At 60.6% G+C, this 57671-nt stretch carries 49 protein-coding genes and 2 pseudogenes (1 of these 51 running past the window's edge); 23 read left to right on the top strand and 28 right to left on the bottom strand.

Going from position 1 to position 57671, the window contains the following annotated elements:
- The 3 genes from dapD to IB254_RS14885 form a co-directional block, all read left to right on the top strand.
- Positions 1 to 42 carry the final stretch of a 2,3,4,5-tetrahydropyridine-2,6-dicarboxylate N-succinyltransferase gene (dapD, locus tag IB254_RS14895; RefSeq protein WP_008039387.1) on the top strand. The gene continues 993 nt to the left of window position 1, outside the view, so the window shows 42 of its 1035 coding nt (coding positions 994-1035); its start codon lies off the left edge, out of view; the stop codon is at positions 40 to 42.
- A 165-nt stretch (positions 43 to 207) separates the two neighbouring features.
- Entirely contained in the window at positions 208 to 1413 is a 1206-nt protein-coding gene (locus tag IB254_RS14890) for a cysteine desulfurase (protein WP_192417905.1), read from the top strand.
- On the top strand, positions 1410 to 1814 hold the full coding sequence (locus tag IB254_RS14885; protein ID WP_192417904.1) for a SufE family protein: 405 nt from the start codon (positions 1410 to 1412) through the stop codon (positions 1812 to 1814). The genes IB254_RS14890 and IB254_RS14885 overlap by 4 nt, the downstream gene beginning before the upstream one ends.
- A gap of 77 nt (positions 1815 to 1891) precedes the next feature.
- Here IB254_RS14885 and tcdA read toward each other — a convergent pair whose 3' ends face one another.
- Positions 1892 to 2707: a tRNA cyclic N6-threonylcarbamoyladenosine(37) synthase TcdA gene (gene tcdA, locus IB254_RS14880; RefSeq protein WP_412548223.1), complete on the bottom strand. Its 816-nt coding sequence runs from the start codon at positions 2705 to 2707 to the stop codon at positions 1892 to 1894.
- Between the two features lie 211 nt (positions 2708 to 2918).
- On the opposite strand from tcdA, the gene IB254_RS14875 reads away from it, so the two are divergent.
- The 4 genes from IB254_RS14875 to IB254_RS14860 all read left to right on the top strand — a co-directional run bounded on the left by IB254_RS14875 (position 2919) and on the right by IB254_RS14860 (position 8115).
- Entirely contained in the window at positions 2919 to 5510 is a 2592-nt protein-coding gene (locus tag IB254_RS14875; RefSeq protein ID WP_032829235.1) for a glycosyltransferase, read from the top strand.
- A gap of 188 nt (positions 5511 to 5698) precedes the next feature.
- Positions 5699 to 6850 carry a succinyl-diaminopimelate desuccinylase gene (gene dapE / locus IB254_RS14870; protein ID WP_008035465.1) on the top strand — a complete coding sequence of 384 codons (1152 nt, stop codon included), beginning with the start codon at positions 5699 to 5701 and terminating at the stop codon, positions 6848 to 6850.
- On the top strand, positions 6850 to 7662 hold the full coding sequence (locus IB254_RS14865; protein ID WP_008039372.1) for a putative RNA methyltransferase: 813 nt from the start codon (positions 6850 to 6852) through the stop codon (positions 7660 to 7662). The genes dapE and IB254_RS14865 overlap by 1 nt, the downstream gene beginning before the upstream one ends.
- A 75-nt stretch (positions 7663 to 7737) precedes the next feature.
- Positions 7738 to 8115, top strand: a complete 378-nt coding sequence (locus tag IB254_RS14860) for a hypothetical protein (protein WP_008035469.1) — start codon at positions 7738 to 7740, stop codon at positions 8113 to 8115.
- A gap of 142 nt (positions 8116 to 8257) precedes the next feature.
- Here IB254_RS14860 and IB254_RS14855 read toward each other — a convergent pair whose 3' ends face one another.
- Positions 8258 to 8467, bottom strand: coding sequence for a cold-shock protein (locus IB254_RS14855; RefSeq protein ID WP_008035470.1), 210 nt, complete (start codon positions 8465 to 8467; stop codon positions 8258 to 8260).
- 235 nt (positions 8468 to 8702) lie between these two features.
- Here IB254_RS14855 and plsB point away from each other — a divergent pair, with 235 nt between their 5' ends.
- From plsB to IB254_RS14840, 3 genes are all read left to right on the top strand, one after another.
- The gene (gene plsB, locus IB254_RS14850; RefSeq protein WP_192417902.1) at positions 8703 to 11204 is read left to right on the top strand and encodes a glycerol-3-phosphate 1-O-acyltransferase PlsB; all 2502 of its coding nucleotides are present in this window, start codon (positions 8703 to 8705) and stop codon (positions 11202 to 11204) included.
- 129 nt (positions 11205 to 11333) lie between these two features.
- The gene (locus tag IB254_RS14845; RefSeq protein WP_192417901.1) at positions 11334 to 11732 is read left to right on the top strand and encodes a YbaY family lipoprotein; all 399 of its coding nucleotides are present in this window, start codon (positions 11334 to 11336) and stop codon (positions 11730 to 11732) included.
- 40 nt (positions 11733 to 11772) lie between these two features.
- Entirely contained in the window at positions 11773 to 12462 is a 690-nt protein-coding gene (locus IB254_RS14840) for a DUF4197 domain-containing protein (protein WP_192417900.1), read from the top strand.
- Between the two features lie 9 nt (positions 12463 to 12471).
- Here the strand turns inward: IB254_RS14840 and IB254_RS14835 are convergent.
- The 3 genes and pseudogenes from IB254_RS14835 to IB254_RS14825 form a co-directional block, all read right to left on the bottom strand.
- Positions 12472 to 13590, bottom strand: a pseudogene (locus IB254_RS14835) (Fic family protein).
- A gap of 234 nt (positions 13591 to 13824) precedes the next feature.
- Positions 13825 to 16890, bottom strand: coding sequence for an efflux RND transporter permease subunit (locus IB254_RS14830; protein ID WP_192417899.1), 3066 nt, complete (start codon positions 16888 to 16890; stop codon positions 13825 to 13827).
- A 6-nt stretch (positions 16891 to 16896) separates the two neighbouring features.
- Positions 16897 to 17997, bottom strand: coding sequence for an efflux RND transporter periplasmic adaptor subunit (locus IB254_RS14825; RefSeq protein WP_192417898.1), 1101 nt, complete (start codon positions 17995 to 17997; stop codon positions 16897 to 16899).
- Between the two features lie 93 nt (positions 17998 to 18090).
- On the opposite strand from IB254_RS14825, the gene IB254_RS14820 reads away from it, so the two are divergent.
- Complete coding sequence (locus IB254_RS14820; protein ID WP_192417897.1) at positions 18091 to 18726, top strand: TetR/AcrR family transcriptional regulator; 636 nt, start codon at positions 18091 to 18093, stop codon at positions 18724 to 18726.
- A 156-nt stretch (positions 18727 to 18882) separates the two neighbouring features.
- Here IB254_RS14820 and IB254_RS14815 read toward each other — a convergent pair whose 3' ends face one another.
- Entirely contained in the window at positions 18883 to 19665 is a 783-nt protein-coding gene (locus IB254_RS14815) for a class I SAM-dependent methyltransferase (RefSeq protein WP_008035485.1), read from the bottom strand.
- Between the two features lie 94 nt (positions 19666 to 19759).
- Between IB254_RS14815 and IB254_RS14810 the strand changes: the two genes are divergently transcribed.
- Positions 19760 to 20380: an energy transducer TonB gene (locus tag IB254_RS14810; RefSeq protein ID WP_192417896.1), complete on the top strand. Its 621-nt coding sequence runs from the start codon at positions 19760 to 19762 to the stop codon at positions 20378 to 20380.
- Positions 20381 to 20456: 76 nt separating this feature from the next.
- Here the strand turns inward: IB254_RS14810 and IB254_RS14805 are convergent, their stop codons facing one another.
- From IB254_RS14805 to ppc, 6 genes are all read right to left on the bottom strand, one after another.
- A complete protein-coding gene (locus IB254_RS14805) occupies positions 20457 to 21278 on the bottom strand; it encodes an isocitrate lyase/PEP mutase family protein (RefSeq protein WP_192417895.1) in 822 nt (273 codons plus the stop codon).
- 32 nt (positions 21279 to 21310) lie between these two features.
- Complete coding sequence (locus IB254_RS14800) at positions 21311 to 22171, bottom strand: DUF72 domain-containing protein (RefSeq protein ID WP_192417894.1); 861 nt, start codon at positions 22169 to 22171, stop codon at positions 21311 to 21313.
- Entirely contained in the window at positions 22171 to 22476 is a 306-nt protein-coding gene (locus IB254_RS14795) for a hypothetical protein (protein ID WP_008039348.1), read from the bottom strand. Before IB254_RS14795 ends, IB254_RS14800 begins: the two co-directional genes overlap by 1 nt.
- Positions 22477 to 22700: 224 nt before the next feature.
- Positions 22701 to 23375, bottom strand: coding sequence for a tRNA (adenosine(37)-N6)-threonylcarbamoyltransferase complex dimerization subunit type 1 TsaB (gene tsaB / locus IB254_RS14790; RefSeq protein ID WP_192228483.1), 675 nt, complete (start codon positions 23373 to 23375; stop codon positions 22701 to 22703).
- 93 nt (positions 23376 to 23468) lie between these two features.
- Complete coding sequence (gene adk / locus IB254_RS14785) at positions 23469 to 24116, bottom strand: adenylate kinase (RefSeq protein ID WP_008039344.1); 648 nt, start codon at positions 24114 to 24116, stop codon at positions 23469 to 23471.
- Positions 24117 to 24402: 286 nt separating this feature from the next.
- Positions 24403 to 27033, bottom strand: a complete 2631-nt coding sequence (gene ppc / locus IB254_RS14780) for a phosphoenolpyruvate carboxylase (protein ID WP_192417893.1) — start codon at positions 27031 to 27033, stop codon at positions 24403 to 24405.
- 202 nt (positions 27034 to 27235) lie between these two features.
- Here ppc and IB254_RS14775 point away from each other — a divergent pair, with 202 nt between their 5' ends.
- From IB254_RS14775 to IB254_RS14765, 3 genes are all read left to right on the top strand, one after another.
- On the top strand, positions 27236 to 27580 hold the full coding sequence (locus tag IB254_RS14775; protein WP_008024664.1) for a hypothetical protein: 345 nt from the start codon (positions 27236 to 27238) through the stop codon (positions 27578 to 27580).
- 364 nt (positions 27581 to 27944) lie between these two features.
- Positions 27945 to 28358 carry a DUF4398 domain-containing protein gene (locus IB254_RS14770; protein ID WP_192417892.1) on the top strand — a complete coding sequence of 138 codons (414 nt, stop codon included), beginning with the start codon at positions 27945 to 27947 and terminating at the stop codon, positions 28356 to 28358.
- 48 nt (positions 28359 to 28406) lie between these two features.
- A complete protein-coding gene (locus tag IB254_RS14765; protein ID WP_192417891.1) occupies positions 28407 to 29195 on the top strand; it encodes an OmpA family protein in 789 nt (262 codons plus the stop codon).
- A gap of 190 nt (positions 29196 to 29385) precedes the next feature.
- Here IB254_RS14765 and IB254_RS14760 read toward each other — a convergent pair whose 3' ends face one another.
- The 15 genes from IB254_RS14760 to IB254_RS14690 all read right to left on the bottom strand — a co-directional run bounded on the left by IB254_RS14760 (position 29386) and on the right by IB254_RS14690 (position 47008).
- Complete coding sequence (locus IB254_RS14760; RefSeq protein ID WP_008039335.1) at positions 29386 to 29715, bottom strand: hypothetical protein; 330 nt, start codon at positions 29713 to 29715, stop codon at positions 29386 to 29388.
- On the bottom strand, positions 29712 to 30626 hold the full coding sequence (locus IB254_RS14755) for an alpha/beta hydrolase (RefSeq protein WP_008034180.1): 915 nt from the start codon (positions 30624 to 30626) through the stop codon (positions 29712 to 29714). Before IB254_RS14755 ends, IB254_RS14760 begins: the two co-directional genes overlap by 4 nt.
- A gap of 143 nt (positions 30627 to 30769) precedes the next feature.
- Positions 30770 to 32020 (bottom strand): flavohemoglobin expression-modulating QEGLA motif protein, encoded by a 1251-nt coding sequence (locus IB254_RS14750; RefSeq protein ID WP_177318173.1) that lies wholly within the window; start codon positions 32018 to 32020, stop codon positions 30770 to 30772.
- Between the two features lie 63 nt (positions 32021 to 32083).
- Positions 32084 to 32638, bottom strand: a complete 555-nt coding sequence (locus IB254_RS14745) for a hypothetical protein (RefSeq protein WP_192417890.1) — start codon at positions 32636 to 32638, stop codon at positions 32084 to 32086.
- Between the two features lie 152 nt (positions 32639 to 32790).
- Complete coding sequence (locus IB254_RS14740; protein ID WP_008034197.1) at positions 32791 to 33507, bottom strand: TetR/AcrR family transcriptional regulator; 717 nt, start codon at positions 33505 to 33507, stop codon at positions 32791 to 32793.
- A 102-nt stretch (positions 33508 to 33609) separates the two neighbouring features.
- The gene (lysS, locus tag IB254_RS14735) at positions 33610 to 35112 is read right to left on the bottom strand and encodes a lysine--tRNA ligase (protein WP_008034198.1); all 1503 of its coding nucleotides are present in this window, start codon (positions 35110 to 35112) and stop codon (positions 33610 to 33612) included.
- Positions 35113 to 35196: 84 nt separating this feature from the next.
- Positions 35197 to 36292, bottom strand: a protein-coding gene (gene prfB / locus IB254_RS14730) for a peptide chain release factor 2 (protein WP_192417889.1) whose coding sequence is annotated in 2 segments (ribosomal slippage) — positions 35197 to 36219 and positions 36221 to 36292 — 1095 coding nt in all. Because the reading frame shifts where the segments join, the coding sequence is not laid out codon by codon here.
- Positions 36293 to 36932: 640 nt separating this feature from the next.
- Positions 36933 to 37934 (bottom strand): response regulator, encoded by a 1002-nt coding sequence (locus IB254_RS14725; protein ID WP_008043779.1) that lies wholly within the window; start codon positions 37932 to 37934, stop codon positions 36933 to 36935.
- A gap of 48 nt (positions 37935 to 37982) precedes the next feature.
- Positions 37983 to 38993 (bottom strand): chemotaxis response regulator protein-glutamate methylesterase, encoded by a 1011-nt coding sequence (locus IB254_RS14720; protein WP_192417888.1) that lies wholly within the window; start codon positions 38991 to 38993, stop codon positions 37983 to 37985.
- Complete coding sequence (locus tag IB254_RS14715; protein ID WP_192417887.1) at positions 38990 to 41278, bottom strand: hybrid sensor histidine kinase/response regulator; 2289 nt, start codon at positions 41276 to 41278, stop codon at positions 38990 to 38992. Before IB254_RS14715 ends, IB254_RS14720 begins: the two co-directional genes overlap by 4 nt.
- Positions 41275 to 41958 carry a chemotaxis protein CheW gene (locus IB254_RS14710; protein WP_008029751.1) on the bottom strand — a complete coding sequence of 228 codons (684 nt, stop codon included), beginning with the start codon at positions 41956 to 41958 and terminating at the stop codon, positions 41275 to 41277. The genes IB254_RS14715 and IB254_RS14710 overlap by 4 nt, the downstream gene beginning before the upstream one ends.
- A complete protein-coding gene (locus IB254_RS14705; protein ID WP_192417886.1) occupies positions 41955 to 43229 on the bottom strand; it encodes a CheR family methyltransferase in 1275 nt (424 codons plus the stop codon). The genes IB254_RS14710 and IB254_RS14705 overlap by 4 nt, the downstream gene beginning before the upstream one ends.
- Positions 43226 to 43762: a chemotaxis protein CheW gene (locus IB254_RS14700; RefSeq protein ID WP_192417885.1), complete on the bottom strand. Its 537-nt coding sequence runs from the start codon at positions 43760 to 43762 to the stop codon at positions 43226 to 43228. The genes IB254_RS14705 and IB254_RS14700 overlap by 4 nt, the downstream gene beginning before the upstream one ends.
- Positions 43762 to 45384: a methyl-accepting chemotaxis protein gene (locus IB254_RS14695; RefSeq protein WP_192417884.1), complete on the bottom strand. Its 1623-nt coding sequence runs from the start codon at positions 45382 to 45384 to the stop codon at positions 43762 to 43764. Before IB254_RS14695 ends, IB254_RS14700 begins: the two co-directional genes overlap by 1 nt.
- Positions 45385 to 46285: 901 nt before the next feature.
- The gene (locus IB254_RS14690; RefSeq protein ID WP_192417883.1) at positions 46286 to 47008 is read right to left on the bottom strand and encodes a tellurite resistance TerB family protein; all 723 of its coding nucleotides are present in this window, start codon (positions 47006 to 47008) and stop codon (positions 46286 to 46288) included.
- A 187-nt stretch (positions 47009 to 47195) separates the two neighbouring features.
- Here IB254_RS14690 and IB254_RS14685 point away from each other — a divergent pair, with 187 nt between their 5' ends.
- From IB254_RS14685 to IB254_RS14650, 8 genes are all read left to right on the top strand, one after another.
- Entirely contained in the window at positions 47196 to 48110 is a 915-nt protein-coding gene (locus IB254_RS14685) for a LysR family transcriptional regulator (RefSeq protein WP_192417882.1), read from the top strand.
- 100 nt (positions 48111 to 48210) lie between these two features.
- Positions 48211 to 49698: a gamma-aminobutyraldehyde dehydrogenase gene (locus tag IB254_RS14680; RefSeq protein WP_081500226.1), complete on the top strand. Its 1488-nt coding sequence runs from the start codon at positions 48211 to 48213 to the stop codon at positions 49696 to 49698.
- 227 nt (positions 49699 to 49925) lie between these two features.
- Positions 49926 to 51077 carry a putative ABC transporter substrate-binding protein YdcS gene (gene ydcS / locus IB254_RS14675; RefSeq protein WP_008029736.1) on the top strand — a complete coding sequence of 384 codons (1152 nt, stop codon included), beginning with the start codon at positions 49926 to 49928 and terminating at the stop codon, positions 51075 to 51077.
- Between the two features lie 121 nt (positions 51078 to 51198).
- Positions 51199 to 52236 (top strand): ABC transporter ATP-binding protein, encoded by a 1038-nt coding sequence (locus tag IB254_RS14670; RefSeq protein WP_008029734.1) that lies wholly within the window; start codon positions 51199 to 51201, stop codon positions 52234 to 52236.
- A gap of 1 nt (position 52237) precedes the next feature.
- A complete protein-coding gene (locus tag IB254_RS14665; protein ID WP_192417881.1) occupies positions 52238 to 53185 on the top strand; it encodes an ABC transporter permease in 948 nt (315 codons plus the stop codon).
- The gene (locus tag IB254_RS14660; RefSeq protein ID WP_192417880.1) at positions 53175 to 53999 is read left to right on the top strand and encodes an ABC transporter permease; all 825 of its coding nucleotides are present in this window, start codon (positions 53175 to 53177) and stop codon (positions 53997 to 53999) included. Before IB254_RS14665 ends, IB254_RS14660 begins: the two co-directional genes overlap by 11 nt.
- A 176-nt stretch (positions 54000 to 54175) precedes the next feature.
- Complete coding sequence (locus IB254_RS14655) at positions 54176 to 55600, top strand: gamma-aminobutyraldehyde dehydrogenase (RefSeq protein ID WP_192417879.1); 1425 nt, start codon at positions 54176 to 54178, stop codon at positions 55598 to 55600.
- Between the two features lie 243 nt (positions 55601 to 55843).
- Positions 55844 to 57328 (top strand): APC family permease, encoded by a 1485-nt coding sequence (locus tag IB254_RS14650; protein ID WP_192417878.1) that lies wholly within the window; start codon positions 55844 to 55846, stop codon positions 57326 to 57328.
- 219 nt (positions 57329 to 57547) lie between these two features.
- On the opposite strand, the pseudogene IB254_RS14645 reads toward IB254_RS14650, so the two are convergent.
- A pseudogene (locus IB254_RS14645) lies at positions 57548 to 57671 on the bottom strand (integrase core domain-containing protein); the annotation flags it as partial.

Genomic DNA, 57671 nt, shown 5'->3' with positions numbered 1-57671 from the left:
TCGGCGATCGAACTGAACGAAGCGCTGCACGCTCACAACTAAGCAGAGCGTCACGACCACCTGTTCTTGTAGGAGCGAGGCTTGCCCGCGAAGCTTTTGGGGATCTCACCGGCCCCTTCGCGAGCAAGCTTCGCTCCTACAGGTCCGGCGTAGCCCAGACCATCAGGTCAGGCGTACGTCCGCCCATGTTTAGCAGGGCCCGATAGCATGATGATTCTCTCTCCCTGGCGCGCCGATTTTCCGGCCATCGCCGCCCTGCAACGGCAAGACCAGACCTATCTGGACAACGCCGCCACCACGCAAAAACCTCAAGCCTTGCTGGATGCCCTGGCGCATTACTACGCCAATGGCGCAGCCAACGTGCATCGGGCGCAACACTTGCCCGGCGCGCATGCCACCCAGGCGTTCGAGGACAGCCGCAATAAAGTCGCGCAATGGCTGAATGCCGGTGATTGCGGACAGATCATCTTCACCCACGGCGCGACCTCTGCGCTGAACCTCCTGGCCTATGGCCTGGAACACCTGTTCAATCCGGGCGATGAAATTGTCATCAGCGCCCTGGAGCACCACGCCAACCTGCTGCCATGGCAGCAACTGGCCCACCGTCGCGATCTGAAACTGGTGATCCTGCCGCTGGACGCCGACGGCTTGATCGACCTGGATGCCGCCGCCGCGTTGATCGGCCCGCGAACCCGCTTGCTGGCGGTCAGTCAGCTGTCCAACGTGCTCGGCGCCTGGCAGCCATTGCCCGCGCTGCTGGCGCTGGCCAAGGCACACAACGCGTTGACCGTGGTCGATGGCGCCCAAGGCGTGGTCCATGGCCGGCACGATGTGCAGGCGCTGGGTTGCGACTTTTATGTCTTTTCCAGCCACAAGCTCTATGGCCCGGATGGCCTGGGGGTGTTGTTCGGCCGCCACGAGGTGCTCAAGCAACTGCGCCATTGGCAGTTCGGCGGCGAAATGGTGCTGGATGCGGATTACCAGCACGCACGCTTTCGTCCTGCTCCGCTCGGTTTCGAGGCTGGAACGCCGCCGATCTCCAGCGTGATTGGCCTCGGGGCGACTCTGGATTACCTCGCCGGCCTCGATCAGGACGCGGTTTCGTCCCATGAAGCCGCGCTGCACCATTGCCTGTTGAAAGGCCTTGAGGCGCGTAACGGCATTCGCTTGCTGGGCAAACCGCAACTGGCCCTGGCGAGTTTTGTCGTCGAGGGTGTGCATAACTCTGATCTGGCGCACTTGCTGACAGAACAGGGGATCGCGGTGCGCGCCGGTCATCATTGCGCGATGCCGCTGCTGAAAAGCTTTGAACTGGCCGGGGCGATTCGGGTGTCGCTGGCGCTGTACAACGATTCCGAAGACCTGGAACGGTTCTTCGTAGCGCTGGATCAGGCACTGGAGTTGTTGCGATGAGCTTGCCTGCCGCTGCCGTCTCCGCGCTGGAAACGTTTCAGAACGCCGCTGGCTGGGAGCAACGCGCGCGACTGCTGATGCAATGGGGCGACCGGCTGCCGGCGTTGAGCGATGTGGATAAAGTCGACGCCAATCGCGTGCATGGCTGTGAAAGTCAGGTGTGGTTGGTGGGATCGTTGCAGGACGGTCACTGGCAGTTTGCCGCGAGCAGCGACGCACGGTTGATTCGCGGGTTGGTGGCGTTGCTGCTGGCGCGGGTTAACGGGTTGTCGGCGGTCGAGTTGCAGCAGGTCGACCTGCCGGACTGGTTCAGTCAGTTGGGACTGTCGCGACAGCTCTCCCCTTCGCGCAGCAATGGCCTCAATGCCGTGCTCCAGCGAATGCGAGAACTCGCCCTGTAGGAGCCGGCTTGCTGGCGATGGCATCGATGCGGTCATTCAGTTACACCGCGGTGATGCCATCGCCAGCAAGCCGGCTCCTACAGGGATTTGATTTTGTCTGCCGGGCGCCGCACACCCGCGACAATCTTATCCACAGCCTTGGTCGCCGCGACCATGCCGAACGTTGCGGTCACCATCATCACCGCACCAAACCCGCCCGCGCAGTCCAGCTTCACGCCATCCCCGACAAAACTCTTCTGCAGGCAAATACTGCCGTCGGGTTTCGGATAACGCAGCTGCTCGGTGGAGAACACGCACGGCACGCTGTAATGACGGGTCACGGTGCGGGAGAAGTTGTAATCGCGGCGCAGGGTCGAGCGCACTTTCGAGGCCAACGGGTCGTTGAATGTGCGGTTCAGGTCGCAGACCTGGATCAACGTCGGGTCGATCTGCCCGCCCGCCCCGCCCGTGGTGATGATCTGGATCTTGCGGCGTTTGCACCAGGCGATCAGCGCCGCCTTGGCGTTGACGCTGTCAATGCAGTCGATCACACAGTCGATATTCGGCGTGATGTATTCGGCCATGGTGTCGCGGGTGACGAAATCCGCCACCGCGTGCACCGTGCAATCCGGGTTGATCCCGCGCAGGCGCTCGGCCATCACCTCGACCTTGGGCTTGCCGACGGTGCTGTCCAGCGCATGCAACTGACGGTTGGCATTGCTGACGCAGACGTCGTCGAGGTCGAACAGCGAAATCTCGCCCACGCCACACCGCGCCACCGCTTCCGCAGCCCAGGAACCGACGCCACCGACGCCAACAATCGCCACGTGCGCCGCGCGCAGGCGCTCTAGCCCTTCGATGCCGTACAAACGGGCGATGCCTGCAAACCGCGGATCTTCTGTGCTCATGACCATTACCCCAAAAACCGGCGCGCATTATAGGGCCACACGCCAAAAGATCTAAGCTACAAGCGACAAGTGTAAGAACTTATGTGAAAGCCGATTGCCCAACGTCGTGCAATTCCCTGTCCGATGTACGTTCAGTGAACTGCCGGTGTAGGATGCGCGCCCCTTGGCGATCGCCAACCGTTCCTTCGTTCCACAGCCTTTGGAACCCGAAATAGCTATGTCATCGCGTAAATTTGGACTCAACCTGGTCGTGGTGCTCGCCATCGCAGCCTTGTTTACCGGCTTCTGGGCGCTGATCAATCGCCCGGTCACCGCCCCCAACTGGCCTGAACAGATCTCCGGTTTCTCGTACTCGCCGTTCCAGCAAGGCCAGTATCCGCAGAAAGAGCAGTACCCGACCGACGATCAAATGCGTCGCGATCTGGAGATCATGAGCAAGCTGACGGATAACATCCGTACCTACTCGGTCGATGGCACCCTGGGAGACATTCCCAAACTGGCAGAGGAATTCGGTCTGCGGGTCACCCTGGGGATCTGGATCAGCCCGGACCTGGAACGCAACGAGCGGGAAATCACCCGGGCCATCGAGATCGCCAACTCCTCACGCAGCGTGGTTCGTGTGGTCGTAGGCAACGAGGCCATCTTCCGTAAGGAAATTACCGCTGCCGAACTGAGCGTGCTCCTTGATCGCGTTCGCGCAGCCGTGAAGGTGCCGGTCACCACGTCCGAGCAATGGCACGTCTGGGAAGAACACCCGGAACTGGCCAAGCACGTCGACCTGATTGCCGCGCACGTCCTGCCTTACTGGGAATACATCCCGGTGGACAAGGCCGGCCAGTTCGTCCTCGACCGCGCTCGCGACCTGAAAAAGATGTTCCCGAAAAAACCGCTGCTGCTGTCCGAGGTTGGCTGGCCGAGCAATGGCCGCATGCGTGGCGGCACCGATGCGAGCCCGGCAGATCAGGCGATCTACCTGCGTACGCTGGTGAACAAGCTTAACCGCCAGGGTTTCAACTACTTCGTGATCGAAGCGTTTGACCAACCGTGGAAGGCCAGTGACGAAGGTTCGGTGGGCGCGTATTGGGGCGTGTTCAACGCCGCGCGCCAGCAGAAATTCAACTTCGAAGGCCCGGTCGTCGCGATCCCGCAATGGCGCGTGCTGGCCATCGGCTCGGCGGTGTTGGCCCTGCTGTCCCTGACCTTGCTGATGATTGACGGCTCGGCCCTGCGTCAACGTGGCCGTACCTTCCTGACCTTTATCGCCTTCTTGTGCGGTTCGGTGCTGGTGTGGATCGGCTACGACTACAGCCAGCAATACAGCACCTGGTTCAGCCTGACCGTAGGATTTCTCCTCGCACTCGGCGCACTCGGGGTCTTTATCGTACTGCTGACCGAGGCGCATGAACTGGCCGAAGCGGTCTGGACCCACAAACGCCGGCGTGAATTCCTGCCGGTGGTGGGCGATTCGGACTACAGGCCGAAAGTGTCGATTCACGTGCCGTGCTACAACGAGCCGCCGGAGATGGTCAAACAGACCCTCAACGCCCTGGCCAACCTCGACTATCCGGACTTCGAAGTCCTGATCATCGACAACAACACCAAGGACCCGGCAGTCTGGGAGCCGGTGCGCGATTACTGCGCAACCCTCGGTCCGCGCTTCAAGTTCTTCCACGTCGCGCCGCTGGCCGGCTTCAAGGGCGGCGCGCTGAACTACCTGATTCCGCACACCGCCAAGGATGCCGAAGTGATTGCGGTGATCGACTCCGATTACTGCGTCGATCCGAACTGGCTCAAGCACATGGTGCCGCACTTCGCCGATCCGAAAATCGCCGTGGTGCAGTCGCCGCAGGATTATCGCGACCAGAACGAAAGCACCTTCAAGAAGCTCTGCTACGCGGAATACAAAGGCTTCTTCCACATCGGCATGGTCACCCGTAACGACCGCGACGCGATCATCCAGCACGGCACCATGACCATGACCCGGCGCTCGGTGCTCGAGGAACTCGGCTGGGCCGACTGGTGCATCTGCGAAGACGCCGAGTTGGGTCTGCGCGTGTTCGAGAAAGGCTTGTCGGCGGCGTATTACCACACCAGCTACGGCAAAGGTCTGATGCCCGATACCTTTATCGACTTCAAGAAACAGCGTTTCCGCTGGGCCTACGGTGCGATTCAGATCATCAAGCGTCACACCGCCAGTCTGCTGCGCGGCAAGGACACCGAGTTGACCCGTGGCCAGCGCTACCACTTCCTCGCGGGCTGGTTGCCGTGGGTGGCGGATGGCATGAACATCTTCTTCACCGTGGGCGCACTGTTGTGGTCGGCGGCGATGATCATCGTGCCGCAGCGGGTCGATCCGCCGCTGCTGATTTTCGCGATCCCGCCATTGGCGTTGTTCGTGTTCAAGGTCGGCAAGATCATTTTCCTCTACCGTCGCGCCGTTGGCGTGAACCTCAAGGATGCGTTCTGTGCGGCGCTGGCCGGGCTGGCGTTGTCGCACACCATCGCCAAAGCGGTGCTGTACGGCTTCTTCACCAGCAGCATTCCGTTCTTCCGCACGCCGAAAAATGCCGACAACCACGGCTTCTGGGTGGCGATTTCGGAAGCGCGTGAAGAGATGTTCATCATGCTGCTGTTGTGGGGCGCGGCGCTGGGGATCTTCCTGGTGAACGGGCTGCCGAGCAACGACATGCGCTTCTGGGTGATCATGTTGCTGGTGCAGTCGCTGCCGTACCTGGCGGCGCTGATCATGGCGTTCCTGTCCTCGCTGCCGAAACCGGCCGTCGAGGCCGAAACGGCACCGGCAGTCTAAATCTTTGCAGATGCACTAAACGGCGGCCAATGGCCGCCGTTTTGCTTTAAGATAACCGCCATTTTGCGCGCCTGACCCACTACTGTAGGAGCTGGCTTGCCAGCGATCAAAACGACGCGGTTTGCCTGAAATACCGCCATCGCCGGCAAGCCGGCTCCTACAAATATGCCTTGCACCGGAGTTTTTCCATGACGGCCCACGCCGACCTTTCGCCGACCCTTCAACTCGCCATCGACCTGATCCGCCGTCCGTCCGTGACGCCGGTCGACGCCGATTGCCAGAAGCAGATGATGCAGCGCCTGGGCGATGCCGGTTTTATGCTTGAGCCAATGCGCATCGAAGATGTGGATAACTTCTGGGCCACCCACGGCAAGCACGACGGCCCGGTGCTGTGCTTCGCCGGCCACACCGACGTGGTGCCGACCGGTCCGGTGACCGCCTGGCAGATCGACCCGTTCAACGCGCTGATCGACGAACACGGCATGCTCTGCGGTCGTGGCGCAGCGGACATGAAAGGCAGCCTGGCGTCCATGACCGTGGCCGCCGAGCGCTTCGTCGCCGATTACCCGGATCACAAGGGCAAAGTCGCGTTCCTGATCACCAGCGATGAAGAAGGCCCGGCGCACCACGGCACGAAAGCGGTGGTTGAACGTCTGGCGGCACGCAAGGAGCGTCTGGACTGGTGCATCGTCGGCGAACCGTCGAGCACTACGCTGGTCGGTGACGTGGTCAAGAATGGCCGTCGCGGTTCCCTCGGTGCCAAGCTGACCGTGCGCGGTGTGCAAGGTCACGTCGCTTATCCGCACCTCGCCAAGAACCCGATCCACCTCGCCGCCCCGGCACTGGCCGAACTGGCCGCCGAGCATTGGGACCACGGCAACGATTTCTTCCCGCCGACCAGTTTCCAGATTTCCAATGTGAATTCCGGCACTGGCGCGACCAACGTGATCCCCGGTGATCTGGTGGCGGTGTTCAATTTCCGCTTCTCCACCGAGTCCACTGTTGAAGGCTTGCAGAAGCGCGTCGCCGATATCCTCGACAAGCATGGCCTGGACTGGCACATCGACTGGGCGCTGTCCGGCCTGCCGTTCCTCACCGAACCGGGCGCGTTGCTGGACGCCGTCGCGTCGAGCATCAAGGACATCACCGGTCGCGAAACCAAAGCCTCCACCAGCGGTGGCACCTCCGATGGCCGCTTTATCGCGACCATGGGTACACAGGTGGTTGAACTGGGCCCGGTCAACGCGACGATCCACCAGGTCAACGAGCGCGTGCTGGCCGCCGACCTCGACGTGCTGACCGAAATCTACTACCAGACCCTGATCAAGTTGCTCGCCTGATGCTTGCCTGCCCGATCTGCAGCGAACCGCTGAATGCGGTGGACAACGGCGTGGCCTGCCCCGCCGGGCATCGTTTCGACCGCGCGCGCCAGGGCTACCTGAACCTGTTGCCGGTGCAGCACAAGAACAGCCGCGACCCTGGGGATAACCTGGCCATGGTCGAAGCCCGGCGCGACTTCCTGAACGCCGGCCATTACGCGCCGGTGGCCAGGCGTCTCGCTGAGCTGGCGGCGCAATACGCGCCGCAGCGCTGGCTCGACATCGGTTGTGGCGAGGGTTACTACACCGCGCAAATTGCCGAGGCTCTGCCGAACGCTGACGGTTACGCATTGGATATTTCCCGAGAGGCGGTCAAACGCGCCTGCAAACGCAATCCGCAGCTGACCTGGTTGATCGCCAGCATGGCGCGGGTGCCGTTGGCGTCCGGCAGTTGTCAGTTTCTCGCCAGCGTCTTCAGCCCGCTGGACTGGGAAGAAGCCAAGCGCCTGCTCAGCCCCGGCGGCGGTTTGATGAAAGTCGGGCCGACCAGCGGGCACCTGATGGAATTGCGCGAGCGGCTGTACGACGAAGTGCGTGAGTACACCGACGACAAGCATCTGGCCTTGGTGCCGGACGGCATGGCGCTGCAACACAGTGAAACCCTGGAATTCAAGCTGACGCTTGCAAGTGGTCAGGATCGCGCCAACCTGTTGGCCATGACGCCTCATGGCTGGCGCGCCAGTGCCGAACGCCGGGCGGCGGTCATCGAACAGGTGGAGCCGTTCGAGGTCACTGTTTCGATGCGCTACGATTACTTTGTTCTTCAATCTTAATTTTTGGTCTTGAGCAGCAGCTTGAGGCCGGCTAAATCCGCGAATGGATTTTTCAGACCCGCAGTGAGGACATCCATGCGCCAACCCGATATCGAGATTTACCTGAAAGACGCCGACGTCGACCACAAGGCCGTATCCGCCTGGCTCGGCGCGGCTCTGGGCCCGTGCACCGATTGGGTTCAGAAAGGTCAGACCTACAAGTGCAAGGCCGGCAACGTGCCAGTGACCTGGCTGCCGAAAGCGGTAGGAAAATGGAACAGCCTGTACCTGGAAAGCGACCAGACCCCGTGGGAAGACGACATCGCCTGCGCCCGCGCCGCGTTTGCCGCGCTGAACGTAGAAGTACGTTGTGCGCCGGGCAGTTGGGTCGAGGAAGAAGGTGAAGAGACAGCGGATCGCTGGATGCGCATCAGCGCCGATGGCGAAGAAGAGATCACCTGGAAAACTGCTTAAAAGCCGCGACACAAATCAAATGTGGGAGCGAGCCTGCTCGCGATGAGGCCCTTTCAGTCAACATTGATGTTGAATGTCAGTCAGCTATCGCCGGCAAGCCGGTCTCGCTCCCACAGGGATTTCGGTGATCTGAAGTGTGGGTTTACAACCCCACCACATCCTCAGCCTGCAACCCCTTCTCCCCCGTCACTACGCCGTATTCAACCTGCTGGCCTTCAGTCAGCGAACGATGCCCTTCACCGCGAATCGCGCGGTAGTGCACGAACACGTCCACCCCGTCCTCGCGCTGGATGAAACCGTAGCCCTTGGCGTCGTTGAACCACTTCACGTTGCCGGTTTCGCGTGTTGCCATTTGTTCATACTCCCTTTTTATTATTGATCGGGCTTTTCGCAGGAAAGCCTCGGGAACGTCAGCCTGCGCATACCGGTCCCATGAGGGTGACGGCGACAGTGCGCCGAGTATATGTCAGACATTTAATCTCTCAATAGCACTTTGATTGCCGCTTTTTTGCCGATTTTCAGTGAATCCGGCACACTATCGACCGCCCGAGCAAACGCTCGGTTTATTCCACTCACGCAGAAGCCGTATGACCCGTTCCCCGTTCCGCCGTCTTGTGTTTGGCACCCTGCGCCGACTGCTCTATCTCTGGGTTCGCTCGGAGACGATCAATCAGTCGTCGTTCACCCTCAACCTCGACCGCAGCCGTCCGGTGTTCTACGTCCTGCAAAACCCTTCGCTGACCGACCTCGCCGTGGTCGACACCGAATGCAGCAAGGCCGGCCTGCCGCGCCCGGTGCTGCCGGTGTCTGTCGGCAATCTGCTGGAACCCGCCGCATTCTTTTACCTGACACCTGAGCCCGACTGGCTCGGTCGCCAGGACAAACGCGGCGCGCCACCGACCCTGACCCGACTGGTCAGCGCCCTGAGCCAGAACGCTGCCGAAGACGCGCAGATCATTCCGGTCAGCGTGTTCTGGGGCCAGTCGCCGGACAGCGAATCGAGTCCGTGGAAACTGCTGTTCGCCGATAGCTGGGCGGTTACCGGGCGCCTGCGCCGCTTGCTGAGCATCGTCGTGCTGGGGCGCAAGACCCGCGTGCAATTCTCCGCGCCGATCCACCTGCGTGAACTGATCGAGCACGACAAGGGCCACGAGCGCACCGTGCGCATGGCCCAGCGGATTCTGCGGGTGCACTTCCGCAACCTCAAAGCCGCGGTGATCGGCCCGGACATTTCCCACCGTCGCAACCTGGTCAAAGGCCTGCTCAACCAGCCGCTGGTCAAGCAAGCGATCCTCGACGAAGCCGAACGCGAGAATATCTCCCCGGAGAAAGCCAAGGCCCAGGCCCTGCGCTACGGCAACGAGATCGCCTCGGACTACACCTACACCGCGATCCGCTTCATGGAAGTGGTGCTGAGCTGGTTCTGGAACAAGATCTACGACGGCATCAAGGTCAACAATATCGAAGGCGTGCAGAAGGTCGCCCCGGGTTACGAAGTGATCTATGTGCCGTGCCACCGCAGCCATATCGACTACCTGCTGCTTTCGTATCTGCTGTTTCGCAACGGCCTGACCCCGCCGCACATCGCCGCCGGGATCAACCTAAACATGCCTGGGATCGGCGGTCTGCTGCGTCGCGGCGGTGCGTTCTTCATGCGCCGTACCTTCAAGGGCAACCCGCTGTACACCTCGGTGTTCAACGAATACCTGCACACCCTGTTCACCAAAGGCTTCCCGGTCGAGTATTTCGTCGAAGGCGGCCGCTCGCGCACCGGGCGCATGCTGCAACCGAAAACCGGGATGCTCGCGATCACCCTGCGCAGCTTCCTGCGCTCCTCGCGCATGCCGATCGTGTTCGTGCCGGTCTACATCGGTTATGAACGCGTGCTGGAAGGCCGGACTTACCTCGGCGAACTGCGTGGTGCGAGCAAGAAGAAAGAATCGATCTTCGACATCTTCAAAGTCATCGGCGCCCTGAAGCAGCGTTTCGGCCAGGTGGCGGTGAATTTCGGCGAGCCGATCAAACTGGCGGAATTCCTCGACAGCGAACAGCCAGACTGGCGTCAACAGGAACTCGGCCCACAGTTCAAACCGGCCTGGCTCAACGAAACCACCAACCGCCTCGGCGAGAAAGTCGCGCAGCACTTGAACGAAGCGGCAGCGATCAACCCGGTCAACCTCGTGGCGTTGGCATTGCTGTCCACCAGTCGTTTGGCACTGGACGATCGCGCCATGGCGCGGGTGCTGGATCTGTATCTGGCGCTGCTGCGCAAGGTTCCGTACTCGCCGCACACCACGTTGCCGGAAGGTGACGGCCGCGCGCTGATCGAGCATGTGAAGGAGATGGACCTGCTGTCCGAACAGAGCGATGCGCTGGGCAAGATTTTGTACCTGGACGAGCAAAACGCCGTCCTGATGACTTACTACCGCAACAACGTGCTGCACATTTTCGCGTTGCCGGCGTTGCTCGCGAGTTTCTTCCAGAGTGCGTCGCGCATGAGCCGCGAGCAGATCCTGCGCTACACCCGCGCACTGTATCCGTACCTGCAATCGGAGCTGTTCATTCGCTGGTCGCTGGACGAACTGGATGCCGTGATCGATCAATGGCTCGAAGCGTTCGTCGAGCAAGGCCTGCTGCGTTTCGAGAACGACGTTTACCTGCGTCCGGCACCAAGCTCGCGGCATTTCGTGTTGCTGACACTGCTGTCGAAGAGCATCGCCCAGACCTTGCAGCGCTTCTACATGACCGTTTCTCTGTTGCTCAACAGCGGCCAGAACAGCATCAGCGCCGAAGAACTGGAAGACCTCTGCACCGTGATGGCCCAGCGCCTGTCGATCCTGCATGGCTTAAACGCGCCGGAATTTTTCGACAAGAGCCTGTTCCGCCACTTCATCCAGACAATGCTCGACCTCGACGTGCTCAAGCGTGACGAGGCCGGCAAGCTTAGCTATCACGAACTGCTCGGCGAACTGGCCGAAGGTGCGGCGAAACGGGTGTTGTCGGCGGAGATCCGCTTGTCGATCCGTCAGGTGGCGTTGCATCGCAGTGAAGATGCGGCGGATCTGGTCGCCACACAGCCCGAGACATAACGCAAAACCCCTGTGGGAGCGAGACCGGCTTGCCGGCGATTGCGGTTTACCAGACGACACAAGTGTTGAATGTGAAACCGCAATCGCCGGCAAGCCGGTCTCGCTCCCACATTGATTCGGAGATCCACGGTGAAAAAACTCTCTCTATTGGCCATGACCGCTTTGCTGGGGGCCTGTCAATCAATGCAACCCGCCGCCAAAACCAGCCTCGATGGCGAAGTCTTCTACCTGCAACGCATCGCCCTGCCGCCGACTGCCACCCTGAGCGTCAGCTTGCAGGACGTATCGCTGGCCGACGCTCCTGCCGTGGTACTCGACGAGCAGAAAGGCCCGGTCAAAGGCCAGGTGCCACTGCCGTTCCATCTGAGTTACGATCCGGCGCAGGTCAAACCCGGCCATCGTTATTCCGTCAGCGCGCGAATCGAAGTGAATGGCCAACTGATGTTCATCACCACCGAACATCACGCCGTACAACTGAATGGCAGCGACCCGCAGCCACTGAAAATTCGCGTCGACGCCGTCCGTTAATACTTTTTTTGCTCATTTTTTTCCGAACAAGGAAGCCGCCATGTTCCGCCCTACCCTTCGCTTCGCCGGCCTGTGTGCAGGTTTGATGATTTCCGCCAGTGCCATGGCGCTGTCGCTCAGTGACTTGTCGCAAAAGGACGCTACCGGCGGCCTCAAGGATGCCCTGACCCAAGGCGCGCAACTGGCCGTGAAACAACTCGGCACACCGGGCGGCTTCAGCAACAACCCGGACGTGAAAATCGAACTGCCGGGCAAACTGGGCAAGGTTGCCAGCAAGATGAAACAGTTCGGCATGGGCGATCAGGTCGATCAGCTGGAAACCAGCATGAACAAAGCGGCGGAAACGGCCGTGGTCCAGGCTCAGCCGATCCTCGTGGATGCCGTGAAGAAGATGACGGTCGACGATGCCAAGGGCATTCTCAGCGGCGGTAATGACTCCGCCACGCAATACCTGAACAAAACCAGCCGTGAACAGATCCGCGCCAAGTTCCTGCCGATCGTCAAACAAGCCACCGACCAGGTTGGCCTGGCCAAGCAGTACAACTCGTTCGCCGGGCAAGCCGCGACCATGGGCGTGGTGGATGCGAAAAACGCCAACATCGAAAGCTACGTGACCGAGCAGGCCCTGAACGGTTTGTTCGAGATGATCGGCAAACAGGAAGAAACCATTCGCCAGAACCCTGCGGCGGCGGCGACCAGTTTGGCGAAGAAGGTGTTTGGTTCGCTCTAAGCCTTAGTGCTAAACCCTGTGGGAGCGGGCTTGCTCGCTCCCACAATGGTTCTGACAGATTTGGGTAAAACCACTGACAGCACGCAAGACGACCGAACACTGGAAATCAATGAAGTACGTCAAGTCGAGGTCATCAGCTTCAGTGTTCAGATAAGAGCGCCCTTACTTCACCGGCGCATTGCGCAACAAAATGCTGATCGCAATGTAACGAAAGGCAGAGAAGTCACTCTTGAACATGTACCAGTAGAACAACGCCCGCGCGACCCGCCCATTCCCATCACGGAAAGGATGCTCATAGCCCAAGGCAAAATGCAGCGCGATGCCTTTGATCAGGGGGTGAAGGTATTCCACGTGCTCAGGATCGTTGCGCGACTGGTTGATCCACTTCGCCAGCAACTGCAATCGTGACATCACTCCCGCAGCAGGAGGGGGCGTATGAACGGTGTTGCCTTCGCCATCCTGCACCACCACGTCATCATTGCCCCTGAACTCCCCTGGCGAGTATTGCGCATCATCAATGCCTTCGACGCCAACCCGGTGCATGTCCAAAATCAGCGCGACACTCAGGGGTTCATAACGTTTTTCCCAGGCGAAGTTCATCATTTTGAAATTGCCGATCACCATTCGCTCATCCGGCGTGCGCGGCCGGCGCTTGCGCTTGAGCATGTCCTTGGCCACCCGCGTGGTCGTCGCTGCACCTTCGAGTTGGCTGCTGCTGATCGCTTCGTCTTCGATCAGATCATTCAACAGATAGCTGAAATGCGCATGCTCGCCGATCTGACTGGTCATGAATTCCAGTGCAGCCGTTGTGGTTTGTCGATCGACGGCGGAAACCGCCTTGTGCGCCAGCGGCGTGAGCATGAAGTTGCCCCACTGAACAGGCTCGCCCAGCGGCAAAAGACTTGAGTATTGTGCCGTTCTGGCTTTCTTTACCAGCGCCCAACACAGGTTCGAATCCAGCCCCGGCGCCCAGCGATAACGCAACTCATCGAAGGGAAGATAGCGTCCCTGATCATCCAGCGGTTTGAGCAGGGCGAGGTAATCCGAGAGGCGCTCTTTGTGAGGTGACCTCCCCAACAGGTCGAACACCGGATCGGTCCGCCCCTTCAGCTTCGGTGGCTTTTTCATTATTGCTGTCTCAAAACCTCATGAAACTGAGGCTTGAGTACAGCATTCAGGTCCCTCTGACTCAATATCAGAGGTTTCTGAAATAGTTGTAGGAGCCGAGGATGCCTTCGCGGGCAAGTCGGATCGCCGCCCGCTCGCTCCTACAGGGAATATGTCGTTCGCAAATTATGCGGTCGACTCAAAACCTGTAGGAGCCAGGCTTGCCCGCGAAGGCGTCTTTGAATCCAACAAAAGTCAGACGGGTTCTTTCTTGATGCGGAACCATGCCGCATACAGCGCCGGCAAAAACAGCAACGTCAACGCCGTCGCGACAATCAATCCGCCCATGATCGCCACCGCCATCGGCCCGAAGAACACGCTGCGGGACAGCGGGATCATCGCCAATACGGCGGCGAGCGCGGTCAGCACGATCGGCCGGAAACGACGCACCGTGGCTTCGATAATCGCCTGCCACGGTTTGAGCCCGGCGGCGATGTCCTGCTCGATCTGGTCTACCAGAATCACCGAGTTACGCATGATCATCCCGGACAGCGCGATGGTCCCGAGCATGGCCACGAAACCGAACGGCTGGCGGAACACCATCAGAAACAGGGTCACCCCGATCAATCCCAATGGCGCTGTAAGAAACACCATCACCGTGCGTGAGAAGCTTCGCAGTTGCAGCATCAACAACGTCAGCACCACCACGATGAACAGCGGCACACCGGCCTTCACCGAATTCTGCCCACGAGCGGAATCCTCCACGGTCCCGCCGACTTCCAGCAAGTAGCCGTCAGGCAGTTCCGCGCGGATAGGATCGAGCGTCGGCATGATCTGCTGCACCAGCGTCGCCGGTTGTTCCTTGCCATAGATATCGGCGCGGACCGTCACGTTCGGCAAGCGGTTGCGGTGCCAGATGATGCCTTCTTCAAAGCCGTATTCCAGCGTCGCGATCTGCGACAACGCCACGCTTCGGCCGTTGTCGGTCGGCACCGCCAGGCTCGGCAGCAACGACAGTTCAGTGCGCTCATGCAACGTGCCGCGCAGCAGGATTTCGATCAACTCGTTGTCTTCGCGGTACTGACTGACGCTGGAACCGGTCAGCGAGCTTTGCAGAAACTTCGACAGGTTCGCGGTGCTCACGCCCAGCGCGCGGGCGCGGTCCTGATCGACGTTCAGATAAACCACTTTGCTCGGCTCTTCCCAGTCCAGGTGGACGTTGGCCACATGGGGATTCTCGCGAACCTTGGCCGCCACTTTTCGAGCCAGGGCGCGGACGTCCTCGATGTGTTCGCCGGTGACCCGGAACTGCACCGGATAGCCGACTGGCGGGCCGTTTTCCAGACGCGTCACCCGCGAACGCAGAGACGGAAATTGCTCGTTGAGGGTTTCGATCAGCCAGGTCCGCAGGGTTTCGCGGTCCTCGATGGTCTTGGCCAGGACGACAAACTGGGCGAAGCTCGCCGCAGGAAGTTGCTGATCCAGCGGCAGGTAAAAGCGCGGCGAACCGGTACCGACGTAGGCCACGTAATTATCGATGCCGGCGTGATCCTTCAGTAAACCTTCAAGGCGTTTAACCTCGTCGGCGGTGTTGCTCAGCGAAGCGCCTTCGGCCAGTTTCAGATCGACCATCAACTCCAGTCGCCCCGAGGCAGGGAAGAACTGCTGCGGTACAAAACGGAACAACACAATGGAGGCGATAAACAACACCACTGTCAGCGTGAGCACCGTTTTGCGCCAGCGCACGCACCACTCCACCAGGCGTCGGACACGTTCATAAAAAGGCGTGGCGTACGGATCTGGCTGACCAATGCCGTGTTTCGCTGCATGAATCTTCGCCAGATCCGGCAGGAGTTTTTCCCCCAGATACGGCACGAAAACCACGGCGGCAATCCACGACGCCAGCAGCGCGATGGTCACTACCTGGAAGATCGAACGCGTGTACTCGCCAGTGCCCGATTGCGCAGTGGCAATCGGCAAGAAACCGGCGGCCGTGATCAGCGTGCCGGTGAGCATCGGGAACGCGGTGCTGGTCCAGGCGTAACTCGCGGCTTTGATCCGGTCAAAGCCCTGCTCCATTTTGATCGCCATCATTTCCACGGCGATGATCGCGTCGTCCACCAGCAAGCCCAACGCCAGCACCAGCGCGCCAAGGGAAATCTTGTGCAGGCCGATGCCCAGGTAATACATGCAGGCGAAGGTCATCGCCAACACCAGCGGAATCGCCAGCGCCACCACCATGCCGGTGCGTACGCCGAGGGAGAAGAAGCTCACCAACAGGACGATGGCCAGGGCTTCCACCAACACTTGCACAAACTCACCGACACCGGTTTTCACCGCGGCGGGTTGATCGGAAACCTTGCGCAGCTGCATGCCGGCCGGAAGGTTTTTCTGGATCCTGGCGAACTCGATTTCCAGCGCCTTGCCCAGCACCAGAATGTCGCCGCCCTCCTTCATCGCCACGGCCAGACCGATGGCGTCTTCGGCCATAAAGCGCATGCGCGGCGCCGGAGGATCGTTGAAACCACGACGCACGTCCGCGACATCGGAGATACGGAACGTGCGATCACCGACGCGAATCGGGAAGTTCTTGATCTCTTCGACCGTCTGAAAATTCCCCGAAACCCGTAGCTGCAATCGCTCACTGGTGGTTTCAAAGAAACCGGCCGTGGACATCGCGTTCTGCTCTTCAAGTGCCTGCTGCACCGCCGCCAACGGCAAACCGAGGGTGGCGAGTTTGACGTTGGAGAGTTCGATCCAGACCTTCTCGTCCTGCAACCCGAGCAGGTCGACCTTGCCCACATCCTTGACCCGTTGCAGCTGAATCTGGATGCGGTCGGCGTAGTCCTTGAGCACCGCGTAATCAAAACCGTCGCCGGTCAGCGCGTAGATGTTGCCGAAGGTGGTACCGAATTCATCGTTGAAGAACGGGCCCTGAATGCCCGGTGGCAAGGTATGACGAATGTCGCCGATCTTCTTGCGGACCTGGTACCAGAGATCCGGAATCTGCACCGAGTGCATGGAGTCACGCGCAACGAACGTCACCTGGGACTCACCCGGTCGAGAGAACGAGACGATGCGCTCGTACTCGCCGGTTTCCATCAGCTTCTTTTCAATGCGTTCGCTGACCTGGCGCGACACTTCCTCAGCGGTGGCCCCCGGCCAGTTGGTGCGGATCACCATGGCCTTGAAGGTGAACGGCGGGTCTTCGCTCTGGCCCAGTTTGGTGTAGGAAAGTGCGCCGACAATCGCCAGCAACAGCATCAGGAACAGTACGATCTGACGGTTACGCAGCGCCCATTCGGAAAGATTGAAACCCATCGGGGATTACTCCTTACCCGCTAGATTGACCACGCGGTTGGAGCGATCCACCGGGCGCACTTGCTGCCCGTCGTGAAGCACATGCACACCGGCCGCCACTACCCAGTCACTGGCGTTCAGGCCTTCGAGCACCGGCACGGTTTTCTCGCCGAACGGGCCGACCCGGACCGGGGCTTTTTTCAGCGTATTGTTGGCGCTGAGCACCCACACGTAAGTGGCACCATTTTCGGCGGTAACCGCCGAGAGCGGTACCGACAGCGCCACGACGTCGGCAGTCTGGATAAACACCCGGGCGCTCTGGCCGAGCTCGGCCGGAACCTTGCCGGCGGTAAACGCAATGCGGGCGGCGAAGGTGCGGGACTTTGGATCAGCGGCGGGCGACAACTCACGGATGCGCCCGGCAAAACGCTGGTCAGGTTGGGTCCAGAGTTCCACCGACACCGGCTGCCCGACCTTGAAACGACCGAAGCTCTGTTCCGGCAGGCTGATCAACACTTCGCGCTCGCCATCGGTGGCGAGGGTAAACACGGTTTGACCGGCGGCGACGACTTGCCCGACTTCCACCGCACGCTTGGCCACCACACCATCCTGAGGCGCACGCAGCACGGCGTAGCTGGCCTGGTTGGTCGAGACGTTGAATTCGGCCTTGATCTGCTTCAGGCGCGCTTCACCGGATCTGTATAGGTTTTCGGAATTGTCGTACTGCGAGCGGCTGACCATCTGACGATCCATCAGGGTCTTGTAGCGGTCACGTTCGGCACGTACGAGATTGAGATTGGCTTCGGCCGCCGCGACCTGAGCGCGGGTGGCTTCCAGTTGCAGGCGGACGTCCTGGGGATCGAGTTCGGCCAGCGGTTGATCGGCCTTGACCCGCTGTCCTTCTTCGACCAGTCGTCGGCTGACTTTGCCGCCAATGCGAAACGCCAGATCCGGCTCGTAGCGAGCACGGACTTCACCGGGATAACTTTCCATCGCCTGCGCCGAAGGCTCTGGCTGCACCACCATGGCCGGTCGAACGGTGACTTGCGGCGCCTCTTCGTGACCACACGCAGACAATAAAAGCGCCAGACTGACTGGCAATGCGAGGGGCAAGGCATAGCGGAACATGGTGAAGGACCTTTCGCTAATGGTGCTTGGAATAATTATACTGACCAGTATGTTATTAATAGCAAACTCACCAGTCCAGTATTAAAAGCGAATATGGCGAACAATCTTTCAGCACCCAATGGCCCGGGCCGCCCCAAGGATCTGGCCAAGCGCCAGGCGATCCTCGATGCGGCGAAAATCCTGTTTCTGAGTAATGGCTACGCGAGCACCAGCATGGACGCCGTCGCGGCTGAAGCCGGCGTGTCTAAGCTGACCGTCTACAGCCATTTCAACGACAAGGAGACGCTGTTCTCCGCCGCCGTTGTCGCCAAATGCGAAGAGCAATTGCCTACGCTGTTTTTCGAATTGCCTGATGGCGTTTCAGTGGAAACGGTACTGCTGAATATCGCGCGCGGCTTTCATCACCTGATCAACAGCGATGAATCGGTGAACCTGCACCGATTGATGATGACGCTGGGCAGCCAGGACCCGAAACTCTCGCAGATCTTCTTCGAGGCCGGGCCGGAGCGCATGTTGCATGGCATGGAACGGCTGCTGACCAAGGTTGATCAGAGCGGTGTGTTGAGCATCGACAAGCCACGTAACGCTGCCGAGCATTTCTTTTGCCTGCTCAAGGGCGCGGGGAATTTCCGGTTGTTGTATGGCTGTGGCGAGCCGTTGACCGGGAATGCGGCGGAGGAACATGTGCGGGAAGTGGTGGGGTTGTTTATGCGGGCTTATCGTCCCTAGTCAGCCTGATAGATTGATATCGTTCTAACGGACGCCTTCGCGGGCAAGTCGAATCGTCGCACCGCTCGCTCCTACAGGGTAGTGTCGTTCGCAAAAAATGTGATCGACTCTAAATCTGTAGGAGCGAGGCTTGCCCGCGAAGGGCGCGACTCGGTCTTAAGGCTTGAGCGCCTTCTTCGGATAAATGTCATACCGACTGGATTTCCCGTCCAGCGCATGACTCGGCTTCGGCCCGGCAATGCACGGTGCCTTGCGCGGACGCTTCACCACCACCCGGTGGCTGGCCAATGCCAACGCCGCTTCGAGCAACGCAGGTGCATCCGGGTCATCCCCCACCAACGGCCGGAACAGGCGCATTTCCTTCTTCACCAGCGCAGTTTTCTCACGATGAGGAAACATCGGGTCGAGGTAGATGACTTGCGGCGGCTCGCCTTCCCAGTTGCGCATGACTTCGATCGAGTTGCCCTTGAGCAATCGCATGCGCGCCACAATCGACGCCACGTCGAAATCTTCCGCGCCGCGCGCCAGGCCATCTTCAAGCAGGGCGCCGATCAGCGGCTGACGTTCGATCAGGCTCATCTCACAACCCAGGCTCGCCAGCACGAATGCATCCTTGCCCAGCCCTGCCGTGGCGTCCAGCACCCGCGGGCGCACGCCTTGGGCGATGCCGACCGCCTTGGCGATCATCTGGCCGGTGCCACCGCCGAACAAGCGGCGATGGGCGGCGCCACCCTCGACGAAGTCCACCCGCACCGGTCCCGGTGCGTCCGGGCCGAGCTGTTGCAATTGCAAACCCTGTTCACCCACCTGCAAGGCAAATTCGCCGTCATCGACCTGCAAAGGCAGGCCCAGGCGCTCGGCCCATTGCTCGGCCTGTGGCTGAAAAGCCGTGCCCAGGGCCTCGACATGGATGCGGCAAGCCGCCGGTTGCTCAATCATGGGAAAACACGCTCAAAAAAATTAATGATCGGCAGAAACGGCCGATAACAAAACTAACGAGCATTTTGCCAGAGCTGAGCGTCGACCGAGAGAAATGTCAGACATTCAACGCACATCGATAGGTTACATCTCGCCCCACGGCGATTTTGGCCTGCGAAACTCCCAAGCACTGAGCGGCGTCAGTCACCTGTGGCAAGATTTCTTTGCCCATGCCCTGGCCGATCAGTCGGGCGATGTCGTGCCGGCGTCTCTCAACTTTCCACCGGTCGATCTCGAAAGCCCGGAAGAACCCACAGTTGGCAGCGAACTGCTGGCGCACATCGTTTCCCAGCGCGAATGCGATGTGAAGGAAACCCAGGTCAAGCCACCCGAGCCGCTGTTCCTGCCGATCGCCGAGTTCGAAATGGACCTGGCCGACAAACCATTCCCACCGTTCCCACCGGAAGAAATCGCTGCCCAGCAAAAGCAGCAGAACTTCGAAAGTGGCTGGGTTCGCCCGATCGTACTGACGGCAGGGCAACCCGTGCCAGAAGCCGGCCCGGCGCCACAACCACGCCCACTGCACCTGCCGATCGCCGAATTCGAAATGGACCTGCTGGACAAGCCATTCCCGCCGTTCCCGCCGGAAGAGCTGGCGGAACAACAGAAAAACTTCGATTTCGATATCGGCTGGGCTCGCCCGATCGTGTTGCAGAACCTGCGCATCGCCGCCTGACCCTCAGCGACACCCTCTCCTCACGCAGCCGCATCAGTTTGTAGCGGGTGAGCGATCACCCGCAAAAACCGCGTTTTCAGCCTTTGAACAATTGATTGGCCTGTGCGTACGGCATCGACCGCGAGGTAAAGCCGAACGTGCCCGAGGTCTTGATCTCTTCGGCCGCGCGGTAGAATTCGCCAAGCGCTGCCAGCGCGAGCGCCGAACCGACGCTGATGCGCTTGACGCCCATTTCGCTCAACTGCTCGACCGTCAGTTTCAACCCGCCGGACATCAACACATTGACCGGTTTCGGCGCCACGGCGCGCACCACCGCCAACACGTCTTCAGCATTGCGCAAACCTGGCGCATAGAGCACGTCGGCGCCCGCTTCGGCGAAGGCTTGCAAGCGGCGAATGGTGTCGTCCAGATCGGGATTGCCATGCAGAAAATTTTCGGCCCGGGCCGTCAGCGTGAACGGGAACGGCAAACTGCGGGCGGCGGCGACAGCAGCTTCGATTCGCGCCACTGCATGCTCGAAGCAGTAAATCGGCGCGTCTGCACGTCCCGTGGCGTCTTCGATCGAACCACCGACAGCGCCTGCTGCAGCGGCTCGCAGAATGCTTTGGGCGCATTCGGCGGGGTCGTCGGCAAAACCGTTTTCCAGATCGACCGCAACCGGCAGGTCCGTCGCCGCGACAATCGCCCGAACGTTCGCCAGGGTATCGTCCAGCGTCAGCCCGCCATCGGGTCGCCCCTGAGAAAAGGCAAAACCGGCACTGGTGGTCGCCAACGCCTCGAAGCCCAGGTTGGCGAGCATTTTCGCCGAGCCGGCGTCCCACGGGTTGGGAATGACAAAAGCCCCGGCGCGTTCATGCAGTGCTTTGAAGGCTTGGGCTCGAAGGGTTTGCGCATCCATTGGCAGGCTCCTGAAAAGGCAGGGAATCCGCCTCAGAGCAGGCCAAGTTGCTCGGCGGCGGGCTCTCTGTATAGCTCAGGCAGCGGCGGCAAGCCAGGCAAACGCAGCATCAGTTGTGCGTGAAAACGTTGCGCCAGTTTCGCCGCCAGCAGGTTGTCGGCGGTGTGCAGGAAGATATAGGGCGTGCGCCCCTCTTCGATCCACAGGGCGATTTTCTCGACCCAGGGCACCAGGAACGGGTCGTTGGCTTCCAGTTGCGGATGGCCGATGAAGCGCACTTGCGGGAATTGCGTGAAGGCCGCCGGGCGGGGCGGAACCCTGGGTTTCTTCGATTGGGCATGGAGCACCGACGGATCGGTGGACGTGCAACTGAACAACGCCCGCGGATCGAGGCAAATACGTTCGACACCGCGATCCAGCAGCATGCGATTGAGCGAGCGCTCGGCCTCACCCTTGGCGAAGAAATCGTCATGTCGCACTTCGATGGCCAGCGGCCGATCCACTGCGTCGATAAAACCCGCCAGCTCGTGCAATCGTTGCGGCGTGAAGCTTTTCGACAACTGCAACCACAGCGGCGACACCCGCTCGCCCAAAGGGCTGAGCAATTGCAGGAAGGTTTCGGTGGCGGTCAATTGTTCGCGCAGGTCACCGCCGTGGCTGATGTCGCCGGGAAATTTGGCGGTGAAGCGAAAGTCTTCGGGCATGGTCTCGGCCCAACGCTGCACGGTGCTGGCAGCCGGGCTCGCGTAGAAGGTCGTATTGCCTTCCACGGCGTTGAATACTTGAGAATACAGATTGAGAAACTCGGAGGTTTTCGCGTCTTGCGGATAAAGGTAATCGCGCCAGGCGTTTTCACTCCAGGATGGGCAGCCGAGGTAGTAAGGCAGCCGCATTAGATATACAGGTCGAGACCCATCACATCCGAATCCCAATCGACAAAATTGGCGGTGCTGAGGTAGCTGGCCAGGGCCATCGCGACGCTTTTGCTCATGGCGCGGTGGTAAATCATGTCTTGTTGGCGCGCTGGCAGATTGCTCAGGCGCTGCGCGGAGGCTTTGGCGGCGCGGGCGGCCATTTGCTCTTCCGAAGGGAATTCCAGCTCGCCCTCGATATCGACGGATTCGTCTTCAACCACATGCCCTTTGCGAGGCTTGCGCTTGATGGGGTAGGACTGAGAGGAAAGGCCGTCTATGCGCATAATGTCATGCTCAGTATCAGTGATGGCAGTTTAGTGGCGCATAGCCCACTTCGCAAACCGCTTGGTGATAACTAGAACACAGAATTGCGAAAAGGTTTAAAGGCGGGGGGATAAAACGACGATTGGTGTTGGACCGCCATCGCTGGCAAGCCAGCTCCTACAAGGTTAGCGATAATCCTGTAGGAGCTGGCTTGCCAGCGATAAGGCCAACTCGGTACCGGAAATCAACGCGCCTTGGGCGTCGCAACCTTGTCCCGCAGATAAACCGGCTGCGCCTCATCCGCCACAATCGCTTCACCCCGTTCCCAGGCAAATCGCGCCAAGGTCAGCAGGTCTTCGGCGTGAGGCAGCATGCCCGCGTCCTGACCGCTCAGGCTGACGGCGATGCGTTCGGCATAACCCCAACCGGTGCCGGCGCCAAACCAGTCACCGCTGGCATCCGCCGGCAACGCCGCCACTTCCGGCGGCAATACGGCTTCGTTGCCGACCAGACGCATCTCACCCGCCGTTTCGCGGTAGCAGCCCCAATACACTTCATCCATGCGCGCATCGATGGCGGCCGCGACCTGGCTTACACCGTGTTCGCGATACGCCCGCTGCGCCAGCACCGCCAGGTTCGACACCGGCAGGACCGGGCGATCCAGGGCAAACGCCAGGCCCTGTACCACGCCGATGGCGATACGCACGCCAGTGAATGCGCCCGGCCCACGGCCAAAAGCGATGGCATCGACCGCTTGCAAGGTGGTCCCGGCATCGGCGAGCAATTGCTGGATCATCGGCAACAGCTTCTGCGCATGCAGGCGCGGGATCACCTCGTAATGGCTCGTCACTTTGCCGTCATGCAGCAAGGCAACGGAGCAAGCTTCAGTCGCGGTGTCCAGGGCCAGCAAGGTGCTCATCGATGTTTCCGTAAGAGAGGTCAGAAAAAGTGCGCCAGTATAAACAACTACGGCCCGCAAGCGGGCCGTAGAAGATGAAGCGATTCAGACTTTTCAGCTCAGCGCTTCAAGCACCTTGCCGGTGATCGCTTCAACCGAACCGACGCCAGCAATGTGGCTGTACTTCGGTTTGCCTTGAGCCGCCGACAGCTTCTGGTAGAAATCCACCAGTGGCTTGGTCTGCGAGTGGTAGACCGACAGGCGATGACGCACGGTTTCTTCAGTGTCGTCCTTGCGCTGCACCAGATCTTCACCGGTGATGTCGTCTTTACCAGCAACTTTTGGCGGGTTGTAGACGGTGTGGTACACGCGGCCGCTGGCCTCGTGAACACGACGACCAGCGATACGCTGAACGATTTCTTCGTCATCAACCGCGATTTCGACCACATGGTCCAGCTCGACGCCGGCCTTCACCAGGGCTTCAGCCTGAGGAATGGTGCGCGGGAAACCGTCGAACAGGAAACCGTTGGCGCAATCCGCCTGGCTGATGCGTTCCTTGACCAGATTGATGATCAGGTCATCGGAAACCAGACCACCGCTGTCCATGACGCTCTTGGCGATCAGGCCCAGCTCGGTGCCGGCCTTGACCGCAGCACGCAGCATGTCGCCAGTGGAGATTTGCGGGATGCCGAACTTTTCGGTGATGAACTTAGCCTGAGTACCTTTACCGGCCCCGGGAGCTCCCAGCAGAATGACGCGCATCGATGTGCTCCTCAATTTTTATATAGATAACAAAGGATTCGCCTCGTGGGGCCAATCTCAAAACAGGGTCGTGACCGCCCAAACGGCCAAAGGCTGATCAAGATACACAGCAGATCCTACGCACACAAGCCGTCGAAAGTCGGAGAAACCCGCGCCTTGCGTGACCTTGCGACGGGGTACCCCAAGTCGCAACCCCATCATTAAGTGTCGCCTTGCAGCACTTTCCAACCCCGCGCAAACCGGCACTCGACGCCCGCGTCGAGTGCCCGAACCCACGACGAAAACCTTAGCCGGTATTTCGCAAACCGGCGGCAATCCCCGCCACAGACACCAGCAACGCCTGTTCTACCGGGCTGCCCTGCGCCACTTCCTGCAGGCGCGAACGTGCCAGTAATTCGGCCTGCAATAGATGAAGCGGGTCGAGGTAGGTGTTGCGCAAGCGGATGAATTCGAGGGTAGCTGGGCTATGTGCCAGTAGCTGCGACTGACCGGTCAACCCCAGAACAATCGAACACGCCTGCGACAATAGGTCGCGTAAGTGCGCACCCAAAGGCAGCAGATCCGGCTCGACCAGCCGCTCATCGTAGGAGCGGGCGATATCCGCGTCGGCCTTGGCCAGGACCATTTCCAGCATATCGATGCGCGTACGGAAAAACGGCCACTGCTCGCGCATTTGCCCCAGCAGCTCGCCTTCGCCGCGTGCCAGCGCCTTGCTTAACGCGGCTTCCCAGCCGAGCCAGGCCGGCAGCATCAAGCGTGTCTGGGTCCAACCGAAGATCCATGGGATCGCCCGCAGGCTTTCGATCCCGCCGGCGCGGCGCTTGGCCGGGCGACTGCCCAGTGGCAGGCGCCCCAACTCCTGCTCCGGGGTGGACTGGCGGAAATACTCGACGAATTGCGGATTTTCCCGCACCACGGCGTGGTAAGCACTGACACCGTCTGCCGCCAATTCGTCCATCAAATGGCGCCAGGCGGGTTGCGGTGGTGGCGGTGGCAACAACGTCGCCTCCAGCACCGCCGCCAGGTACAGGTTGAGATTTTGCTCGGCGATGTCCGGCAGGCCGAATTTGAAACGAATCATTTCTCCCTGCTCGGTGGTGCGAAAACGCCCCGCCACCGAGCCCGGCGGCTGCGACAGAATCGCCGCGTGCGCCGGACCGCCACCACGCCCCACGGTGCCACCGCGACCGTGGAACAACAGCAGTTCCACTTGCTGCTCGCGACAGATGTCGACCAGACGTTCCTGCGCCCGATATTGCGCCCAGGCCGCCGCCGTGGTGCCGGCATCCTTGGCCGAGTCGGAATAGCCGATCATCACTTCCTGCGGGCCTTGCAGGCGCGCGCGATAACCCGGCAGCAGCAACAGTTTTTCAATCACCGGGCCGGCGTTATCGAGGTCGGCAAGGGTTTCGAACAGCGGCACCACGCGCATCGGCCGCAAAACACCAGACTCTTTAAGCAGCAGTTGCACGGCCAGCACGTCGGAAGCGGCGCCCGCCATGGAGATCACGTACGAACCAAGCGAAGCGCCCGGTGCGGCGGCGATTTCCCGGCACGTGGCGAGCACTTCAGCGGTGTCGGCGGAGGGTTTGAAGTACGTCGGCAACAACGGCCGACGGTTGTTCAACTCGCGCATCAGGAAGGCGATGCGCTCCTCTTCGCTCCAGTCTTCGTAGCGACCGAGGCCGAGGTAATCGGTGATTTCCGTCATCGCCGCCGTGTGACGGGACGAGTCCTGACGCACATCGAGGCGCACCAGGAACAAGCCGAAGGTCACCGCACGACGCAGGCAATCGAGCAGCGGCCCATCAGCGATCACGCCCATGCCGCACTCATGCAGCGACTGGTAGCAGAGCTCCAGCGGGTCGAGCAAATCGCGGTTGTTTTGCAGCACATCGGCGGGGGCCGGCGTGGCGGTTGTCAAGGAAGTGTGGGCCCAGCTTCGAGTGGCGCGCAGGCGTTCACGTAGCTGTTTAAGGACGGCACGATAGGGTTCGGCGCTGTCGCCGGCCTTGGCTTTCAGCGCGTCGCTGGCCTGTTGCATCGACAGCTCGGCGGCGAGGTGATCGACATCGCGCACGTACAGATCGGCGGCCATCCAGCGTGCCAGCAGCAACACCTCACGGGTCACGGCAGCCGTCACGTTGGGGTTGCCATCGCGGTCGCCGCCCATCCACGAAGCAAAGCGAATCGGCGCGGCTTCCAGCGGCAAATGCAGGCCGATGGCGTCATGTAGAGCCTTATCGGCCTTGCGCAAATAGTTCGGGATCGCTTGCCACAGCGAATGCTCGATCACCGCGAAGCCCCATTTGGCTTCGTCCACCGGTGTCGGCCGGGTGCGACGGATTTCTTCGGTGTGCCAGGCTTCGGCGATCAGGCGCTGCAATTTCGATTGAATCTGCTCGCGCTCGGCGCTGGTCAGGTCGCGGTGATCCTGAGCGGCAAGTTGCGCGGCAATGGCGTCGTATTTCTGGATCAGCGTGCGGCGGGCGACTTCGGTCGGGTGCGCAGTCAACACCAGTTCGATTTCCAGGCGCCCCAACTGTCGTGCCAGGGATTCGGCCGCATGACCTTCGGCCAGCAGGCGCGTTAGCAACTCCGGCAACACGCGCGCCTCGAACGGCGCGGGTTGGGATTCTTCGCGGCGATGGATCAGTTGATATTGCTCGGCGATGTTGGCCAGGTTGAGAAACTGGTTGAACGCCCGCGCCACCGGCAGCAACTCGTCTTCGCTCAGCTGATTGAGGCTGGCGCTCAGTTCGGCGTCCATCGAACCACGACGGTCGGCCTTGGCGCCTTTGCGGATCTGCTCGATCTTGTCGAGAAAATCGTCCCCGTACTGTTCACGAATGGTGTTGCCCAACAGCTCACCCAACAGGTGAACATCCTCGCGCAAGCGTGCATCAATATCGGTCATCAGCCGTTCTCCAGCGAAAAAATCCGGGGTGCCTTGTGGTTTAAGAGTGCCGTCGTAAAGCGCTTCTTACAAGCACACGACGAAGGGACTTTAAACCCCGGGCACGCAAGCTAGTCTGAAGAGTAAGCCGCACAACGGCTTTCGCCGGCCGTGACCGGACACTTACCCGGCCTGCCATGAGCAGGCGCGCCATGAGGTTTTTATGAAAATCCGCGAGCTTGCCCATCATTGGGAAGAAAACGCCAAGGGTCGCCTGACCGACACTGGCTACTCGATTCATCTGGATGTGGAGGCCGCCGCGCGCTTGGCGGCGATCATCGAGATGTACCCCAAGCGGCACCCTGAAGAACTGCTCGGCGAGTTGATCGGCGCGGCACTCGAAGAGCTGGAAAAGAGCTTCCCGTACGTGAAAGGCTCGACCATCGTGGCCACCGACGAAGAAGGCGATCCGCTGTACGAAGACATCGGCCCGACCCCGCGTTTTCTCGCGTTGTCCCGGCGGCATTTGCACGATTTGTCGTCTGGTGAGGACAAGCAGAAGCACTGAATTCACCACATCCCCTGTGGGAGCGAGCCTGCTCGCGATAGCGGTGTGTCAGGCGACATCAATGTTGAATGTTAAGCCGCCATCGCGAGCAGGCTCGCTCCCACATTTGACCTGCGTGACTTTCAACAATTGCGTGTTTCCGCCCTTGGAATACCCCCTTCTATCACCAAAGTTCCCTATTTAGAGCCTTGTCCGTTCGGTCAAAGTTTTTTCGGGCAACAGGCCATCTTCTCTGAACTTTTAAAAAATGCCTCGGGTCGTAACCAGTAACCACGCCTGGGACGGCCGTTTCAAAACGCTTCGAAAATTGATGGTTGCGGCTCCTTGCCCAGGATGGATGTTCAGTTTTTCAGGAGTTATTCCAATGGAGTTGAAGACCATGAAGATCAGCACTGCCACGTCCGCTTCCACCCCCCTGCGCAGCCTGAAACTGGCCGCCCTGGCCATCGGCAGCAGCTTCGTTCTGGCCGGTTGCGCCGGTAACCCGCCGACCGAGCAATACGCCGTGACCCAATCGGCCGTGAACAGCGCCGTCAGCGCGGGTGGCACCGAATTCTCGGCGGTTGAGATGAAGTCCGCCCAGGACAAGCTCAAACAAGCCGAAATCGCGATGCACGACAAAAAGTACGACGAAGCCCGCCTGCTCGCCGAACAGGCCGAGTGGGACGCACGCGTTGCCGAACGCAAAGCCCAGGCGATCAAAGCCGAACAGGCCGTGAAGGACTCTCAGAAAGGGGTTCAGGAACTGCGTCAGGAAAGCCGGCGCACCGTGCAATAAGCGCCGCCACGACGCACTTCTTACTCGACTTAAAAGGACGATACCCACATGCGCAATCAATTGATGATCCCTGCCCTGCTGGCCGCAAGCGTTGCACTGGCTGCCTGCTCCACGCCGCCTAACGCGAACCTTGAACAGGCCCGCACCAACTACAGCGGCCTGCAAGCCAACCCACAGGCGAGCAAAGTCGCGGCGCTGGAAACCAAGGACGCCAGCGATTACCTGGACAAGGCCGACAAGGCTTATCTGGACAAACGAGACACGAACGAGGTCGATCAACTGGCCTATCTGACCAATCAGCGTGTTGAAGTGGCGAAGCAAACCATCGCCCTGCGCACCGCTGAAGCCAATCTGAAGAATGCTGCCGCACAGCGCGCCCAGGCACGCCTGGATGCTCGCGATGCGCAGATCAAACAGTTGCAGGACAGCCTGAACGCCAAGCAGACCGATCGCGGTACGCTGGTAACCTTTGGTGATGTGTTGTTCGCGACCGACCGTGCCGACCTGAAATCCAGCGGCCTGGTGAACATCAACAAACTGGCGCAGTTCCTTCAGGAAAACCCGGACCGCAAGGTGATCGTCGAAGGCTACACCGACAGCACCGGCACGGCGTCGCACAACCAGTCGCTGTCCGAGCGTCGCGCCGGTTCCGTGCGCACGGCACTGGTGAAAATGGGCGTTGATCCTGCGCGCATCGTTGCCCAGGGTTATGGCAAGGAATACCCGGTTGCTGAAAACGGCGACGCTTCGGGTCGTGCCATGAACCGCCGTGTAGAAGTGACCATTTCCAACGACAACCAGCCGGTGATCCCGCGTTCGGCAGTGAGTGCCAACTAAGCTTCACGCCGTAACGCAAAAGCCCCGCCTGATCTGATCCGGCGGGGCTTTTTGTTTTCGCGGTTTTGACCGTATACCGCGTCGCGTCCATTGCCAGCAAGCCGGCTCCTACAGGATCAACGCAAACCTGTAGGAGCCGGCTTGCTGGCGATGAAGGCAACGCGGTCTGTGTGATTTAACCGCGTTACAGTTACTGCTCCAGCTTCTGCGGGGTTTCCTGGCCCATGCAGCGCACGGCTTTTTTCTTGTTGTTGACCAATACGCCGGTCAGGCCTTTCTGTTCGGTGTCGAACATCACCAGCACGCCATCGATGCACTGGGCCACTTGTGGAGCCGGTTCCAGGGAGACTTTGTAGTCTTCGCCCGGCACGGTCTTGAGCATGGTGAAGTCGCTGAGCAGCAGCGCATCTTCGGGTTTGGCGAAGTGCAGGTAACCGTAGTACCACAGGGCCCCGACGGTGCCGAGGATGCTGCAGATACCGGTGATGATCAGCGGGATGGCGTTACGTTCTTCACTCATTGCGGACTCTCTGGTGGTTCATCTTCTGAATTCGGGGGTGCCGGGTAGTTGGGGATTTCACCCAGGCGGCGCAAGCCGTTGAAATGCTGCGGGTCATCGAGATATCGCAGCATGACCTTGCGCCAGACCGGGTCGGCAAACGTCTGCACATGACCACCACGGGTCAGTTGCAGCACTCGCGGCGGCGGCGCAGCTTGATACAGACGGATGCCGTTGGAAAGGGGCACGATCGGATCGTCGATGCTGTGATAGATCAGTTTCGGCACGCCGTTGAGCTGCGTCATCGAGTGGATCGCGCTGTCACCGTCCGGCACCAGCCACGAAAGCGGCACCTGGAACGCCCACGTCAGCCAGGAATTGCTCAGGGCGAATTGGCCGATGCTGCGATAACTGGCCGGCACGCCATCGAGGACGAAGGCCTTGAGTTGTTTCTGGCGTTCGGGATGCTGAACCAGGTAATGCACGGCCATTGAGCCGCCGAGGCTTTGCCCGAGCAGGATCAACGGTTTGCCTTTGACCTCCGGCGCCTGGTCGAGCCATTTGAACGCGGCGTCGATGTCCTGATAGATCGCCGGCAAACTCGGTTCGCCTTCGGACAGACCGTAACCGCGATAATCGATCAGCAGCACTTGATAGCCTTCTTCCGGCAACCACCAGCTGCCGCCCAGATGCATCGGCAGATTGCCGCCGTTGCCGTGCAGGTGCAGCACCGTGCCTTTGACTTCGACGCCTTTTTTCGCCGGCAGCCACCAGCCATGCAGCTTGAGGCCGTCGGCCGTGGTGAGGGTGACGTCGCGGTATTCGAGTTTGGCTTTTTCCGGGGTGAACAGCTGTCCGGGCTCGGGGTAGAACAGCAAAGAGCTGCACCCGCCGAGGGTTAGAAGAAGGAAGAGGATGCCGAGGATTCTCATCCGTTGAAACCTCGCAATATGAATGGGTAACGACGCAACCCTGTAGGAGCTGGCTTGCCAGCGATCGTCACACCGCGGTTGAACAGGCATACCGCGTTATCGTTCATCGCCGGCAAGCCAGCTCCTACAGGGAGATGTGTTGATTAGAGGATATTGGAGTAATCCGCTTCGATCCGGTCCAGGCTCAGGTGGTTCAGGAAGTTGGAGAAGCACATCCACGCCGACAGCGCGTTCATGTCACGGAACTGTTCCGGCAGGTATTTCGGCGGAACCACCAGGCCTTCGTCCACCAACTGGCGCAAGGTGCGCATGTCTTCCAGCGTAGTCTTGCCGCAAAACAGCAGCGGCACTTGCTCAAGCTTGCCTTTACGCACGGCCAACTGAATGTAGTTGTAAACCATGATAAAGCCCTTGAGGTAGGACAAGTCTTTGGTAAATGGCAGACCGTTCGGCACCGAACCACGGAAAACCCGACTGGCGTTGCCGTAGCTTTCCGCCATTTCAAAGCCCTGCTCGCGGAAGAACTCGAAGATCTGCAGGAAGTCCGCGCCCTCCTCCACCATGTGAATGGCGCGGGTACGGTTGGTCAGCTTGCGCAGGCGACTCGGGTAGGAGGCGAAGGTGATGATTTCCATCAGGATCGCCAGGCCTTCCTGGGTCACCGTCGACGAGGGCGGCCCCTTGGACAGGAAGGTGCAGATCGGCTGGTTCAGACCGTTGAGCGTAGTGCCGACATGCACCAGCCCTTCATGGACTTCCAGCGCCCGCACGTCGCGCTCGTTGAACATCGCGTCGGTGCGGATCTTGATGTAGTCGGCGCCGGCCGCCGCATCGGCGACGATGCCGTCGGACTCGAACACCCGAATGGTTTCCTCGGCCTCGCCAAACACTTTGCTCAGCCGGGTTTGCAACAAATGCACGGCGTCCTTGGCGGTGAGGATTTTCGGCTCATCCTTCAGGTCACCACGACCATCGATGTTATTCAGATAATCGGAGAGCATCAGGCCGAGGTCGGACAGGGTCGGGTCACCGGCATGAAACGCATCGGATGCCGCGCCATACAACTCTTGGGAAATCAGGCCGAAATCCTCAGTGCCGCGCGCTTCAAGCATGCGCACCACCATCCGGTATTCCTTGCACATGCGCCGCATGATCTGGCCGACCGGGTTGAACTGGCCAAGCTGGCGGGTGATGTCACGCTCGATGTTCTGGAATTCCAGTTTCACTTTGCTGGAGTCGAAGGACAGCGGCCGGTTCAGGTAGTAATCACGGTCCACCGCCGGCATTTCCTTGCCCTTGGCCTTGAGGAAACCCTTGCGGATGCTGTCGTCCCACTTCACTGCATCCAGGACGCGAATCGGCGTCTGCGCCAGCACAATGCGATCGGACAACATGCGTATCGTCTGCTGGTAATCGTCCACCCGAAACTCCTGTAGAAAAACCGTTATGTGCTGGGTTTATTTGGCTTTGGCCAGGCGCTGATAGCGCACGGCTTCGACGAAGACATCGGAATTGGCCGGATCGTCGAGGTAAGCGAAGACTTGGTCCATGCGTGTGTTGATCAGCACGCCGTCGCCGTCGTCGGTCTGGAAACCTTCGCCGCTGAGGACTTTTTGCCCCAGGGCCTGGTTGATCTGCTCGAGGTCGAGGTTGTAAACCACCAGTTCATGCTTGTCGGTGAGTTCGAAACCGGCAATGGTGAAATGCCCGCCGAACTGTGCCGGGACTTTCGCCGACAGGTACCAGCGGTTGCCATGGCGCGAGACGGTGAAGGGATAGGCTTCGCGTTCCTTGGGTTTGGCCTTGAAGTAGCTGACCGCCTGATAGCGATTTTCGCCGATGCGCGTCAGCTCCAGGTTCAGCGGCTCGCCCCAGGCGTTGGTGCTGGTCCATTTGCCGAGTAATCCTTTGGGCGCGGGGTCGCTCGTGGGCAATGGCTCCCTGAAGGTCACCAGACAGCCACTGAGCAGCAGGATCGACAAGGCGATCACAACGACGCGCCAGGCTTTCATTCAACACTCCCTATGAACACAATCCCCGAATGCTCACGATCCCTGTAGGAGCGTGGCTTGCCCGCGAAGGCGATGTGTCAGTCAACACATCATCTGTTGAATGTTAAATCGCCTTCGCGGGCAAGCCTCGCTCCTACAGGTTCATCGCAGGATCACACCGACGCCAATACCAAGTGCATGTAGCGGGTCAGGATACCGAGCATTTCAGCTTCGGCGTCAGGCTCGGCGTCGTTGAGCAGCCCCTGATATTCCATCCGTCCGATAATCGCCGTCAACACTTTGGCATCTTGGTGTGGCTCACGGGAACCCAAAACCTGGAAAAGCTGACACGTACCCTGCAGGAGAATCTGCTGATGCGAGCGCACCAGCTCCGCCAGGCGCGGGTTCAGCAGCGCTTCCTGACGGAACGCCTGTTCGGCCATCAGGTGTTCGCGACGGTTGATCAGTTGCCGGTGAACATAGTCCGCCATCAACCGTGCAATGTCGTCCGCCAGTTGCGAGCGCGACTCGGGGCTGCCGTCGCCGCTGACGACCATCTCGCGCAGCAGCCCTTCATTGTTCACCCACAACTTGGCCATGAACGCCGCGCTGCGTTCCACATATTGGGCAAAGGTATCGGTGAGCAAGTCATCGATGTCCTTGAAATAGTAAGTGGTGGCCGACAGTGGCACACCCGCTTCTGCAGCAACCGCACGGTGACGCACGGCCCGCACGCCATCGCGCACGACAATGCGCATGGCCGCATCGAGAATGTCCTGTCGACGCTGCTCACTGCCCTGACGGCTGGCCTTGCGGCCCTGGTACTGAACACTTTCAGCGACCGCAGTGGCGATACCCGCTGCACCTTCTTGAGCCATTGCACGGTTCACGACAGGAATTCCTCTCTCATTTCAAAAGTAACCATTTGATACGTTTGTACCAGACAGGCAATAAAAAGCCGCCTGTTATAGGCGGCTTTTTAATTGAAACACTTACGCTTGCGGCCGCATGTGCGGGAACAGGATCACGTCGCGGATCGACGGGGAGTTGGTCAGCAGCATCACCAGACGGTCGATGCCGATGCCTTCACCGGCCGTTGGCGGCATGCCGTACTCCAGCGCGCGAACGAAATCGGCGTCGTAGTGCATGGCTTCGTCGTCGCCGGCGTCCTTGTCGGCCACCTGCGCCATGAAGCGCTCGGCCTGGTCTTCCGCGTCGTTCAACTCGGAGTAGGCGTTGGCGATTTCACGGCCACCGATGAACAATTCGAAACGGTCGGTGACGTTCGGGTTGTCGTCGTTGCGACGGGCCAGCGGCGACACTTCAAACGGGTACTGGGTAATAAAGTGCGGCTGCTCCAGCTTGTGCTCGACCAGCTCTTCGAAAATCATCACCTGCAATTTGCCCAGGCCTTCGAAACCCAGCACCTTGGCGCCGGCTTTCTTGGCGATGGCGCGGGCCTTGTCGATGTCATTCAGATCATCGGCAGTCAGCTCAGGGTTGTACTTGAGGATCGAATCGAACACCGACAGACGCACGAACGGTTCGCCGAAATGGAACACCTTGTCGCCGTAAGGCACGTCGGTGCTGCCCAGAACCAGCTGCGCCAGCTCGCGGAACAGTTCTTCGGTCAGGTCCATGTTGTCTTCGTAGTCGGCGTAAGCCTGGTAGAACTCCAACATGGTGAATTCAGGGTTGTGACGAGTCGAAACGCCTTCGTTACGGAAGTTGCGGTTGATCTCGAACACTTTCTCGAAGCCGCCAACCACCAGACGCTTGAGGTACAGCTCAGGCGCGATACGCAGGAACATTTCCATGTCCAGCGCGTTGTGGTGCGTTTCGAACGGCTTGGCCGCCGCGCCGCCCGGAATGGTTTGCAGCATCGGAGTTTCCACTTCCAGGAAGTCACGCTGCATCAGGAAGCTGCGGATGTGCGCAATCACTTGCGAACGCACGCGGAAGGTCTGGCGCACGTCTTCGTTGACGATCAGGTCAACGTAACGCTGACGATAGCGCTGTTCGGTGTCGGTCAGGCCGTGGTGCTTGTCCGGCAGCGGGCGCAGAGATTTGGTCAGCAGGCGCACGCTGGTCATTTCAACGTACAGGTCGCCCTTGCCGGAACGGGCCAGGGTGCCTTCGGCGGCGATGATGTCGCCCATGTCCCAGGTTTTCACCGCGGCCAGGGTTTCTTCGGACAGGGTCTTGCGGTTGACGTAGACCTGGATGCGACCGGTCATGTCCTGGATCACCATGAACGAGCCACGGTTGAGCATGATGCGACCGGCAACCTTGACCGGGATTGCAGCCTCTGCGAGCTCTTCCTTGGTCTTGTCCACGTACTGTTTCTGCAAGTCTTCGCAGTAGTTTTCGCGGCGGAAGTCGTTCGGGAAGGCATTGCCCTTGGCGCGCTCGGCAGCAAGCTTTTCCTTGCGCAGGGCGATCAGGGAGTTTTCTTCCTGTTGCAGGGCTTGCGGGTCGAGTTCTAGGTCGCTCATGTCTTTAAATATTCCATCAGGTTCGTTGTCCCCGGCGTGGGGCCGGGGATCGCCGGCAAGCCGGCTCCTACAGGGGGGGCGGCGTTACAGGCCTTGTTTCAGGCTCGCTACCAGGTATTCGTCGATGTCGCCGTCGAGCACCTTGTCGCAGTCGCTGCGTTCGATGTTAGTGCGCAAATCCTTGATTCGCGACGCATCGAGTACGTAGGAGCGAATCTGGTGACCCCAGCCGATGTCCGACTTGGTGTCTTCCAGGGCTTGCGAGGCGGCGTTGCGTTTCTGCACTTCCTGCTCGTACAAGCGCGCCCGCAACATTTTCATCGCGGTGTCTTTGTTGGCGTGCTGGGAGCGTTCGTTCTGGCAGCTGACCACGGTGTTGGACGGTACGTGGGTGATACGTACGGCCGAGTCGGTGGTGTTTACGTGCTGACCACCGGCACCGGAGGAGCGGTAGGTGTCGATGCGCAGGTCCGACGGGTTGATGTCGATTTCGATGTTGTCATCGATTTCCGGCGACACGAACACGGCCGAGAACGAGGTGTGGCGACGGTTGCCGGAGTCGAACGGGCTCTTGCGCACCAAGCGGTGCACGCCGATTTCGGTACGCAGCCAGCCGAAGGCGTATTCGCCCTTGATGTGCACGGTGGCGCCCTTGATACCGGCGACTTCACCGGCCGACAGTTCCATGATGGTCGCGTCGAAACCGCGTTTGTCAGCCCAGCGCAGGTACATGCGCAGCAGGATGTTGGCCCAGTCCTGGGCCTCGGTGCCGCCGGAGCCGGCCTGGATGTCCAGGTAGGCGTTGTTGGCGTCCATTTCACCGCTGAACATGCGACGGAATTCGAGTTTTTCCAGCGATTCGCGCAGGCGTTCGACTTCGGCGGCGACGTCATCGACGGCGGCCTGGTCTTCTTCTTCTGCGGACATCAGCAGCAGGTCTTTGGCGTCGGCCAGGCCGGCGTGCATTTCGTCGAGGGTTTCGACGATCTGCGCCAGCAGGGACCGCTCGCGGCCCAGTTCCTGAGCGTACGACGGGTTGTTCCAGACAGACGGATCTTCAAGCTCGCGATTGACTTCGGTCAGACGCTCATGCTTTTGATCGTAGTCAAAGATACCCCCGAATAGTTTCGGAGCGCTCGGACAGGTCCTTGATACTGTTAAGGATCGGGTTGATTTCCATGGCGGGCAGCACTCGTTGGCGAACTTTTGAAAGCCGGCGAGTATAACGGCAAACGGCCGGAAACGGCAGCCCGCTTGGCCGAAAAGGCCCGATGCGTTTTCGGAGCGGCCGTACACCGATCAACTGTAGGAGCCGGCTTGCTGGCGATGGCGGACTGTTAACCGACCATTTTCTCTCGGGTGTACATATCCGTTTCTGCGGTAACGGCGGCTATCGGTTTCGCCCTTACGGCGAGTCACTTGGAGAAGCCCCAAGTAACCAAGGGCTCTTGCCCCTTTCGTTCGGTGCCTCGCCCAGGCTCGGCATGCCCTCGCTCCGGTCCTGCTCCGTGGGCCCGCCGCCATCGGCCATCCATGGCCGGGGGCGGCTAACCCGGCATCCATGCCGGGTTGCCCACTGCGCAGAACCTCCACTCGGCCTCTCGAGGGGGCGCTCAGATCAAGAGCTGAAGGCGAGCTAACGCTCGGCCTGATGAGTGGTGGGAATCAAAAGCGTACGTGCCCCCTGTAGGAGCCGGCTTGCTGCGGGCGGCGTTCCGACGATAGCGGTGGGTCAGTCAACCTGTTTATTGGCTGGACGGACGCTATCGTCGGAACGCCGCCCGCAGCAAGCCGGCTCCTACAGGAAATGAGGTCGCCTGTTACTCGATACCCACCTGATTGCGCCCATTGTTCTTCGCCAGATACAGCCCCTTGTCCGCCGCCGAAATCAATTGACGGCAATCGGCGCCCGGTTGCGGGGTCATGGTCGACAGGCCGATGCTGATGGTCAGGCTTGAGCCTTCGCTCGGTGAAATGTGCGGGATTTTCAGTGCCGCCACGGTCTGGCGCAGTTTTTCCGCCACCAGTCGCGCACCGCCCGGTGATGTATTGGGCAGGACCAGCGCGAATTCTTCGCCTCCATAACGGGCCGGCAAGTCAGAAGGTCGGGCGCTGGCGTCGCGGATGGCCGTCGCGACTTTGCGCAGGGCTTCGTCGCCTTCGAGGTGGCCAAAGTTGTCGTTGTAGGACTTGAAGTAGTCCACATCAATCATCAGCAACGACAATTGGCTCTGGTCGCGCAACGAACGTCGCCATTCCAGTTCCAGGTACTCGTCGAAGTGACGACGGTTCGACAGGCCCGTCAGGCCGTCCGAGTTCATCAGGCGTTGCAGCACCAGGTTGGTGTCGAGCAACTGCTGCTGGCTGACCCGCAACGCGCGGTACGCGGCGTCACGCTGCAGCAGGGTCATGTAGGAACGCGAGTGATAGCGGATGCGCGCCACCAGTTCGATGTTGTCCGGCAGTTTGACCAGGTAATCATTGGCCCCGGCCGCGAATGCCGCGCTTTTGATCAGCGGGTCTTCCTTGGTCGACAGCACGATGATCGGAATGTCCTTGGTGGCCGGGTGATTGCGGTATTCGCGCACCAGGCTCAGGCCGTCGAGACCGGGCATGACCAGGTCCTGGAGAATCACCGTCGGCTTGATCCGGATCGCTTGCGCAATCGCCTGATGCGGGTCGGCGCAGAAGTGGAAGTCGATGTTTTCTTCATTCGACAACCCGCGGCGCACCGCTTCGCCGATCATGGCCTGATCGTCCACCAACAACACCATGGCGGCGTTTTCGTCGGTTTTGAAGCCGTCGAGCTGTAAGTCATTCATGTGCGGTCACCTGAGTACTGCCTGGGCCAGGATTGCTGCTGAGCATAGTCATTTGGCAAAAATCTCCAGCAATCGTGGCGCTATCTTGTCCAGCGGGCGAATTTCTGCAGCGGCGTCGATGGCCGCTGCCGCTTTCGGCATGCCATACACCGCGCTGCTTTGTTGGTCCTGAGCGATGGTCAGGTAACCCTGTTGGCGCATGAGTTTAAGCCCCTGCGCGCCATCGCGTCCCATGCCGGTCAATAAAACCCCTACGGCATCGCCATTCCAGTAACTGGCCACGCTCTCGAAAAACACATCGATCGAGGGCCGATAGATCTCGTTGACCGGCTCGGCGGTGTACGCCAGCGTGCCGTTTTTCAATAAACGAATATGGTGGTTGGTGCCGGCCAGCAGCACCGTGCCCGCCTGCGGTGGCTCGCCTTCCTGGGCCAGGCGCACGTTCAGGCCGCTGGCGCCGCTGAGCCATTCGGCCATGCCGGCGGCGAACACCTGGTCCACGTGTTGCACCAGCACAATAGCGGCGGAAAAATTTATCGGCAGCCCTTTGAGCAGAATCTCCAGGGCTGCCGGCCCGCCTGCGGAGGAACCGATGGCGATCAGTTTTTGCCGGGAACCTGAGTGGCGCAACGGGCCCGGCGCAGGTCGCACGCGATTGCCCTTGTCGCCGATCAGCCAACCAATGTTGAGGATTTTGCGCAGCAGCGGCGCCGCTGCTTCCTGGGCATTGCCGGCACCAATTGCCGGCGTATCGACCACATCCAAAGCGCCGTGGCCCATGGCCTCGAACACCCGGTGCACGTTCTGCTGGCGGTCGACCGTGACGATCACGATGGCACACGGCGTCTCGGCCATGATTCGCCGCGTTGCCTCGACACCATCCATCACTGGCATGATCAGGTCCATCAGGATCAGGTCCGGGGTGTTTTCCACGCAACGTTGCACGGCCTCGGCGCCGTTGCTGGCGACCCAGATCACTTGATGCTCCGGCTCAAACGCCAAGGCGCGGCGCAGGGCCTCCACGGCCATGGGCATGTCGTTGACGATTGCGATTTTCATGCCCGCGCTCCTCCTATGAGCTCAACCACTGCATCAAGCAGGGCGTCGTCGTGAAAACTGGCTTTGGCTAGATAATAGTCGGCCCCGGCGTCCAGTCCACGACGACGGTCTTCTTCGCGATCCTTGTAGGACACCACCATCACCGGCAGCGATTGCAGGCGGTTGTCACGGCGCAACAAAGACACCAGTTCGATACCGTCCATGCGCGGCATATCGATGTCGGTGATCAGCAGATCGAAATCCTCGGAACGCAGGGCATTCCAGCCATCCATGCCGTCCACCGCCACGGCCACGTCGTAGCCGCGATTGAGCAACAGTTTGCGTTGCAACTCGCGGACGGTCAGCGAATCGTCGACCACCAGAACCCGTTTGCGCGCGGCTTCGGCCGCCTGATTGCTGTGACGGGCAATCCGCTCCAGACGCCCGGTATTGAGCAGTTTGTCCACCGACCGCAACATGTCTTCGACGTCGACGATCAGCACCACCGAACCGTCGTCGAGTAGCGCGCCTGCGGAAATGTCCTGCACTTTGCCCAGACGCTCGTCCAGCGGCAAGACCACCAGCGTGCGCTCGCCGACAAACCGCTCGACCGCCACGCCGTAGATCGCATCGCGCTCGCGGATGACCACGACCTTGAGGGTTTGCTGACTGTTGGTGCTCGCCGGACGCTGAAGCAATTGGCTGGCCGCGACCAACCCGACATGCCGGCCTTCGTACCAGAAATGCTGACGGCCTTCGACCTGCACGATGTCCGCCGGCTCCAGGTCGCACATGCGCTCGATGTGGGCCAGTGGAAACGCATACGCCTCTTCGCCGACCTCCACCACCAGGCTGCGCACCACCGACAGGGTCAGCGGCACTTCGAGATGGAAGCGGCTGCCCTCGCCCGCCGTCTGCTCCAGCACCACCGCGCCGCGCAACTGGCGGACCATGTGCTGAACCGCGTCAAGGCCTACGCCGCGTCCGGACACTTCAGTGACTGTGTCGCGCAGGCTGAAACCCGGCAGGAACAGGAACGTCAGCAGTTCCTCTTCGCTCAACTGCGCGGCGGTGTCGGCCGGGGACAACTGACGTTCGATGATGCTGCGGCGGACCTTTTCGAGGTCGACGCCGTTGCCGTCATCGCTCAGCTCCAGCATCAGCAGACCGGCCTGATGCGAGGCGCGCAGGCGGATCAGACCTTCCTCCGGTTTACCGGCCAGCAGCCGTTGCTCCGGGGATTCGATGCCGTGGTCGACGGCGTTGCGCAGCAGGTGCGTCAGCGGCGCTTCGAGTTTTTCCAGGACGTCGCGATCAACCTGGGTTTTCTCGCCCTCGATCTCCAGCCGCACCTGTTTACCGAGGCTGCGCCCCAGGTCGCGGACCATGCGCACTTGCCCGCTCAGGACATCGGCAAACGGCCGCATGCGACAGGCCAACGCGGTGTCGTACAGGACTTGCGCGCGTTGACTGGCCTGCCAGGCGAACTCGTCCAGCTCGGCGTTTTTTTCCACCAGCAATTGCTGGGATTCCGCCAGCAACCGACGCGCATCGTCGAGGGCTTCCCGGGCTTCCAGGCTCAAGGTCTGATCCTTGAGATGGACATTGAGGTTTTCCAGCGCCCGCAAGCCGTTGTTCTGCATGCGCTTGAGGCGTTGCATGGTGGCCAGGTGCGGTTTGAGCCGCAGGGTTTCCACCAGGGATTTGCTCGACAGGTCGAGCAGGCTGTTCAAGCGCTCGGCCGTAACACGCAATACGCGCTCGCCACTTTCGGTGGTGCGTTTGGTCGTGGGCGAGGGCTCGGCGGCAGCTGCCGAGGGGGCTTGCGTGGCGGCTGGCATGGGCGACTCAACCGTGGCCGTCGGCGGCTCCAGCTGAAGTTCTGCCATCGGCGGCGCGATGGGGGCAACCGTCGCCATGTGAACAAGCAGCCGTCCCATCAAGACGACATAAGCTTCGATATCCGCAGGCGCCGGTGCGTTGTTCGGCGTCGCGATGCGCATCAGCAAATCGGTGCCCTGCAGCAGGGCATCAATGTGCTCGGGCCGCAGATACAACCGGCCTTCCTGGGCGCTGACCAGGTAATCTTCCATCACATGGGCAACGCTGACGCCGGCATCGACGCCGACAATTCGCGCCGCGCCTTTGAGCGAGTGAGCCGCACGCATGCACGATTCAAGGTAATCGGCCTGGGTCGGATCGCGTTCAAGCGCCAGCAGCCCCGTGCTCAACACCAGGGTCTGGGCCTCGGCTTCGAGGCTGAACAGTTCCAGCAAAGAGGCGTCGCGCATTTGCTCGGGGGTCATGTGAGGCTCCGGGTCACGGCGGACAACAGCTGTTCTTCATCCAGCCAACGCAGGCTGCGACCTTTGAATTGCAATACACCACGGGTGTATTTGGCGCTGGCCTGCGTACCGGAACGCGATGCGGCCTCAAGGAGGCGCTCGTCGATGGCATGGATCCCGTCGACTTCGTCCACCGGCACCACCACCGGCCCGCCGTGGGCCGCGATGATCAGCATGCGTGGCATCACGCGCGCACCAGGCGCCACGCTGCTCACGCCGTCGAGCCCGAGCAGTTCCACCAGCGACAGGCACGCCACCAACGCGCCGCGCACATTCGCCACGCCGAGCAAGGCCCGGGAGCGCTGGTGCGGCAAGGAATGAATCGCTTGCAGCGGCGCCACTTCCACCAGGCTGCGGGTGGCCAGGCCCAACCATTCTTCGCCGAGACGGAACATCAGCAGCGAGCGGGTTTTCACCTCGCTTTCGACCGCGACCGAGACTTGCCCGCGGTCTTCCTGTTGCAACGCATAACGGTCGAGCAAACGCGTAGCGGCCGCCGAATACACCGCGCAATTGCGGCAATGAATGTGTTCGATCAGCAGCGGGCAGGACTTGTCGCCGTGGATACCGATACGGTTCCAGCAATCGTCGATGGCCTGGGCATCTTCATGGGTGAGGCTAAAGCTGTCGGCGGCATTCATCGTTTGCGCTCACTGTCTGCGCGCTCGCTGCGGGCGGCACGGTCCTGCAATCGTTTGGCGCCCGCCGTGTCGCCCTGGGATTGCAGCAAGGCCGCCAGGTGCATCAACGCGTCGGGATGTTGCGGTTCGAGGTACAACGCCTTGCGATAAAAGCCCTGGGCTTCGAGGGCGCTGCCGGCGACATCGCTGAGCAGCCCCAGCCAGTAAAACACCTGGGCTACCGGTTCATGGCTGCGCAAATAGCTTTCGCACGCGGCGCGGGCTTCGGCGCTTTTGCCTTCATTGGCCAGTGCGGCGATGTTTGCCAGCAACGTAGCGGCGTCGGGACTGGCGGCTTTTGTCGCCACCGGCAGCGGCGTCACCGTTGCGAAGGGCCGCAGGCGTACCGGCGCCGGTGTGACGCTGCGCACCGGTTGGCGCACTGGCACCGGCAGCGGCGTCGGTACGAAGGCTGGAAAAGGTTCAGGCTCGGGCGCGCTTTGGCGGCTGAACGCAAATGACTGTGGAATACCAATCGAACGCATGCCCAAGCGTCCCAGCAAACTGCCCTCGGCAGGGCCGATAAACAACACACCCTCGACATGGGTCAGGCGCTTGAGCACTTCGAACACTTGTTGTTGCGTCGGCTGATCGAAATAGATCAGCAGGTTGCGGCAGAACACGAAGTCATAAGGCGATTCGTTGGCCAGCAACGCCGGATCCAGCAGGTTGCCGACCTGTAAACGCACCTGTTCCAGCACGCGCTCGCTGAGGCGATAGGATTCGTCCTCGGCGGTGAAATGCCGCTCGCGAAACGCGATGTCCTGGCCGCGAAACGAATTCTTGCCGTACTGCGCACGCCTGGCTTTCTCCACCGACAGCGGGCTGACGTCCATGCCTTCGACTTTGAACTGATGCGGTTTGAACCCGGCATCGAGCAAGGCCATGGCAATGGAATAGGGTTCTTCGCCGGTGGAACACGGCAGGCTGAGAATCCGCAATGCACGCATGTTGTTGATATCGGTCAGGCGCTTGGCCGCCAGTTTTGCCAGGGCGGCGAAGGATTCCGGGTAACGGAAAAACCAGGTTTCGGGAACGATCACCGCTTCGATCAACGCTTGCTGCTCATCCTGCGAACGCTGCAAGGTGTGCCAATACTCATCGGCCGTCAGCGCGTTGGACGCCGTGCTGCGCTGGCGCACCGCTCGTTCGATGATCGCGGGGCCCACCGAGGTGACATCGAGGCCGATGCGCTCCTTGAGAAAATCGAAAAACCGTTGATCGCTGCTCATGGCTGCACCTCAAGCTGCGCCAGGTCCAGCGGGGGTGACGGAAACAGCAGCGCCCGAACTTGCTCGTCCAGCAGATCGGCGACGCGCACCCATTGCAGCAAACCTTGCGCGTCTTCACGCACCGGTCCGAGGTACGGCGCCTGGCGATTATCCAGGCCATAGGGCTGAAAATCCGCCGGGTTGCAGCGCAGCGTGTCGGTGGCCTGCTCCAGGATCAGCCCGAGCAATTGCGCCTCGGCGGTTTCATCCGCACGGTAATTGACCAGCACCAGGCGCGTGCTGGTGCGCGCCTGGGCCGATACGCCAAAGGTCAGCGCACTGAGGTCGATCACCGGCACTACCGCGCCGCGATAGGCGAACACCCCGGCGACCCAGTCAGGTGCACGAGGAATCGGCTTCAACGGCAGGCGCGGCAGCACTTCTGCCACTTCGATCGCTTGTAAGGCATAGCGCTCGCTGCCGATGCGAAACACCAGAAACAATGCATGCATCGCCGGCTTCACGGCGGTGCGTTTGGCCGTGAGTTCGCTCATCAGACTTTGAATCGCGAAACGCCGCCGCGCAGCCCGACGGCCACCTGGCTCAGTTCGTCGATGGCAAAACTGGCCTGACGCAAGGACTCGACGGTCTGGCTGCTGGCATCGCCCAACTGCACCAGCGCATGATTGATCTGCTCCGCACCGGTGGCCTGGGCCTGCATGCCTTCGTTGACCATCAACACCCGCGGCGCCAGCGCCTGAACCTGATGGATGATCTGCGACAGCTGCTCGCCAACCTGCTGCACCTCGGACATGCCGCGACGCACTTCTTCAGAAAACTTGTCCATGCCCATGACCCCGGCCGACACCGCCGACTGGATCTCGCGCACCATCTGTTCGATGTCGTACGTGGCCACGGCGGTCTGGTCCGCCAGGCGCCGCACTTCGGTGGCAACCACGGCAAATCCACGACCGTATTCACCGGCCTTCTCGGCTTCGATGGCAGCGTTCAGCGACAGCAGGTTGGTCTGGTCCGCGACCTTGACGATGGTCACCACCACTTGATTGATGTTGCCGGCCTTCTCGTTGAGGATCGCCAGTTTGGCGTTGACCAGATCCGCGGCGCCCATCACCGAGTGCATGGTCTCTTCCATTCGCGCCAGCCCTTGCTGCCCGGAACCGGCAGCCACCGAGGCCTGATCGGCAGCGGTGGATACTTCGGTCATGGTCCGCACCAGGTCACGCGAGGTGGCGGCGATTTCACGGGAAGTGGCACCGATTTCGGTGGTGGTGGCGGCGGTTTCAGTAGCGGTGGCTTGCTGCTGTTTGGAGGTGGCGGCGATTTCGGTCACGGACGTGGTGACCTGCACCGACGAGCGCTGCGCCTGAGACACCAACGAAGTGAGCTCGGCCATCATGTCGTTGAAGCCGGTTTCCACGGCGCCGAATTCGTCCTTGCGCTCCAGGTTCAAGCGGCCGCTGAGGTCGCCGGTACGCATGACTTCGAGGATCTGCACGATGCGGTTCATGGGCGCCATGATCGCGCGCATCAACAGCAGGCCGCAGAGACCGGCGGCCAATACCGCCACCAGCAGGGAAATGCCCATGATGACTTTCGCGGTGAACACCGCATCATCAATGTTTGCCATGTCCTGATCCGCCACGGCTTTGTTTTCGCGCAGGATGTCATTGAGCTTCATGCGCCCCGCCGTCCACGTCGGGGTCAGTTGTTCATTGAACACCTTGATGGCCTCGGCTTCCTGATTGCGCTTATGCAAGTCGAGCACTGCGACCAGGATCTTGCCGTAATTCTCATGGAATTTTTCGAAGGCTGCGAATTCGAGCTTGTCTTCATCCGTGGTGACGGTGGCACGATAGCTATTCATCGCGTCCTGCACGCGCGCTTCAAAATTCTTGAAGTCTGCGGCGTCCTCGGCACTGATGCCCTGCCCTTCCTTCAAGCCGAGCATTTCCTGGGTCTGGAGATAGCTGTCGACCCAGGCGCCACGAATCATCGAGCTGTAATACACCCCGGGGAGCGCGTCGTCACGAACGCTGACTTCGCTGGCCTCGATCTTCAACAGCCGGGAATACGAGACGACGACCATCAGCAACATGATGGCGATAATTACCGCAAAGCTCGCCAAAATGCGTTGGCGCAACGTCCAGTTCTTCACAGTCAGTCCTCGGGGCCATTTCAAATGCTGCGCAGTATAGCCGAGGGCGGTGTTTCATTTATAAGACGGATGCGCGGCGGTTCACATCTCGGCGAATGAGGGTTGTGACGGGGCTGAAAAGGCTATCGCCGGCAAGCCGGCTCCTACAGGGGAACGGTGTCGGGCACGAATGCTGTGTGCACCAAAAATCCCTTGTAGGAGCTGGCTTGCCGGCGATGGCGGTCTTGAGCGCGGCGTAGGATTTGAGGGACTCATCGCCAGCAAGCCGGCTCCTACAGGGGAGCGGTGTCGGGCACGAATGTTGTGTGCACCAAAAATCCCTTGTAGGAGCTGGCTTGCCGGCGATGGCGGTCTTGAGGGCGGTGGAGGAGTTTGAGGGCCTCATCGCCGGCAAGCCGGCTCCTACAGGTGATCGGTGTCGGGCACGCATGCTGTGCGCACCGCAATTCCCTTGTAGGAGCTGGCTTGCCGGCGATGGCGGTCTTGAGGGCGGTGCAGGATTTTAGGGCCTCATCGCCAGCAAGCCGGCTCCTACAGGGGATCGGTGTCGGGCACGAGTGTTGTGCACACCGAAGTTCCCTTGTAGGAGCTGGCTTGCCGGCGATGGCGGTCTTGAGGGCGGTGCAGGATTTTAGGGCCTCATCGCCGGCAAGCCGGCTCCTACAGGGGATCGGTGTCGGGCACGCATGCTGTGCGCACCGCAATTCCCTTGTAGGAGCTGGCTTGCCGGCGATGGCGGTCTTGAGGGCGGTGCAGGATTTGAGGCCCTCATCGCCAGCAAGCCGGCTCCTACAGGTGGTCGGTGTCGGGCATGCATGCTGTGCGCACCGAAAATACATTGTAGGAGCCGGCTTGCTGGCGATGGCGGTCTCGGGAGCGAAACAGGGTTTGAAGCCGGTTTCTACATGGAGGCTTGGCGCACCTGTTTTTCCAGCTCGGCCTTCAACGCCGGCTCAAGCTTGAGTTGGCGCGCCAGTTCGTCCAGGTAAGACTTCTCCATGAAGTTCTCCTCGTCCACCAGCATTACGCTCGCGATGTACATCTCGGCCGCCATTTCCGGGGTGCTGGCGGCACGCGCAACATCGGTTGGATCGAGGGGTTTGTTCAGTTCGGCGTGCAGCCAGTGTTGCAGTTCCTGATCGTTATCGAGCTTGGTGAACTCGCCTTCGATCAACGCGCGCTCGCGCTCGTCAACATGACCGTCAGCCTTGGCCGCCGCCACCAGCGCCTTGAGAATCGCCTGGCTGTGTTGCTCGACCTGCGCCGCCGGCACGCGGTCCACGGTTTGTGGCTCTTGCTTCGGTGCAGTGCCCTGCTGGGCCTGCCAGTTGCCGTAAGCCTTGTAGGCAATCACGCCCAATGCCGCGAGGCCGCCATAGACAGCGACTTTGCCGCCGACCTTGCGAACCTTCTTGTTACCCATCAACAGGCCCATCGCGCCAGCAGCCAATGCACCGCCACCCGCGCCTGACAACAAACTGCCAAGGCCACCCGAACCACCGCCACCACCAAGCAATCCGCCCAATCCACCGCTGGACGCCTTGTTCTGCGCGCCACCGGTCTTGTTCTGCAACAGGTCCTGGCCGGATTTGAGTAATTGATCGAGCAATCCACGGGTATTCATTCTTGCCGCCTCCACAAAAAGGGTTAACCGGACACATAAGGCCACCAGCCTAGATCGAAAGTGCCCGGCCCCTGCCGGTGAGAGTGCTTCCAGATGTTGCTCATCTCCTGTAACGCTAAAAAGCCCATCGATTAAAAAGATATACACTCAAGCGAATCTATAAAAACCGCCCACCGGGTACTTCTTCATGATGACTTTGCGTCAAATTCGTCATTTCATCGCCGTGGCCGAGACCGGTTCGATCTCTGCCGCCGCGCAAACCGCGTTCATTTCCCAATCGACATTGACCCTGGCCATCCAGCAACTGGAGCAGGAAATCGGCGTCGGACTGTTCAATCGCCACGCCAAAGGCATGACGCTGACCCACCAGGGTCATCAGTTCCTACGCCAGGCACACCTGATTCTGGCAACGGTGGACAACGCCAAACGCAGCCTGCAACAAAGCACCGATCAGGTCGCCGGGCAGTTGATTGTCGGTGTAACCAGTCTCGTCGCCGGTTATTACCTCGCTGACCTGCTCACCCGCTTTCAACGCGCCTACCCCAACGTCGAGATCCGCGTGATGGAGGACGAACGCCCGTACATCGAGCATTTGCTGGTCAGCGGCGAGATCGATGTCGGTGTGCTGATCCTCTCCAACCTCGAAGACCGCCACGCCCTGCAAACCGAAGTACTCACCCATTCGCCTCACCGTTTATGGCTGCCGGCCCAGCATCCGCTGCTGGAACACGACAGCATCAACCTGGCCGACGTCGCCAGTGAGCCGCTGATTCAACTGAACGTTGATGAAATGGACCGCAACGCCCAGCGCATGTGGTCGGCTGCGTCGCTACAACCGCGCATCACCCTTAAAACCGCTTCGACCGAAGCGGTACGAAGCCTGGTGGCCGCCGGATTGGGCGTGTCGATCCAGCCCGACATGACCTATCGCCCCTGGTCATTGGAGGGCGACATCATCGAAGCACGGCCGATTGCCGACCTGAGCCAGACCCTCGACGTCGGCCTGGCCTGGCGCCGCGGTACGGCGCGTCCGGCACTGGTCGACCCGTTCCTGACCGTCGCGCGCGAGCAGCCCCACGGCGGGCGCAAGCCATCTATTTAATCGAACGCCACCTTCAGTATTTAGTATTTGTCGACCTCGGATCCGGGCACTAGTCTTGGAACATCTATAAGACGGCCGGGCCCCAGTCACAGGGAGCAGCATGGCCACACAAGAAAAGAGAACCCGAAAAATGGCTGGCGCGCAGACCCCGTTGTTCACCGCGTTGTTGATCGATGGCGAACTGGTCGCGGGTCAGGGTTTTGTCGAGCCGATCCTCAACCCGGCCACCGGTGAAGTGCTGACGCACATTGCCGAAGCCAGCACCGAGCAAGTCGAAGCCGCAATCCTCGCCGCGCACCGTGCGTTCGCCAGTTGGTCGCGGACCACGCCGCAGCAGCGCTCGAACCTGCTGCTGGACATCGCCAACGCCATCGAAAAACAAGCCGACCTGCTCGCCCGCCTCGAATCCCTGAACTGCGGCAAACCGTTGCACCTGGCGCGTCAGGACGACTTGAGCGCGACGGTCGACGTGTTCCGCTTTTTCGCCGGTGCGGTGCGCTGCCAGACCGGCCAGCTCAGCGGCGAATACTTGCCGGGTTATACCAGCATGGTCCGTCGCGATCCGATTGGCGTGGTCGCCTCGATTGCACCGTGGAACTACCCGATCATGATGGCCGCGTGGAAAATCGCCCCGGCCCTCGCTGCCGGTAACACGCTGGTGTTCAAGCCTTCCGAGCACACGCCGCTGTCGATCCTGGCCCTGGCGCCCGCGCTGGCCGAAATCCTCCCACGCGGCGTGATCAACATTATTTGCGGCGGCGGTGAAGGCGTGGGCAGCCACTTGGTCAGCCACCCGAAAATCCGCATGGTGTCGCTGACCGGCGATATCGTCACCGGGCAAAAAATCCTCCAGGCCGCAGCGAAAACCCTGAAACGCACGCACCTCGAACTCGGCGGCAAGGCCCCGGTGATCGTCTGCAACGATGCCGACATTCAGGCGGTAGTCGAAGGCGTGCGCACGTACGGTTACTACAACGCCGGCCAGGATTGCACCGCCGCTTGCCGCATTTATGCCCAGGCCGGCATTCATGACCGCCTGGTGGCCGAACTCGGTGCGGCAGTCAGCAGCCTGCGCTTCGCCGGCAAACGCGATGCCGACAACGAAATCGGGCCGCTGATCACCACCCGCCAGCGCGACCGCGTGGCCAGTTTCGTCGAACGCGCCCTGGGTCAGCCGCACATCGAGCGCGTGACCGGCGCGGCTGTGCATTCCGGTGCCGGCTTCTATTACCAACCGACGCTGCTGGCCGGCTGCAAGCAGAGCGATGAAATCGTCCAGCGCGAAGTGTTCGGGCCGGTGGTCACCGTGACCCGCTTCGATGGGCTCGAACAAGCCGTGGACTGGGCCAACGATTCGGAATACGGCCTGGCTTCCTCGATCTGGACCCAGAACCTGGACAAGGCGATGCAGGTCGCCGCGCGCTTGCAGTACGGCTGCACCTGGATCAACAGCCATTTCATGCTGGTCAGCGAAATGCCCCATGGCGGCCTGAAACGCTCGGGCTACGGCAAAGACCTGTCCAGCGATTCGCTTCAGGACTACAGCGTGGTGCGGCACATCATGGCGCGCCACGGACAGCATTTATAAAAGCGCACTACGCTAACAATTAGCCGTAAAGGCATTAGCGCAGAAACGCTGGAACACCGCGAATCCTGTAGGAGCCTGGCTTGCCAGCGAAGGCGTCCGTCCAGTTGACCATCAGGTTGACTGACCCACCGCTATCGCCAGCAAGCCGGCTCCTACAGGATCGTGTTTACAACGCTGAACCACGTTCAAAACTGCCCCGACCATAATTTAAAGAAGAGGGAATTCCCATGTTCGTGCACAAGACCGCACTGCTCAGTGCAATCACCACCGCGCTGTTGGCCAGCGCCAGTATCCAGGCCGCCGAACCGCTGAAAGCCGTCGGTGCCGGCGAAGGTCAGCTGGATATCGTGGCGTGGCCCGGCTACATCGAACGTGGCGAAAGCGACAAGGCCTACGACTGGGTGACCAGTTTCGAGAAGGAAACCGGCTGCAAGGTCAACGTCAAAACAGCCGCCACTTCCGATGAGATGGTCAGCCTGATGTCCAAGGGCGGTTACGACCTGGTGACCGCATCGGGCGACGCGTCGCTGCGATTGATCGTTGGCAAACGCGTGCAGCCGATCAACACCGCGTTGATTCCGAACTGGAAGAACATCGACCCGCGCCTGAAGGATGGCCAGTGGTACGTCGTCAACAAACAAACCTACGGCACCCCGTATCAGTGGGGCCCGAACGTGTTGATGTACAACACCAACGTGTTCAAGACCGCCCCTGACAGCTGGGGCGTGGTGTTCGAGGAACAGAACCTGCCGGACGGCAAGTCCAACAAGGGTCGGGTCCAGGCCTACGACGGTCCGATCTACATCGCCGATGCAGCGCTCTATCTCAAGGCGAAACGGCCGGAACTTGGGATCAAGGACCCGTACCAGCTCAACGAAGAACAATACAAGGCCGCGCTGGACCTGCTTCGCAAGCAACAGCCTCTGATCCACCGCTACTGGCATGACGCGACGGTACAGATGAGTGACGTCAAGAACGAAGGCGTCGTGGCTTCCAGCACCTGGGGCTACATGGTCAACGGCCTGGTGGCGGACAAGCAGCCGGTGGCCTCGGTCATTCCGAAAGAAGGCGCAACGGGCTGGGCCGACACCACCATGCTGCACGCCGACGCCAAGCACCCGAACTGCGCTTACAAGTGGATGGACCATTCGCTGCAACCGAAAGTCCAGGGTGACCTGGCCGCCTGGTTCGGTTCGTTGCCGTCGGTTCCGGCGGGGTGCAAAGAGAGCGAACTGCTCGGTGCCGAAGGCTGCAAGACCAACGGCTTCGACCAGTTCGACAAGATCGCCTTCTGGAAAACCCCGCAGGCTGAAGGCGGCAAGTTTGTGCCGTACAGCCGCTGGACCCAGGACTACATCGCGATCATGGGCGGTCGCTGACGCCTGAAGGTCCTTCGGACCTTATCGCCGGCAAGCCGGCTCCTACAAAGTACGCGTACCCCCTGTAGGAGCTGGCTTGCCAGCGATGCTTTTCAGATTTGATATTTCGGAGCACCGCACCATGACGCTTGCAGTCCAGTTCACCAACGTTTCCCGTCTATTCGGCGAAGTGAAAGCCGTAGACCGGGTTTCCATCGACATCCAGGACGGCGAGTTCTTCTCCATGCTGGGCCCTTCCGGCTCGGGCAAAACCACGTGTTTGCGCCTGATCGCCGGTTTCGAACAACCGAGCGCAGGCTCGATCCGGATTCACGGCAACGAAGCCGCCGGGCTGCCGCCGTATGAGCGTGACGTCAACACGGTGTTTCAGGATTACGCCCTGTTCCCGCACATGAACGTTCTCGACAACGTCGCCTACGGTTTGAAAGTCAAAGGCGTCGGCAAAGCTGAACGCCAGAAACGCGCTGAAGAAGCCCTCGACATGGTCGCCCTCGGCGGCTACGGCGCGCGCAAACCGGTGCAACTGTCGGGCGGTCAGCGCCAGCGTGTGGCCCTGGCCCGCGCATTGGTCAATCGCCCACGGGTGCTGCTGCTCGACGAACCGCTGGGCGCCCTCGACTTGAAGCTTCGCGAGCAAATGCAGAGCGAGCTGAAAAAGCTGCAACGCCAGCTCGGCATCACCTTCATCTTCGTCACCCACGACCAGACCGAAGCCTTGTCGATGTCTGATCGTGTGGCCGTCTTCAACAAGGGGCGCATCGAACAAGTCGATACCCCGCGCAACCTCTACATGAAACCAGCGACCACCTTTGTCGCCGAATTCGTCGGCACCTCCAACGTGATTCGCGGCGATCTGGCGCAGCAGCTCAGCGGCAATCCGCAGCCGTTTTCGATTCGCCCGGAACACGTGCGTTTCGCCGACGGCCCGTTGGCCAGCCACGAAATCGAAGTCAGTGGTTTACTCCATGATGTTCAGTACCAGGGCAGCGCCACCCGTTATGAACTGAAGCTGGAAAACGGCCAGACCCTGAACATCAGCCAGGCCAACAACCAATGGCTGGACGTCAGCGCGCAACATCAGACCGGGCAACGCATCAGCGCACGCTGGGCACGGGAAGCGATGATCCCGCTGCACGACACCGTTGCCGGCGGGGTGTGAGATGACCAGCGTGGCTCTCCCTCAATCCCCGGCCAGCGGTTCGCCGCTGCGCAGGTTTTCCAACCTGCTGTATCGCCGGCCGAACTTTTACCTGTCGCTGCTGCTGGTGCCGCCGCTGTTGTGGTTTGGCGCGATCTACCTCGGTTCGCTGCTGGTGCTGTTGTGGCAAGGCTTCTACACCTTCGACGACTTCACCATGGCGGTCACGCCCGACCTGACCCTGGCGAACTTCACCGCGCTGTTCCAGCCGTCGAACTTCGACATCATCCTGCGCACCCTGAGCATGGCTGTCGTGGTGTCGATTGCCAGCGCCATCGTCGCGTTCCCGATTGCCTACTACATGGCGCGCTACACTACCGGCAAGACCAAGGCGTTTTTCTACATCGCGGTGATGATGCCGATGTGGGCCAGTTACATCGTCAAGGCATATGCGTGGACGTTGCTGCTGGCCAAGGGCGGCGTGGCGCAATGGTTCGTTCAACACCTGGGACTGGAGCCTGTCTTGCAGTTTGTGCTGGGCATTCCGGGCGTGGGTGGCAGCACCTTGTCGACCTCGCACCTGGGGCGCTTCATGGTGTTCGTCTACATCTGGCTGCCGTTCATGATCCTGCCGATTCAGGCCTCGCTGGAACGCCTGCCGCCCTCGTTGCTGCAAGCCTCCGCCGACCTCGGCGCCAAGCCGCGCCAGACCTTCATGCAGGTGATTCTGCCGTTGTCGATTCCGGGCATCGCCGCCGGGTCGATCTTCACGTTTTCGCTGACCCTGGGCGACTTCATCGTGCCGCAACTGGTGGGCCCGCCGGGGTACTTCGTCGGCAGCATGGTGTACGCCCAACAAGGCGCGATCGGCAACATGCCAATGGCCGCGGCGTTCACGCTGGTGCCGATTGTGTTGATCGCCATTTACCTGACCATCGTCAAACGACTGGGGGCCTTCGATGCACTCTGACTCTTCATCTCAAGGGCAGGCATCTTTAGGTCTGCGCATCGCAGCCTGGGGCGGGTTGGTGTTTCTGCACTTCCCGATCCTGATCATCTTCCTCTACGCGTTCAACACCGAAGACGCGGCGTTCAGCTTTCCGCCCAAGGGCTTCACCCTGAAGTGGATCGGCGTGGCGTTCTCGCGGCCAGATGTACTGGAAGCGATCAAGCTGTCGCTGCAGATCGCCTCCGTCGCGACGCTGATTGCATTGGTGCTCGGCACGCTGGCATCGGCGGCTTTGTACCGGCGGGATTTCTTCGGCAAGCAAGGCATCTCGCTGATGCTGATTTTGCCCATCGCGTTGCCGGGGATCATCACCGGGATCGCGCTGTTGGCGACCTTCAAGACGCTGGGCATCGAGCCGGGGATGTTCACCATCATCGTCGGCCACGCGACCTTCTGTGTGGTGATCGTCTACAACAACGTCATCGCCCGTTTGCGCCGCACTTCGCACAGCTTGATCGAAGCCTCGATGGACCTCGGCGCCGATGGCTGGCAGACCTTCCGTTACATCGTCCTGCCGAACCTCGGCTCGGCGTTGCTGGCCGGCGGCATGCTCGCGTTTGCGCTGTCGTTCGACGAAATCATCGTCACCACCTTCACCGCCGGCCATGAACGCACCCTGCCGCTGTGGCTGCTCAACCAGCTCAGCCGCCCACGGGACGTGCCGGTGACCAACGTCGTCGCGATGCTGGTGATGATGGTGACCATGCTGCCGATTCTCGGCGCCTATTACCTGACCCGTGGTGGTGAAAGCGTCGCGGGGAGTGGCGGGAAATAAATCCATAACAGACACAACACCCCCCCCTGTAGGAGCGAGACCGGCTTGCCGGCGATGGTCGTTAACGATGACGAGGGCTGCCTGAATGAACGCGGCGCCCTCAGGCTCTTCGCGAGCAGGCTCGCTCCTACAGGGAATCGGTTTCAAAACAAGAAATGTTTGACGAGGACAACGCCATGCAAACCAAACTCTTGATCAACGGCCAACTGCTCGACGGCGAAGGCCCCGCCCAACCGGTGTTCAACCCGGCCCTCGGTCGTGTGCTGGTGGAAATCAACGAAGCCAGCGAAGCCCAGGTCGACGCCGCCGTACGCGCCGCCGATGCCGCGTTTGAAAGCTGGTCGCACACCCCGCCGAAAGAACGCTCGCTGTTACTGCTCAAACTCGCCGACGCCATCGAAGCCCACGGCGAAGAGCTGGCCAAACTCGAATCCGACAATTGCGGCAAACCCTACAGCGCTGCGCTGAACGACGAAATCCCGGCGATTGCCGACGTGTTCCGTTTCTTCGCCGGCGCCAGCCGTTGCATGAGCGGTTCGGCGGGTGGTGAATACCTGGCCGGGCACACCTCGATGATCCGCCGCGACCCGGTGGGCGTGATCGCCTCCATCGCGCCGTGGAACTACCCGTTGATGATGGTCGCCTGGAAAATCGCCCCGGCCCTCGCCGCCGGTAATACCGTGGTGCTCAAGCCGTCGGAACAAACCCCGCTGACCGCGCTGCGTCTGGCACAACTGGCGTCGGAAATCTTCCCGGCCGGCGTACTCAACCTGGTGTTCGGCCGTGGTCCTACCGTAGGCAGCCCATTGGTCACCCACCCTAAAGTGCGCATGGTGTCGCTGACCGGCTCCATCGCCACCGGCTCGAACATCATTTCCAGCACCGCCGCCAGCGTCAAACGCATGCACATGGAACTGGGCGGCAAGGCCCCGGTGATCATCTTCGACGACGCCGACATTGATGCCGCTGTGGAAGGTATTCGCACCTTCGGTTTCTACAACGCCGGCCAGGACTGCACCGCAGCCTGCCGCATCTACGCGCAGGAAGGCATCTACGAAAAATTCGTCGAGAAGCTCGGCGCAGCAGTCAGCAGCATCAAGTACGGCGTGCAGGATGATCCGTCGACCGAACTCGGCCCGCTGATCACCGCGCAGCATCGCGACCGGGTAGCCGGGTTTGTCGACCGCGCCGTGGCGCAACCGCACATCCGCCTGATCACTGGCGGCAAGGCAGTTGAAGGCAACGGTTTCTTCTTCGAACCAACGGTGCTGGCCGATGCACAGCAGGACGACGAAATCGTCCGCCGCGAGGTATTCGGGCCGGTGGTGTCGGTGACCAAATTCAGCGATGAAGCTCAGGTGCTCGGTTGGGCCAACGATTCGGACTACGGCCTGGCGTCGTCGGTGTGGACCTCGGACGTCGGCCGCGCGCATCGCCTGTCGGCACGCTTGCAGTACGGCTGCACCTGGGTGAACACGCACTTCATGCTGGTCAGCGAAATGCCCCATGGCGGTCAGAAACTGTCCGGGTACGGGAAGGACATGTCGATGTATGGGTTGGAGGATTACACCGTTGTGCGGCATGTGATGTTCAAGCACTAAAAGCTTCGCGAGCAAGCTTCGCTCCTACAGGTTTTGCGTCGTACGCATTTTTTGCGAACACCATCAATCCTGTAGGAGCCGGCTTGCTGGCGATGGTGTCACCCCGGTTTCAGGGTAGAAACCGGCACCACGCACCAACAGGTTCTACACCAAAACAATAACCACCGATCCGGGCAGCGCCATCACGGCCCCGCCACGGTTTCGGACATCCGAAATCTGCCGATTTTCCGGAGCTTACACACCATGAGCGTACTACCCGAACTCTCCGCAGCCGTTGCCGACAGCGATGCCGAGCAACTCCGAAAGCTGGGTTACACCTCCAACTTCAACCGCAGCATGAGCCTGTGGGAAAACTTCGCCCTGGGCTTCACTTACCTCTCTCCGGTCGTAGGGGTTTATACCCTCTTCGGCCTGTGCCTGGCCGCCGGTGGACCACCGATGTTCTGGGCGTATTTGCTGGTCGGTTGCGGCCAGTTGCTGGTGTGCCTGATCTTCGGTGAAGTGGTCTCGCAATTCCCGATTTCCGGTGGCGTTTACCCATGGGCTCGCCGCTTGGTGGGCAAACGCTGGGCGTGGATGGTCGGCTGGATCTACTCCATCGCCCTGTGCGTGACCATCGCCGCCGTTGCGGTCGGCGCCGGGCCTTACCTTGCCGCGATGATGGGCTTCGAACCGAGCAACAACACCAACATCGTCATCGCCCTGGTGCTGACCCTGTTCGCGACACTGGTCAACCTCAGCGGCACCAAAGTGCTGGCGCGAATCGCCATGTTCGGCTTCCTCTGCGAACTGGTCGGCGCGGTGATCGTCGGCATGTACCTGCTGATTTTCGAACATCATCAATCGATGAGCGTGTTGTTCAACACCTTCGACATCAGCGTTGACGGCTCCTACCTGCCGGCCTTCCTCACCGCCTCGCTGGCGGGGATGTTCCTGTACTACGGCTTCGAGGCCTGCGGCGACGTGGCCGAAGAAACCCCGAACCCGAGCAAGAAAATCCCGGTGGCCATGCGCATGACCATCTACATCGGCGGCGTTGCGGCGATGTTTGCTTGCCTGGCGCTGATCCTCGCCGTGCCGGACATGCAAGCGGTGATCAACGGCACCGACAAAGACCCTGTCGGCACCATCCTCAACAACGCCTTCGGCCCGGTCGGATCGAAAATGGTCATGGGCGTGGTGATGATTTCCTTCATCTCCTGCGTCATCAGCCTGCAAGCGGCGGCGAGTCGTCTGCTGTATTCCTACGCCCGGGATGAAATGGTCATCGGCAGCTCACTGCTGAAGAAGATCTCGCCTACAACCCAGGTTCCGGTTGCTGCGCTGTTCGTCTCCGGCGTCCTGCCGGCGCTGATCATTATTCTGGGCTTCTTCCTGCAAGACGCCGTGGCTACCATCGTCAGCTTCGCAGCAATCGGCATCTACCTCGCGTTCCAGATGATCGTACTCGCCGCCCTTTATGCCCGCCTGAAAGGCTGGAAACCGAGCGGCAAATTCACCCTCGGCGCCTGGGGCTGGGCGGTGAACATCGGCGCGCTGGTCTACGGCGTCGGCGCCATCATCAACATGGCCTGGCCGCGCACACCGGATGCGGCGTGGTACATCAACTACGCGATGGTGCTGAGCACGGCGATCGTGATTGGCTTGGGGTTGGTTTACATGTGGATTGCCAAGCCGTATGACCATGGTACGGCGCCTGCGGGGGATGCCTGGAAGGTTAGTCACTAAGGACAATTACCCCGGGATCCTGTCGGTTCCCGGGGCAAGCTTCACTCGTCAAACGGCATCTGCCGTCCCCCCGCAGCTCAGCCATCAATTTATCCGTACGCCCTTTGATATCAGCTTTCCCACGAACCGCCTCGAATCGATCGAGGGCATAAGTCTCTGGTTTCACGTGGCTACCGTCAGTCATAGATCTGTTCCTTGTGCGCAGACTCAATGGATTGTCTAGTCCTGAAATAGGTTTACACCTGTTTCATCCCAGCGCCCGATGCATCGCATCGGGCGTTTTGTATTTCAAAGACTGGTGCGGACGCTCGTGGTTGTAGATCGATATTGATTCACTCACCAT

This window comes from Pseudomonas sp. PDM03 (genome assembly GCF_014852385.1).
GTDB lineage: Bacteria > Pseudomonadota > Gammaproteobacteria > Pseudomonadales > Pseudomonadaceae > Aquipseudomonas > Aquipseudomonas migulae.
This window is presented reverse-complemented; position numbering and strand designations above follow the sequence as displayed.

Bases quoted from the DNA above. Each gene is read 5' to 3' on its own strand.
- IB254_RS14830 (WP_192417899.1), bottom strand. From the start codon at position 16,890: ATGGGTTTCAATCTTTCCGAATGGGCGCTGCGTAACCGTCAGATCGTA.
- IB254_RS14795 (WP_008039348.1), bottom strand. From the start codon at position 22,476: ATGCGCATAGACGGCCTTTCCTCTCAGTCCTACCCCATCAAGCGCAAG.
- IB254_RS14885 (WP_192417904.1), top strand. From the start codon at position 1,410: ATGAGCTTGCCTGCCGCTGCCGTCTCCGCGCTGGAAACGTTTCAGAAC.
- tsaB (WP_192228483.1), bottom strand. From the start codon at position 23,375: ATGAGCACCTTGCTGGCCCTGGACACCGCGACTGAAGCTTGCTCCGTT.
- IB254_RS14755 (WP_008034180.1), bottom strand. From the start codon at position 30,626: ATGAGAATCCTCGGCATCCTCTTCCTTCTTCTAACCCTCGGCGGGTGC.
- lysS (WP_008034198.1), bottom strand. From the start codon at position 35,112: ATGAGCGACCTAGAACTCGACCCGCAAGCCCTGCAACAGGAAGAAAAC.
- IB254_RS14860 (WP_008035469.1), top strand. From the start codon at position 7,738: ATGCGCCAACCCGATATCGAGATTTACCTGAAAGACGCCGACGTCGAC.
- IB254_RS14710 (WP_008029751.1), bottom strand. From the start codon at position 41,958: ATGAATGCCGCCGACAGCTTTAGCCTCACCCATGAAGATGCCCAGGCC.
- IB254_RS14725 (WP_008043779.1), bottom strand. From the start codon at position 37,934: ATGAATGACTTACAGCTCGACGGCTTCAAAACCGACGAAAACGCCGCC.
- IB254_RS14815 (WP_008035485.1), bottom strand. From the start codon at position 19,665: ATGATTGAGCAACCGGCGGCTTGCCGCATCCATGTCGAGGCCCTGGGC.
- IB254_RS14750 (WP_177318173.1), bottom strand. From the start codon at position 32,020: ATGTTGTCCGATCGCATTGTGCTGGCGCAGACGCCGATTCGCGTCCTG.
- tcdA (WP_412548223.1), bottom strand. From the start codon at position 2,707: ATGGTCATGAGCACAGAAGATCCGCGGTTTGCAGGCATCGCCCGTTTG.
- IB254_RS14865 (WP_008039372.1), top strand. From the start codon at position 6,850: ATGCTTGCCTGCCCGATCTGCAGCGAACCGCTGAATGCGGTGGACAAC.
- IB254_RS14840 (WP_192417900.1), top strand. From the start codon at position 11,773: ATGTTCCGCCCTACCCTTCGCTTCGCCGGCCTGTGTGCAGGTTTGATG.
- IB254_RS14805 (WP_192417895.1), bottom strand. From the start codon at position 21,278: ATGGATGCGCAAACCCTTCGAGCCCAAGCCTTCAAAGCACTGCATGAA.
- IB254_RS14855 (WP_008035470.1), bottom strand. From the start codon at position 8,467: ATGGCAACACGCGAAACCGGCAACGTGAAGTGGTTCAACGACGCCAAG.
- adk (WP_008039344.1), bottom strand. From the start codon at position 24,116: ATGCGCGTCATTCTGCTGGGAGCTCCCGGGGCCGGTAAAGGTACTCAG.
- IB254_RS14705 (WP_192417886.1), bottom strand. From the start codon at position 43,229: ATGAGCAGCGATCAACGGTTTTTCGATTTTCTCAAGGAGCGCATCGGC.
- IB254_RS14825 (WP_192417898.1), bottom strand. From the start codon at position 17,997: ATGTTCCGCTATGCCTTGCCCCTCGCATTGCCAGTCAGTCTGGCGCTT.
- plsB (WP_192417902.1), top strand. From the start codon at position 8,703: ATGACCCGTTCCCCGTTCCGCCGTCTTGTGTTTGGCACCCTGCGCCGA.
- IB254_RS14670 (WP_008029734.1), top strand. From the start codon at position 51,199: ATGACGCTTGCAGTCCAGTTCACCAACGTTTCCCGTCTATTCGGCGAA.
- IB254_RS14685 (WP_192417882.1), top strand. From the start codon at position 47,196: ATGATGACTTTGCGTCAAATTCGTCATTTCATCGCCGTGGCCGAGACC.
- dapE (WP_008035465.1), top strand. From the start codon at position 5,699: ATGACGGCCCACGCCGACCTTTCGCCGACCCTTCAACTCGCCATCGAC.
- ydcS (WP_008029736.1), top strand. From the start codon at position 49,926: ATGTTCGTGCACAAGACCGCACTGCTCAGTGCAATCACCACCGCGCTG.
- IB254_RS14690 (WP_192417883.1), bottom strand. From the start codon at position 47,008: ATGAATACCCGTGGATTGCTCGATCAATTACTCAAATCCGGCCAGGAC.
- IB254_RS14665 (WP_192417881.1), top strand. From the start codon at position 52,238: ATGACCAGCGTGGCTCTCCCTCAATCCCCGGCCAGCGGTTCGCCGCTG.
- IB254_RS14890 (WP_192417905.1), top strand. From the start codon at position 208: ATGATGATTCTCTCTCCCTGGCGCGCCGATTTTCCGGCCATCGCCGCC.
- IB254_RS14820 (WP_192417897.1), top strand. From the start codon at position 18,091: ATGGCGAACAATCTTTCAGCACCCAATGGCCCGGGCCGCCCCAAGGAT.
- IB254_RS14715 (WP_192417887.1), bottom strand. From the start codon at position 41,278: ATGACCCCCGAGCAAATGCGCGACGCCTCTTTGCTGGAACTGTTCAGC.
- IB254_RS14660 (WP_192417880.1), top strand. From the start codon at position 53,175: ATGCACTCTGACTCTTCATCTCAAGGGCAGGCATCTTTAGGTCTGCGC.
- IB254_RS14810 (WP_192417896.1), top strand. From the start codon at position 19,760: ATGTCAGACATTCAACGCACATCGATAGGTTACATCTCGCCCCACGGC.
- IB254_RS14650 (WP_192417878.1), top strand. From the start codon at position 55,844: ATGAGCGTACTACCCGAACTCTCCGCAGCCGTTGCCGACAGCGATGCC.
- IB254_RS14680 (WP_081500226.1), top strand. From the start codon at position 48,211: ATGGCCACACAAGAAAAGAGAACCCGAAAAATGGCTGGCGCGCAGACC.
- IB254_RS14765 (WP_192417891.1), top strand. From the start codon at position 28,407: ATGCGCAATCAATTGATGATCCCTGCCCTGCTGGCCGCAAGCGTTGCA.
- IB254_RS14800 (WP_192417894.1), bottom strand. From the start codon at position 22,171: ATGCGGCTGCCTTACTACCTCGGCTGCCCATCCTGGAGTGAAAACGCC.
- IB254_RS14655 (WP_192417879.1), top strand. From the start codon at position 54,176: ATGCAAACCAAACTCTTGATCAACGGCCAACTGCTCGACGGCGAAGGC.
- IB254_RS14875 (WP_032829235.1), top strand. From the start codon at position 2,919: ATGTCATCGCGTAAATTTGGACTCAACCTGGTCGTGGTGCTCGCCATC.
- IB254_RS14760 (WP_008039335.1), bottom strand. From the start codon at position 29,715: ATGAGTGAAGAACGTAACGCCATCCCGCTGATCATCACCGGTATCTGC.
- IB254_RS14775 (WP_008024664.1), top strand. From the start codon at position 27,236: ATGAAAATCCGCGAGCTTGCCCATCATTGGGAAGAAAACGCCAAGGGT.
- ppc (WP_192417893.1), bottom strand. From the start codon at position 27,033: ATGACCGATATTGATGCACGCTTGCGCGAGGATGTTCACCTGTTGGGT.
- IB254_RS14720 (WP_192417888.1), bottom strand. From the start codon at position 38,993: ATGAAAATCGCAATCGTCAACGACATGCCCATGGCCGTGGAGGCCCTG.
- IB254_RS14770 (WP_192417892.1), top strand. From the start codon at position 27,945: ATGGAGTTGAAGACCATGAAGATCAGCACTGCCACGTCCGCTTCCACC.
- IB254_RS14700 (WP_192417885.1), bottom strand. From the start codon at position 43,762: ATGAGCGAACTCACGGCCAAACGCACCGCCGTGAAGCCGGCGATGCAT.
- IB254_RS14745 (WP_192417890.1), bottom strand. From the start codon at position 32,638: ATGAAAGCCTGGCGCGTCGTTGTGATCGCCTTGTCGATCCTGCTGCTC.